The 57,377-nt window shown below is 69.1% G+C and carries 56 protein-coding genes, 2 tRNA genes and 1 other RNA gene (1 of these 59 running past the window's edge); 26 read left to right on the forward strand and 33 right to left on the reverse strand.

Going from position 1 to position 57,377, the window contains the following annotated elements:
- Positions 1-105: 105 nt before the first annotated feature.
- Positions 106-573 (reverse strand): hypothetical protein, encoded by a 468-nt coding sequence (locus N802_RS17295; protein WP_035918826.1) that lies wholly within the window; start codon positions 571-573, stop codon positions 106-108.
- A gap of 172 nt (positions 574-745) precedes the next feature.
- Between N802_RS17295 and N802_RS17300 the strand changes: the two genes are divergently transcribed.
- Positions 746-1,201 (forward strand): hypothetical protein, encoded by a 456-nt coding sequence (locus N802_RS17300; protein WP_035918829.1) that lies wholly within the window; start codon positions 746-748, stop codon positions 1,199-1,201.
- Between the two features lie 16 nt (positions 1,202-1,217).
- On the opposite strand, the gene N802_RS17305 is transcribed toward N802_RS17300, so the two are convergent.
- The 6 genes from N802_RS17305 to N802_RS17330 form a co-directional block, all read right to left on the reverse strand.
- On the reverse strand, positions 1,218-2,228 hold the full coding sequence (locus N802_RS17305) for a hypothetical protein (protein ID WP_035918833.1): 1,011 nt from the start codon (positions 2,226-2,228) through the stop codon (positions 1,218-1,220).
- 138 nt (positions 2,229-2,366) lie between these two features.
- Positions 2,367-3,575, reverse strand: coding sequence for a pyrophosphate--fructose-6-phosphate 1-phosphotransferase (locus N802_RS17310; RefSeq protein WP_035918835.1), 1,209 nt, complete (start codon positions 3,573-3,575; stop codon positions 2,367-2,369).
- 79 nt (positions 3,576-3,654) lie between these two features.
- Complete coding sequence (locus tag N802_RS19740; protein WP_052110113.1) at positions 3,655-4,647, reverse strand: LytR C-terminal domain-containing protein; 993 nt, start codon at positions 4,645-4,647, stop codon at positions 3,655-3,657.
- A gap of 320 nt (positions 4,648-4,967) precedes the next feature.
- A complete protein-coding gene (locus N802_RS17320; RefSeq protein ID WP_211254455.1) occupies positions 4,968-6,038 on the reverse strand; it encodes an aspartate-semialdehyde dehydrogenase in 1,071 nt (356 codons plus the stop codon).
- Between the two features lie 28 nt (positions 6,039-6,066).
- Positions 6,067-7,350 carry an aspartate kinase gene (locus tag N802_RS17325; protein ID WP_035918837.1) on the reverse strand — a complete coding sequence of 428 codons (1,284 nt, stop codon included), beginning with the start codon at positions 7,348-7,350 and terminating at the stop codon, positions 6,067-6,069.
- Between the two features lie 151 nt (positions 7,351-7,501).
- Positions 7,502-8,314, reverse strand: coding sequence for an arylamine N-acetyltransferase family protein (locus N802_RS17330; RefSeq protein WP_035918839.1), 813 nt, complete (start codon positions 8,312-8,314; stop codon positions 7,502-7,504).
- Positions 8,315-8,404: 90 nt separating this feature from the next.
- Between N802_RS17330 and N802_RS17335 the strand changes: the two genes are divergently transcribed.
- Both N802_RS17335 and N802_RS17340 read left to right on the forward strand, forming a co-directional pair.
- Positions 8,405-9,340, forward strand: coding sequence for an ABC transporter ATP-binding protein (locus tag N802_RS17335; RefSeq protein ID WP_035918842.1), 936 nt, complete (start codon positions 8,405-8,407; stop codon positions 9,338-9,340).
- Complete coding sequence (locus N802_RS17340) at positions 9,337-10,497, forward strand: ABC transporter permease (RefSeq protein WP_052110114.1); 1,161 nt, start codon at positions 9,337-9,339, stop codon at positions 10,495-10,497. Before N802_RS17335 ends, N802_RS17340 begins: the two co-directional genes overlap by 4 nt.
- A gap of 85 nt (positions 10,498-10,582) precedes the next feature.
- Here N802_RS17340 and N802_RS17345 read toward each other — a convergent pair whose 3' ends face one another.
- From N802_RS17345 to N802_RS17365, 5 genes are all read right to left on the reverse strand, one after another.
- Positions 10,583-11,188: a DUF5063 domain-containing protein gene (locus N802_RS17345; RefSeq protein ID WP_035918844.1), complete on the reverse strand. Its 606-nt coding sequence runs from the start codon at positions 11,186-11,188 to the stop codon at positions 10,583-10,585.
- Positions 11,181-11,780 carry a recombination mediator RecR gene (gene recR, locus N802_RS17350; protein WP_035918846.1) on the reverse strand — a complete coding sequence of 200 codons (600 nt, stop codon included), beginning with the start codon at positions 11,778-11,780 and terminating at the stop codon, positions 11,181-11,183. Before recR ends, N802_RS17345 begins: the two co-directional genes overlap by 8 nt.
- A gap of 158 nt (positions 11,781-11,938) precedes the next feature.
- A complete protein-coding gene (locus tag N802_RS17355) occupies positions 11,939-12,463 on the reverse strand; it encodes a hypothetical protein (RefSeq protein ID WP_052110115.1) in 525 nt (174 codons plus the stop codon).
- 153 nt (positions 12,464-12,616) lie between these two features.
- The gene (locus N802_RS17360; protein ID WP_084072321.1) at positions 12,617-13,300 is read right to left on the reverse strand and encodes a lysophospholipid acyltransferase family protein; all 684 of its coding nucleotides are present in this window, start codon (positions 13,298-13,300) and stop codon (positions 12,617-12,619) included.
- Positions 13,297-15,522: a DNA polymerase III subunit gamma and tau gene (locus N802_RS17365; RefSeq protein WP_035918924.1), complete on the reverse strand. Its 2,226-nt coding sequence runs from the start codon at positions 15,520-15,522 to the stop codon at positions 13,297-13,299. Before N802_RS17365 ends, N802_RS17360 begins: the two co-directional genes overlap by 4 nt.
- Before the next feature lie 139 nt (positions 15,523-15,661).
- Here N802_RS17365 and N802_RS17370 point away from each other — a divergent pair, with 139 nt between their 5' ends.
- Genes N802_RS17370 through N802_RS17380 form a run of 3 tightly spaced genes read left to right on the forward strand, consistent with a single transcriptional unit; the run spans position 15,662 to position 18,694 of the window.
- Positions 15,662-16,336 carry an ABC transporter ATP-binding protein gene (locus tag N802_RS17370; protein ID WP_035918848.1) on the forward strand — a complete coding sequence of 225 codons (675 nt, stop codon included), beginning with the start codon at positions 15,662-15,664 and terminating at the stop codon, positions 16,334-16,336.
- A gap of 4 nt (positions 16,337-16,340) precedes the next feature.
- Positions 16,341-17,297, forward strand: a complete 957-nt coding sequence (locus tag N802_RS17375; protein ID WP_211254456.1) for a serine hydrolase domain-containing protein — start codon at positions 16,341-16,343, stop codon at positions 17,295-17,297.
- Positions 17,294-18,694, forward strand: coding sequence for a hypothetical protein (locus N802_RS17380; RefSeq protein WP_052110116.1), 1,401 nt, complete (start codon positions 17,294-17,296; stop codon positions 18,692-18,694). The genes N802_RS17375 and N802_RS17380 overlap by 4 nt, the downstream gene beginning before the upstream one ends.
- A gap of 112 nt (positions 18,695-18,806) precedes the next feature.
- On the opposite strand, the gene N802_RS17385 is transcribed toward N802_RS17380, so the two are convergent.
- The 4 genes from N802_RS17385 to N802_RS17400 form a co-directional block, all read right to left on the reverse strand.
- The gene (locus N802_RS17385; RefSeq protein WP_156971487.1) at positions 18,807-19,352 is read right to left on the reverse strand and encodes a cupredoxin domain-containing protein; all 546 of its coding nucleotides are present in this window, start codon (positions 19,350-19,352) and stop codon (positions 18,807-18,809) included.
- A 245-nt stretch (positions 19,353-19,597) separates the two neighbouring features.
- Positions 19,598-20,263, reverse strand: a complete 666-nt coding sequence (locus N802_RS17390; protein WP_052110117.1) for a class I SAM-dependent methyltransferase — start codon at positions 20,261-20,263, stop codon at positions 19,598-19,600.
- Positions 20,264-20,296: 33 nt separating this feature from the next.
- Positions 20,297-20,956, reverse strand: a complete 660-nt coding sequence (locus N802_RS17395) for a response regulator (RefSeq protein ID WP_035918854.1) — start codon at positions 20,954-20,956, stop codon at positions 20,297-20,299.
- A gap of 5 nt (positions 20,957-20,961) precedes the next feature.
- Positions 20,962-22,266, reverse strand: a complete 1,305-nt coding sequence (locus tag N802_RS17400) for a sensor histidine kinase (protein WP_052110118.1) — start codon at positions 22,264-22,266, stop codon at positions 20,962-20,964.
- A 162-nt stretch (positions 22,267-22,428) separates the two neighbouring features.
- On the opposite strand from N802_RS17400, the gene N802_RS20535 reads away from it, so the two are divergent.
- From N802_RS20535 to N802_RS17415, 3 genes are all read left to right on the forward strand, one after another.
- Entirely contained in the window at positions 22,429-23,118 is a 690-nt protein-coding gene (locus N802_RS20535; protein WP_052110119.1) for a phospholipase A2 family protein, read from the forward strand.
- Positions 23,115-24,344 (forward strand): alpha/beta-hydrolase family protein, encoded by a 1,230-nt coding sequence (locus N802_RS17410; RefSeq protein WP_169743457.1) that lies wholly within the window; start codon positions 23,115-23,117, stop codon positions 24,342-24,344. Before N802_RS20535 ends, N802_RS17410 begins: the two co-directional genes overlap by 4 nt.
- A gap of 69 nt (positions 24,345-24,413) precedes the next feature.
- On the forward strand, positions 24,414-25,136 hold the full coding sequence (locus N802_RS17415) for a DsbA family oxidoreductase (RefSeq protein WP_035918856.1): 723 nt from the start codon (positions 24,414-24,416) through the stop codon (positions 25,134-25,136).
- A 14-nt stretch (positions 25,137-25,150) separates the two neighbouring features.
- Here the strand turns inward: N802_RS17415 and ffs are convergent.
- From ffs to N802_RS17455, 9 genes are all read right to left on the reverse strand, one after another.
- Positions 25,151-25,247: signal recognition particle sRNA small type (gene ffs / locus N802_RS20050), an RNA gene on the reverse strand.
- Positions 25,248-25,420: 173 nt separating this feature from the next.
- Positions 25,421-26,365, reverse strand: a complete 945-nt coding sequence (locus N802_RS17420) for an N-acetylglucosamine kinase (RefSeq protein WP_035918859.1) — start codon at positions 26,363-26,365, stop codon at positions 25,421-25,423.
- A 13-nt stretch (positions 26,366-26,378) separates the two neighbouring features.
- Complete coding sequence (locus N802_RS17425; protein ID WP_035918863.1) at positions 26,379-27,296, reverse strand: N-acetylmuramic acid 6-phosphate etherase; 918 nt, start codon at positions 27,294-27,296, stop codon at positions 26,379-26,381.
- Between the two features lie 149 nt (positions 27,297-27,445).
- Positions 27,446-28,330, reverse strand: coding sequence for a MurR/RpiR family transcriptional regulator (locus N802_RS17430; protein ID WP_035918865.1), 885 nt, complete (start codon positions 28,328-28,330; stop codon positions 27,446-27,448).
- Positions 28,331-28,436: 106 nt separating this feature from the next.
- Positions 28,437-28,955, reverse strand: coding sequence for a response regulator (locus N802_RS17435; protein ID WP_052110120.1), 519 nt, complete (start codon positions 28,953-28,955; stop codon positions 28,437-28,439).
- A 129-nt stretch (positions 28,956-29,084) separates the two neighbouring features.
- Positions 29,085-30,377, reverse strand: a complete 1,293-nt coding sequence (locus N802_RS17440; RefSeq protein ID WP_169743458.1) for a sensor histidine kinase — start codon at positions 30,375-30,377, stop codon at positions 29,085-29,087.
- A 46-nt stretch (positions 30,378-30,423) separates the two neighbouring features.
- Positions 30,424-31,056 (reverse strand): response regulator transcription factor, encoded by a 633-nt coding sequence (locus tag N802_RS17445; protein WP_052110121.1) that lies wholly within the window; start codon positions 31,054-31,056, stop codon positions 30,424-30,426.
- A 130-nt stretch (positions 31,057-31,186) separates the two neighbouring features.
- A complete protein-coding gene (locus tag N802_RS17450; RefSeq protein WP_052110122.1) occupies positions 31,187-32,131 on the reverse strand; it encodes an AfsR/SARP family transcriptional regulator in 945 nt (314 codons plus the stop codon).
- Between the two features lie 131 nt (positions 32,132-32,262).
- On the reverse strand, positions 32,263-34,488 hold the full coding sequence (locus N802_RS17455) for a PKD domain-containing protein (protein WP_156971489.1): 2,226 nt from the start codon (positions 34,486-34,488) through the stop codon (positions 32,263-32,265).
- A 224-nt stretch (positions 34,489-34,712) separates the two neighbouring features.
- On the opposite strand from N802_RS17455, the gene N802_RS17460 reads away from it, so the two are divergent.
- Together N802_RS17460 and lepB are read left to right on the forward strand one after the other, a co-directional pair.
- Complete coding sequence (locus N802_RS17460; RefSeq protein WP_035918876.1) at positions 34,713-36,419, forward strand: multicopper oxidase family protein; 1,707 nt, start codon at positions 34,713-34,715, stop codon at positions 36,417-36,419.
- Positions 36,420-36,450: 31 nt separating this feature from the next.
- On the forward strand, positions 36,451-36,939 hold the full coding sequence (gene lepB / locus N802_RS17465; RefSeq protein ID WP_035918937.1) for a signal peptidase I: 489 nt from the start codon (positions 36,451-36,453) through the stop codon (positions 36,937-36,939).
- A gap of 37 nt (positions 36,940-36,976) precedes the next feature.
- Here the strand turns inward: lepB and N802_RS17470 are convergent, their stop codons facing one another.
- The 5 genes from N802_RS17470 to N802_RS17490 all read right to left on the reverse strand — a co-directional run bounded on the left by N802_RS17470 (position 36,977) and on the right by N802_RS17490 (position 42,959).
- Positions 36,977-38,704: a serine hydrolase domain-containing protein gene (locus tag N802_RS17470; RefSeq protein WP_035918878.1), complete on the reverse strand. Its 1,728-nt coding sequence runs from the start codon at positions 38,702-38,704 to the stop codon at positions 36,977-36,979.
- Positions 38,701-40,074 (reverse strand): exo-beta-N-acetylmuramidase NamZ family protein, encoded by a 1,374-nt coding sequence (locus N802_RS17475; RefSeq protein WP_035918880.1) that lies wholly within the window; start codon positions 40,072-40,074, stop codon positions 38,701-38,703. The genes N802_RS17470 and N802_RS17475 overlap by 4 nt, the downstream gene beginning before the upstream one ends.
- Before the next feature lie 24 nt (positions 40,075-40,098).
- Positions 40,099-41,886, reverse strand: a complete 1,788-nt coding sequence (locus N802_RS17480; protein ID WP_035918883.1) for a glycoside hydrolase family 3 protein — start codon at positions 41,884-41,886, stop codon at positions 40,099-40,101.
- Between the two features lie 155 nt (positions 41,887-42,041).
- Positions 42,042-42,779 (reverse strand): hypothetical protein, encoded by a 738-nt coding sequence (locus N802_RS17485; protein WP_035918885.1) that lies wholly within the window; start codon positions 42,777-42,779, stop codon positions 42,042-42,044.
- Positions 42,780-42,871: 92 nt separating this feature from the next.
- A tRNA-Ser gene (locus N802_RS17490) sits at positions 42,872-42,959 on the reverse strand.
- A gap of 125 nt (positions 42,960-43,084) precedes the next feature.
- Between N802_RS17490 and N802_RS17495 the strand changes: the two genes are divergently transcribed.
- The 6 genes from N802_RS17495 to N802_RS17515 are packed head-to-tail and all read left to right on the forward strand — an operon-like array spanning position 43,085 to position 47,797.
- Positions 43,085-44,995, forward strand: coding sequence for a propionyl-CoA synthetase (locus N802_RS17495; RefSeq protein ID WP_035918888.1), 1,911 nt, complete (start codon positions 43,085-43,087; stop codon positions 44,993-44,995).
- Positions 44,996-45,016: 21 nt separating this feature from the next.
- Complete coding sequence (locus N802_RS17500) at positions 45,017-45,940, forward strand: AEC family transporter (protein ID WP_035918889.1); 924 nt, start codon at positions 45,017-45,019, stop codon at positions 45,938-45,940.
- Positions 45,941-45,999: 59 nt separating this feature from the next.
- Positions 46,000-46,506 (forward strand): M15 family metallopeptidase, encoded by a 507-nt coding sequence (locus N802_RS20665; RefSeq protein WP_211254457.1) that lies wholly within the window; start codon positions 46,000-46,002, stop codon positions 46,504-46,506.
- The gene (locus tag N802_RS20670; RefSeq protein WP_211254458.1) at positions 46,497-46,835 is read left to right on the forward strand and encodes a M15 family metallopeptidase; all 339 of its coding nucleotides are present in this window, start codon (positions 46,497-46,499) and stop codon (positions 46,833-46,835) included. The genes N802_RS20665 and N802_RS20670 overlap by 10 nt, the downstream gene beginning before the upstream one ends.
- 37 nt (positions 46,836-46,872) lie before the next feature.
- The gene (locus N802_RS17510; RefSeq protein WP_035918891.1) at positions 46,873-47,268 is read left to right on the forward strand and encodes a hypothetical protein; all 396 of its coding nucleotides are present in this window, start codon (positions 46,873-46,875) and stop codon (positions 47,266-47,268) included.
- Positions 47,269-47,299: 31 nt separating this feature from the next.
- On the forward strand, positions 47,300-47,797 hold the full coding sequence (locus N802_RS17515; RefSeq protein ID WP_035918893.1) for a hypothetical protein: 498 nt from the start codon (positions 47,300-47,302) through the stop codon (positions 47,795-47,797).
- A 170-nt stretch (positions 47,798-47,967) separates the two neighbouring features.
- On the opposite strand, the gene N802_RS17520 is transcribed toward N802_RS17515, so the two are convergent.
- Complete coding sequence (locus N802_RS17520) at positions 47,968-49,659, reverse strand: helicase HerA-like domain-containing protein (protein ID WP_084072323.1); 1,692 nt, start codon at positions 49,657-49,659, stop codon at positions 47,968-47,970.
- A 56-nt stretch (positions 49,660-49,715) separates the two neighbouring features.
- On the opposite strand from N802_RS17520, the gene N802_RS19745 reads away from it, so the two are divergent.
- From N802_RS19745 to N802_RS17555, 7 genes are all read left to right on the forward strand, one after another.
- Positions 49,716-50,084 carry a DUF1801 domain-containing protein gene (locus N802_RS19745; RefSeq protein ID WP_052110124.1) on the forward strand — a complete coding sequence of 123 codons (369 nt, stop codon included), beginning with the start codon at positions 49,716-49,718 and terminating at the stop codon, positions 50,082-50,084.
- Positions 50,085-50,239: 155 nt separating this feature from the next.
- Positions 50,240-50,533: a type II toxin-antitoxin system VapB family antitoxin gene (locus N802_RS17530; RefSeq protein ID WP_009776380.1), complete on the forward strand. Its 294-nt coding sequence runs from the start codon at positions 50,240-50,242 to the stop codon at positions 50,531-50,533.
- 13 nt (positions 50,534-50,546) lie between these two features.
- The gene (locus N802_RS19750) at positions 50,547-51,095 is read left to right on the forward strand and encodes a LytR C-terminal domain-containing protein (RefSeq protein WP_052110125.1); all 549 of its coding nucleotides are present in this window, start codon (positions 50,547-50,549) and stop codon (positions 51,093-51,095) included.
- Between the two features lie 2 nt (positions 51,096-51,097).
- Positions 51,098-52,249, forward strand: coding sequence for a mannosyltransferase family protein (locus N802_RS17540; protein ID WP_169743459.1), 1,152 nt, complete (start codon positions 51,098-51,100; stop codon positions 52,247-52,249).
- A 76-nt stretch (positions 52,250-52,325) separates the two neighbouring features.
- Entirely contained in the window at positions 52,326-53,060 is a 735-nt protein-coding gene (locus tag N802_RS17545) for a thioredoxin-like domain-containing protein (RefSeq protein WP_035918898.1), read from the forward strand.
- On the forward strand, positions 53,057-53,710 hold the full coding sequence (locus N802_RS17550; RefSeq protein ID WP_035918901.1) for a DUF305 domain-containing protein: 654 nt from the start codon (positions 53,057-53,059) through the stop codon (positions 53,708-53,710). Before N802_RS17545 ends, N802_RS17550 begins: the two co-directional genes overlap by 4 nt.
- A gap of 198 nt (positions 53,711-53,908) precedes the next feature.
- Positions 53,909-53,998, forward strand: a tRNA-Ser gene (locus tag N802_RS17555).
- Positions 53,999-54,071: 73 nt separating this feature from the next.
- Here N802_RS17555 and N802_RS17560 read toward each other — a convergent pair.
- Together N802_RS17560 and N802_RS17565 are read right to left on the reverse strand one after the other, a co-directional pair.
- Complete coding sequence (locus tag N802_RS17560) at positions 54,072-55,343, reverse strand: tyrosine-type recombinase/integrase (protein WP_084072324.1); 1,272 nt, start codon at positions 55,341-55,343, stop codon at positions 54,072-54,074.
- Entirely contained in the window at positions 55,343-55,567 is a 225-nt protein-coding gene (locus N802_RS17565) for a helix-turn-helix domain-containing protein (protein WP_035918903.1), read from the reverse strand. Before N802_RS17565 ends, N802_RS17560 begins: the two co-directional genes overlap by 1 nt.
- A gap of 206 nt (positions 55,568-55,773) precedes the next feature.
- Here N802_RS17565 and N802_RS17570 point away from each other — a divergent pair, with 206 nt between their 5' ends.
- Together N802_RS17570 and N802_RS17575 are read left to right on the forward strand one after the other, a co-directional pair.
- Positions 55,774-56,706 carry a restriction endonuclease gene (locus tag N802_RS17570; RefSeq protein WP_035918905.1) on the forward strand — a complete coding sequence of 311 codons (933 nt, stop codon included), beginning with the start codon at positions 55,774-55,776 and terminating at the stop codon, positions 56,704-56,706.
- A gap of 106 nt (positions 56,707-56,812) precedes the next feature.
- A protein-coding gene (locus tag N802_RS17575; RefSeq protein ID WP_035918908.1) for an N-6 DNA methylase crosses the window boundary here: on the forward strand, positions 56,813-57,377 show its 5' portion. 74 nt of this gene lie beyond the right edge of the window; 565 of the gene's 639 nt are visible here — the first part of the coding sequence; it begins with the start codon at positions 56,813-56,815; its stop codon lies beyond the right edge, outside the window.

Below are 57,377 nucleotides of genomic sequence, written 5' to 3' on the forward strand. Positions count from 1 at the left end.
CATCTGTTGCGTATGTCCTGAGACTCGACACTGTCACCCCGACCATGTGACCGAGGGCCTGTTGGATCGACGGAGTCGACCACAGGCCCTCAGTCATGTGTGGGTTCAGTACGTCACGTCGCAGACGACGCGCGTGCCCGCACCTCCCTGGGCACTGGACTGCCCGACCACCCGGTCCTTCACCTCGACCTCGCACTTGATCCAGGCACCGTCGCGGCTGGTCGTCGCGGAGACGACCACCCTGCCACCCTTCGACGGACCGTCCCCGCTCCACGAGCGACCCACGCTGGTGTCCGTGTGGGACGTGCCATCGTCACCGGTGTAGGTCACGGACTCGATCGTGGCATTCGAGGTCACGGAGTAGGTGACGCCACTGGAGGATTTCGTCGGGGCCTTCTCCTTCGAGGACCCCCCGCCCTCGGCCTTGGCGCGGGCCTCCACTCGGGCCTTCGCGCTGCTGCGCTCAGCGCTGTTCTCACAGCTGGACTCGGCACCCGTCGTCACGAGGATGACGGCCACGGACGCCGCGACGGAGAGAGCCCTCCGCCTCGGCGTGACTTCTGGTCGACCCATCGTCCTTCACCCCTCCGGGTGCGATTGCGCCTGGCACTCCCCAGCCCGGCGTCGAACCATCCACACCAGAGTGGTCCCGCGCGTTCACGGGTGTCAAGGTCCGGCCCCTGCGGCGCATCGCTGCAGCGAAGCCCCGCGACCGCCCGGGTTTACTGCGGATAGCATTCACGGCGTGAACGGAGGGGCGGGGGTCGCGCTGGTCGCGGTGTCCGTCTTCGCCTGGGCAATGTACGCGGACTGGAAGTACGCCACCAACGACCGCCTCGCGCGGTGGCTCCTGCCCATCGTGCGCCGATGGGGGCGCCGCTACGGCTTGGCAGCGTTCCTGCTGTCCCTCGCCGGTCTGGCGTTGTTTGGCGTGGCCGAGGTTGCGGGCTACTTCATCGCTCGTGCCATGGGTGACCCGCGATGGTCCCTCCTCGCCGTCCTGCCAGCGATGTTGGCCTACGCACCGGTCACCTTCGCGATGGCACCGATTGACACACTCGGCTTCCAGCAGTGGCGGGAGTCCCTGCGCAAAGCGGGCGCCGGGGACTCGGAGCAGCGCTGGATCGCGCGACTGGGCGGCCTCCCCGCACTCTTGGGGCTGTCCGTGATGATCAGCGCACTGTTCCCCATCTTCCTCTGAGGGAGAGGGGCTGCACTCAGATCCGTGGGGTCAGTTCCCCGTCCGTCTGTTCAGGAACCGCCTGGGCCGTGACCGTTGCCGGAGCGATGGCGGCATCCTCGGGCAGCCCGTCGTGCCAGTAGTCGAACGTCTGGGTCACCCAGAAGACCGCGAAGGCCAGGAGCAGCACGACCTCGACCCACAGGACCCACTCGTCCGGGGTTCCGCCCCCGAGGAACTGATCGACGACCACGAGGACAGCCGCGACGGCGAAGGTCACGGCCATGACGCCGGCAACGGCCCCATAGACGGCTCGGTAGGACTTCGCCTCGCGGCTCGGCTCGTGACCGGGCACGCCGTCGCGACGTTGGGTTGCCCGGCGGGCGTTGTCATAGGCGACAGCGGTGATGAGCGCGAAGAGCACCACCGCGGCCACGAAGTGAGCCAGGTCGAGGAAGGACTCGCGGCCCAAGGTGAACCATCCGAGGAAGGCCGCCCACGTGACGACGGCCGAGAGGAACCCGAGCTTGGTGCTGCGTGAACTCTGGCGCCTCCTCCAGATGATGGACCCGCCGAGGCCGAGTCCGAGCAGACCCAGCCCGAGCAGCCCCCAGACGTTGTTGACGACCGCCGGCACAAATTCCGGTGGCACGGAGCACCGTCCGTCCGGGTCACAGGGCGCTCCCCCGGCGCCGCGCGGTGTCGGCACGAACGCGACCACCGGCGCGAGCATCCCCGCGATGTTGAGTGCGGGGTCCTCGAAGGGTTTCCGCCCGACGATCGCCGCGAGACTGATCCCGATCGCCACGAGGGCACCGACGAAGACGCTGCGCGCCGGCGTGTAGAAGTAGGCGCTGATCGATCCGAGGCGCTGGTTGGCCGGAACGCCAGTGAGCCGCTCGATCCAGACGCACGCGAGCAGGAGCAGCACGAGCCCGACGAGGCTCAGGCGCAGGTAGCGGTAGGTCCGCACGGCCGCGCTGGCGCGCACACCCTGCGGCGTGATCGCGGACGGCTGGGCCGGGGCGGGACTGGCGATGGTGGACATGGCGGGCTCCCTTCGGACGTGGTCACCCAAGAGGAGCCCTCACGCCTCGCTCAGATACCGCACACCGCGCGCGTATGCCGTCCGCCCACCTCCCGCTTCCCCCGCAACGTCAGCGTCAACGGCTCCTAGAGCAACCGTTCACGCTGACGTTGCGTGCCCGATGGACGTTCGGAGTTCGGTGAACCAGTCGACGGTGGTGTCGAACGCCTTGCCTCCGGCGATGCGCGGGAACTCGACGGGGCGCATCTCGCCGTCATGCTCCTCGTCCTCGCCGATGACGCCGGACTCCCCCCGGAGCGCGGCGTCCACGGCGAGCTCGGTGCAGCGTCGGATGAGGGCGAGGTCCTCCTCGTTGGCAGCGGCCGACCGCGAGAAGTAGCCGGACTTCTGGACCATGACCTTCTCCGCACCGAGGCGTTCGGCGAACTGCTTGCCGAACCACGCGCCCGGATTGACCTTGTCGAGCTGGACGTGGCCGAACGGATCGACCGGCACCTCCTGACCGGCGGCCTCCATCTCGGCCACGACCTCGCTCACGCCCGCGCCCTCGGAGAGGAAGATGTTGACGCACCCGAGCTCGTCCATGACTGCCTTGAGCCGTGCCGACTCGGCCGCGAGGTCGATCGGTGACTCGGGCACGAAGACGGCGTGCACGTCCCAGCGGCGCGAGTCGAGACCGAGGTCGGGAAGCCACTGCTGCTGCGCCACCCACGCGTGGTGACGACGCGCGGTCTCAGCGGTGAGCCAACCACAATGCCGCCCCATGACCTCGTGAATGATGAGCATCCGCGGGTTGGAGGAGTGCTCGGCAAGGACGTTGCGCGCGAAGATCGCCCCCTGCTCCGCCGCCGTCCAGGCACCGAGTGACTGGCGGATCGGCACGACGTCGTTGTCGATCGTCTTGGGCAGACCGACAACGGTGAGCGGATAGTCGTGGTCCGCAAGGTAGGCCGCGAGGTCGGCCGCCGTCGTGTTCGTGTCGTCGCCACCGATCGTGTGCAGGACGTCGACGCCATCGGCCGTGAGCTGCTCGGCGGCGACGTGCAGAGGGTTCTGGCCCTCCCTGACGAGGCCCCGCCTGACGCAGTCCTCGACATTGGTCAGCTTGACCCGGCTGTTGCCGATCGGGGAGCCACCGAACCCATGGAGCAGGCCCGCGCCCTCACGCACTGCGGGTGTCACCTCCACCGAGCGGCCGGTGAGCAGGCCGGCATACCCGTTCAGGTAGGCGATGATGCGCACGTCGGGTGCCACTGCGGTGTAGCGCTCGATGAGTCCGCCGACGGCGGACGACAGGCAGGGCGCGAGGCCACCTGCGGTGAGCAGGGCGACGGTCTGGACTGGCATGACGTCAGTCAACCAGTGTGACGACCGCCACAGCAGCCCCAGCCCGAGGTACGGACGCCTCAGGCGGAGACAGTCGGCGTCACTCGCAGGGACGGAAGACGACTGCCGGTGGGTCCTTGCGCACGGCCTGCGGCTTGGGGAGCTCGGCGACTGGAGTCACGGTCTCGAACTTGTTGCCGATGATGACGTCGATCGTCATGTTGTCGCGCGACACCTCCTTGAGCACCGAACCCTTGATGTGCCGGGCGACGAGTGCCGCTGCGAGGTCGGCATCAGGTCCGTGGCGGATGACCGCGACGTCATCGGGGAGGAACGAACGGTCCGGGTCGTTGCCCTGCTTGCCCGGCTTGAAGCCACGCGCCGCGAGTTCGTTGAGAGCCGTCTTGGCCAAGCCGGAGCGCCACGTCGTGTTGTAGACGTTGACGGTGAAGGACTTCTGGCTCGGCGGCTTCGGCGGCGGTGCCGGGAGCATTCCGGTGAACTCGCCGCCGATCACGAACGAGACCGAGGTGCCGGCGCGTCCGTCGTACTCGAGCTCGGCGCCCGCGATCGTCTGGGCGAGGAGCAGGGCCTGATCGAGCCCCTCCTTGCCGTGGAAGATCTTGGCCGGCGCCTTGACATAGAGGGTCCGGGGGGCGCCGGACATGTCGACGACGTTGAAACCCCGACGCGTGAGGTTGCGACCCACGCTGTGAGCAGCCCCGTCGAGGCCGGCCGCATTGAGGACGGTCACCTTGAACGACCCGGCGGCCGGTGCGAGGACCTTGACGGGCTGGCAGGCCGGCGGGGGGGGCTCGTTCTTCATGAGACCGGTGCCGTATGCCGTGGCGATGCTGGCCGTGCCCAGGATGACGGCCGGGATGGTGATGAACGCGGCGAAGCGGCGGAACTGGTAGCGGCGCCAGATCTGGTCGTCGGAGAGGTGCTCCTGCGCGCGTGCCCGCTCCAGGAGCTCCTTGTGCACGGTCTCCCGGGTCTTGCCGACCCCGCGACTGGCGAGGTGATGGGCGGCCTTGGCCGTGCGGGCAGGGAGAGGCGCCTTCTCGGACTCGGACTTCCGATCCCTGAACACGACCACTCCTCACACACGTCGACCCAGCACAGCCCCAGAGCCGCTGGACAAATTTCACCACGAGTCACATCAGTCACACGAGTAACACGCCGGAATCGTCACCGGACCGAGACTCGCCGTCGAGATCGTCACCCCACAACCGACTGACGGACTCGCCAGCGAGGGCAGGGTCACATCAGAATATGGACGAGACCTAACCAAAAGGTCACGATCGGGTCACTCCGGCGTATCGCGCGTGCCCTCGGCTCGGGAACGTCACACATCGCAGGGAAGTTTTGCCGCGCGGGTGAAGATCGCCACAGCCCCCCAGCCCCGTGAGGTCAGAGTGCCGCGGCGACGAGCTCGGCAGTCTGGAGCATGTTGAGCGCAGCGCCCTTGCGCAGGTTGTCACCGCACACGAAGAGGTCGAGCGTTCGAGGAAAGTCGATGGCCTGACGCATCCGACCGACGAAGCGCGGGTCCGCCCCGACGATGTCGACCGGCGTGGGGAACTCGCCCTGCTCCGGGTCGTCCATGACCACCACCGCTGGCGCCTCGACGAGCGCCTGACGTGCCTTGTCGACGGTGATCGACTTCGCGAACGTCGCGTGCACCGACACCGAGTGGGTCGACACCACGGGCACCCGGACGCAGGTCGCCGACACCCGCAGGTCCGGCATGCCCAGGATCTTGCGAGTCTCCTGGCGGATCTTCGACTCCTCCGAGCTCCACCCGTCACCGACGTGCGACCCGGCGAACGGCAGGACGTTCAACGCGAGTGGGCCACCGAACATGCTCGGTCCCAGCTCGTGCTCGATGGCTCGGCGGACATCGCCGGGTCGCATGCCCAGCTCGCGGTTGCCCCCAACGAGGGCGATCTCGTCGTGCAGCCGAGACATGCCCGCGCGGCCGAGACCCGAGGCGGCCTGGAAGCTCGTGACGACGAGTTCGGTCAGCTGCCACTGCGCGTGCAGGACGGCAAGCACGTCGATCATCGTCATGACTGTGGCGCCGGGGTTGGCGATGATGCCCTTGGGCCGGTCGTGGACGGCCTCCGGGTTGATCTCGGGGACCACCAGAGGGACGTTCGGGTCGCGACGGAACGTCGGGCTGTTGTCGATGACCACGGCACCGCGCTCGACGGCGACCCCGGCCCAGTTGGCCGAGATCTCCGGGGGGATGTCGACCACGGCGACGTCGATGCCGTCGAAGAACTCGGGGGTCAGGGCCTCGACGGTGAGATCCTCGCCGGCCACACGGCATACGGAACCAACGTCCTCGGCGCCCGCGGCGAGGCGCACATCGCCCCAGAGGTGACGACGGACGGGAAGCACGTCGCGCACGACAGTGCCGACCGCTCCAGTCGCGCCGACGATGGCAAGTGTGGGAGCGGCAGTGGTCACGAGGGTCATCAGATCAGCGCCACCTGAATGTCACCTGTCAGCGGCCTGTACCCGCGTAGACGACCGCCTCGCCTTCCTCGGAGTCGAGCCCGAAGGCCGTGTGGACCGCGCGCACCGCCTCGTCGAGGAGCTCGGTGCGGGTGACGACGGAGATCCGGATCTCCGAGGTCGAGATCATCTCGATGTTGACTCCGGCGTCGGCGAGCGCTTGGAAGAACGTGGCCGAGACCCCCGGGTTGGAGCGCATCCCGGCGCCGACGAGCGACAGCTTGCCGATCTGGTCGTCGTACTGAAGCCCGGCGAACCCGACCTCGTCCTGCACCGCCTGGAGCGCCTCCATCGCGCCCTGGCCGTCCGTCTTGGGCAGCGTGAAGGAGATATCCGTCAGGCCCGTCTCGGTGGCGGAGACGTTCTGGACGATCATGTCGATGTTGCTCTCGGCGTCGGCGACGGCGTGGAAGATGCGGGCGGCCTTGCCCTTCTGGTCGGGCACACCGACGACCGTGATCTTGGCTTCGCTGCGGTCGTGTGCGACTCCGGCGATGATCGGGGCTTCCACGGCTTCTCCTTCAGGACCTGCGGGGCCGGACTGGTCGGTGACGATCGTGCCCTCTTTTGGCGTGAAAGAGGAGCGAACGTGGATGGGAATGTCATAGCGACGCGCATATTCGACGCTGCGCAGGTGCAGGACCTTGGAGCCGCTGGCGGCGAGCTCGAGCATCTCCTCGGCGGAGATCCGGTCGAGTTTGCGGGCCTTGGGCACGACGCGGGGGTCGGCCGTGAAGACCCCATCGACGTCGGTGTAGATCTCGCACACGCTCGCCTTGAGCGCGGCCGCGAGCGCCACGGCGGTCGTGTCCGTGCCACCGCGACCGAGGGTGGTGATCTCCTTGGTCGTCTGACTCACGCCCTGGAACCCGGCGACGATGACGACGTGCCCGTTGTCGAGGGCCTCGGTGATGCGGCCCGGCGTGACGTCGATGATCTTGGCCTTGCCGTGCGCCTCGTCGGTGATGACGCCGGCCTGGCTGCCGGTGAACGAGCGGGCGCTGATGCCGAGGTCGTGCATGGCCATCGCGACGAGTGCCATGCTGATCCGCTCACCCGCGGTCATGAGCATGTCCAGTTCACGCGGCGGCGGGACCGGGCTGACGTCCTGTGCGAGGTCGAGCAGCTCGTCGGTGGAGTCACCCATGGCCGACACGGCCACGACGACGTCGTTGCCGGCCTTGCGCGTCTCGGCGATGCGGCGCGCGACGCGCTTGATGCTCTCGGCGTCGGCGAGCGAGGAGCCGCCGTACTTCTGGACGACGATGGGCACGTGGCACTCCCATGCGGGTGGTCGCGGGCGAACGCGGGCGGGTGATGGTCGCCAGCGAGTCTAACGACGCGCGGTGGTCACCGATCCTGCGCCCGTATGCCGGTCTGCTGCCTCCGATGGTCAGCTCGCCTCTGCGCCCTGAGCCTCTCGATCACGTCGCCGAGCCGGCCACCTCGGGTTCGGTGAGGTTGGCCCCCAACCCCTCCAGAACGTTGGACAGCTCGGCGCGCGAGTAGTCGCGGTGCTCAGTCGTGCGATCCGGCCGACGCACGGACACCCCATCGAGGCTGAGCGTGGTGACGTTCGACCCGCCGTCAGCGTCCCGCCCGAACCGCGTGCACATGAGCGTCGACCGGAAGTGCGTGCGCGGGTGGGTACTCGTCCAGAGATGGCCCATCTCGACGTCGACGGGCTGCACTGGGAGGTCGTCCATCGTGTGCATGTATTCCCAGTCGTCGTGGACCCAGCGGTCCAGCGCCCACGACCGGCCCTCGCTGACCCGGCGCACCCGATGCCGCCATCCCGAGTGCGTGGCTTCGGCGCCGTCGACCAACGGGATCGGGCCGAGCGGCGGGCGACCGATGCCGGGGTCGACCATCAGCGGGCTGCCGTCGAGGTCCACGACCAGGACGAAATGAGTCCGTGGACTCGTCGCGACCGCGCCGACGCGCGCGAGGTGACGGGTCACGGCATACCCAAGTCGTTCGAGAACGGCACCGAAGAGGGTGGCGTGCTCGAAGCAGTAGCCGCCCCGCCCGCGACCGACGAATTTCTGCTGCACCGCCTCGAGCGCGACTCCGGGGTGGGTCTCGAGCAGCACGTCGAGGTTGTCGAACGGGAAGGTCTCGGCGTGAGCAGTCTGGAGCCGCTCGAGGGCCGCGAGGCTGGGCGGCTCTGCGGTGACGCCGGTGCGCACGAGGTAGGCATCGAGGTCGAGCCGGTCGACGGTCCACGGATCGCTCATGGACCGATCACACCACCTCAGGTGCACCTGAGATCCAATCGTGAGTCGAATGCGAATCCCGTATGCCGTCCGCCGCCTACCGTGGGCGCCATGAGTTCTGCGGAGGGTCCGGTCTCGGGCGGTGGGATCGTCGTCGACAGAGTGCATCGGGCCTTCGGCGACGTCGTAGCCGTCGACGACATCTCGTTGGTGGCGAGGCCCGGTGAGGTGACCGCCCTCATCGGCCCCAACGGCGCCGGCAAGACCACGCTCATGCTCATGCTCGCGACGTTGCTCGTGCCGGACGACGGGTCGATCACCGTCGACGGCTTCTCACCGGTCGACGACCCACGAGAGGTGCGGAAGCGGATCGGCTGGATGCCGGACGGCTTCGGAACGTGGGACGCGCTCACGGTGAGGGAGGTGCTGCACACGATCGGGGCGGCATACGACATGCCTGTGGGTGAGACGCGGGCGCGGACCGAGGAAGTCCTCGCGCAGGTGCACCTCGCCGACCTGGCGGACCGTCGGGCGCGAGTGCTGTCGCGGGGGCAGAAGCAACGGCTGGGGATGGCCCGGGCACTGCTGCACCGACCGACGACGCTCATCCTCGACGAGCCCGCCTCGGGTCTGGACCCGCGCAGCCGGATCGAGCTGCGTGACCTGCTGCGTGGGCTCGCGGCAGCGGGAACGACGGTGCTGGTGTCGAGCCATATCCTCACCGAGCTGCAGGAGATGGCCGACCGTGCGGTCATCGTGTCGCGCGGCCGGACCATCGAGACCCAGACCGTCGACGGAGCCGCACCGGTGGCCCGGACGTGGCGGGTCACTGCCCTCGATCGCGCCCGCCTCGTGACTGCCCTCGGTGAGGCCGGCGCCGACTGGCACGACGCGGGGACTGCAGTGGACGTGACGCTGGCAGGCGACCGGGAGGCAGCCGAGCTCCTCGCACGGCTCGCTGGGAGCGGAGCCGGTGTCACGGCATACGCACCGCTTCATGGGGAGATGGAAGCCGCCTACCTGGCCGCGACGGAGGACCGACAGTGAGCGCCACAAGGCTGTGGACCGTCGCCCGCCTCGAACTGGTCCAACGGCAGCGCACGTCACGCTGGCCGATCGTGTTCGGGGCGTGGTTCGTCATCATCGGGCTCGTGACACTGGCGTCGTGGCGGGCCGTGCGCGAGGCGGACTTCTCCTCCGGGCCCTCGCTCTATGACGTGACGACGTTCTTCGTGCTCATGCTCGGGATGCTGGTCGTGCCATCGCTGACGGCGACCACCGTCAACGGGGACCGCGAGCACGGCGTCCTGGCGACCCTCCAGACGACGCTGGTGACCTCGTGGGAACTCGTGCTCGGCAAGCTGCTCGCGTCGTGGATCGTGTCGCTGTGCTTCCTCGCGACGGCGCTGCCATTCCTTGCATGGGCGTGGATCGAGGGCGGGCTGTCCGTCGGGCGAATCCTGTTGTCGCTGTTGGTGTTGGTCGTGGTGATGGCCGTGGTCGCCGCCGTCGGGCTGATGTTCTCGACGCTGACTGCGCGACCCGTGTCCTCGGCGGTGCTGACGTATCTCAGCTTGGCCTCGCTGGTGTTCGGGACCCTCATCGCGTTCCTGCTCTCGGCGGTGCTGTTGACCGACCAGGTGACGGTGCGGGTCAACGGGATCCCGGAGAGCTACTGGGCGGCTCAGGTCGAACCTCCCACCGGTGCGGAACCTCCCGTCGAGGGCCGGATGATGCAGCCGACCCAGGCCGACTGCGAGGTGTTCACGCGGACGTCGGAGGTCTCACGCACCGACCGCCTGTGGCCGTTGCTGGCCATGAACCCGTTCGTCGTCGTGGCCGATGCGGCGCCGTCACGCCACGCTGACACCGGGACGTTCACGGGCGGATTCACGCCGATGCGCTGGATCAGTGACGGTGCGCGCGACGCCAAGGCTGGGCCGGCGGTTGGCGAGGTGCAGGACGAGTGCTCGTACCTCCCCGCGTCCGGCTCGGCGCCCCTGGACGGGGAGTCGGCCGACGACCTGTCCCTCGCCGCAGAGGAAGCACGCAACGCGGCGGCATTGGAACGCCGCGACGCGAACCCGGTGTGGCCGTGGGGGCTGGCGTTCCTCGTCGGGTTGGGGCTGGTCTCGGTCGTCGTCGCCGAGCAGCGGGTCCGGACGCCGGTGCGACGCCTGCCGAGCGGCACCCGCATCGCCTGACCCGACTTTGTGCCCCATTGGGACATGTTCGACCGGCCGAAGGCCGTCCGACACGTGTCCCAATGGGGCACAAAGTCGGAAGGCGTCAGGGGTGGAGGGCGTCGAACTCTGCCTCGGACACCGCGTCCGGGTCGGCATCGAGGCGGACGTGGGCCAGAAGCGCCTGGAGGACGCGGAGTGCGCTCGCGGCGCGCTCACCCCAGTCGGACAGGTAGCTGAACTGCCACCACCAGAGGGCCTCGAGGATCCGGCCCTCCTCGTGGTGGCGCAGGCCGTGGGCCAGGGCGGACGCGACGACGGTGAGGTCGTTGGCGAGAGAGCCCGTGGTCAGTTGGGGCTCCGTCACGGGGTCGACGACATCCGCGTACTCATCCAGACCCTCGAGGAGGTTGGTGAGATTCTCGCGCAACGGATCCATCTCGACGTCCGGGCCCGGATCCACCTCGAACCGGTCCTCGGGGACGATGTCCTCGATCGCACCGAGTCGGGCACCCATGACGAGCACCTGGGAGAGTGCGAGGAGGCCGAGCGGGAGGGCCGCTGCCGGGTTGGCGCCAGAAGCGATGTCGGCCACGGTCGAGAGGTAGGTGCGCGCCTCGTCGGCGGAGTCGGCGGCCAGGGCGCGCAGATCCGAGAGCTGGTCGGTCGGGGCTGCCGCGGTGTCGGTGGAGGCGGGCTTCTCGTCAGGCATCGAGCAATCTCCGTCCTTCGAAGGCGCGACCGAGGGTGACCTCGTCGGCGTACTCGAGGTCGCCGCCGACGGGCAGGCCGGAGGCGAGGCGGGTGACCTTGATGTCCATGCCCTTGAGGAAGCGGGCGAGATAGCTCGCAGTCGCCTCCCCCTCGAGGTTGGGGTCGGTCGCGATGATGACCTCGGTGACCTCACTGCTCGCGAGCCGCGTCATGAGCTCACGGAAGGTCAGGTCGTCGGGGCCGATGCCGTCGATGGGGCTGATCGCGCCGCCGAGCACGTGGTAGCGACCCCGGAACTCACGGGTCCGCTCGATGGCGACGACGTCCTTGGGCTCCTCGACGACACAGATGCTGCTCGCGTCACGTCGGGGGTCGGCGCAGATGCGGCACTGTTCGGCCTCGGCGATGTTGTGGCAGGTGACGCAGAAGCGCACCTTGGCCTTGACCTGGGTCAGTGCGTCGGTGAGTCGCTGCACGTCGACGGCGTCGGACTGGAGCAGGTGGAAGGCGATGCGCTGCGCGCTCTTGGGCCCGACGCCCGGGAGTCGTCCGAGTTCGTCGATGAGGTCCTGCACTGCGCCTTCGTACACACCTTGAGCCTAGGCCACAGGGCCGTCAGGGTCTCCCCACCGCGCCCCGCGCCGGGATCCAATGCCCAAGCAGTCGAGGTAGTACGAAACACCGAGGGCGGTCCACGTGCACCGGAGTTTCGTACTACCTCGACCACCACTGGGCCTCCTGCATGGGTTCAGTGGTGCCGACCCACCTCGGCGTGCCAGTAGGCGGCGTTCTCGCTGCCGATCTTGAGGATCGAGTCGGGCCGGTGGCGTGCAGGCCACAACTCGAGCAAATAGAAGTCGACTACGCCCTCCGCAAACTCTCCGACGCCTCCGGCATCCCGCCCACGCGCAGACACCCGTAGCCGGTAGGTGCCGGGCGGAATAGTCAGGGTCCCGCTGCTCTCGCCTGCCCACGACGACCACTTCGCGCTGGCGTTGTCCGGAATGGTCACGGAGACCTCGACAACGTCCTCCCACGTCGGGTCAGCACCGTCCGGCGAGTCATCGTGGAGGGTGATGGTCACTGCCGATCCCCCTGATCGACGCGCGAGGTTCAGGTAGGCACCTTCAGGGTCAGCCACTCCCACCAGGCCATTGACCTGACCTTCGAAGAATCGGTCGACGTCTCCGTCGAATCCGAGACCTTCAGCCCAGATCAGGTCGAACTGGCCATAGTCGGTCTGGATGATGTCGTCGAGCAGTGTCCTGTGCACCGGCGTAGTCTGCCCGACGCATCCAGCGCCGGGGATCTACAGGGCACCACGCCCACGGGAGGGTTGGTGTGGGATCCGGAGGGAAAAGAAGCCTCCGGATGGAACAGGTTCCCTCATGGGGAGCAAAAGTTGGGGCGGGCGGGTGGGTGCGGGTCAGTCGTCGGGGTCGTCGGAGGCCGGGCGCTCGTTGTAGGCGTCGACCCGTTCCTGCCCGGTCAGCGTCGCGATCGAGTCCATGACGTCGTCGGTGAGCTGGCGGCGGGCACGGCCGGCGGGCAGACCGGCATACGTCGAGGGCTGGATCGGTGACCCGAACGCGATGGTGACGTCAGCCATCCGCAGCCCACGCGCCCCCACGGGCTGGACCTTGTCGGTGCCGATGAGCCCGACCGGGACGACCGGCACGCCCGCCGTGAGTGACAGGAACGCGACGCCGGTCCGACCGCGATAGAGCCGACCGTCGCGCGAGCGCGTGCCCTCGGGATAGATGCCGAACGCCTTCCCCGCGCGCAGCACCTCGAGTGCGAGGTCGAGGGAGTCCTTGGCCGCACCTGAACTGTCGCGGTCCACGGGGATCGCGTCTCCCGACTCCATGAAGCCGCGGACAAACCGACCTCGGATGCCCGTGCCCGTGAAGTACTCCTTCTTGGCGAGGAAGGACACCTTGCGGGGAGCGGCGACCGGGATCGCGAACGAGTCGATGAAGGACAGGTGGTTGCTCGCGAGCAGGACGCCTCCGGTCTTCGGAACGTGCTCCTTGCCGACGATCGTGGGCCGCCAGATGGCGTGCGCGAGCGACATCATCGCGGTGCGACCGACCCAGTAGTAGGTGCTCACACGCCCTCTTCGTGGATGACCGTGCCGCCCAGGACTCGCTCCACGACGGGCACGCCGACCTCACCGAGGCCTTCGATGTCCTCGTCGTCGTCGCTGATCGCCGAGTCGTCGGCGACCGGGGGTTCGTCGGGGTCGGGCTCGGCCGCGACCGTCTCCTTGGCGCGAGCGAACGGGCTGACCGGCGCGGCATCCGATGGCGCGCCCGCGGTCGCCCAGGCGGGGGCAGCCGCAGAGTCGTTGCCACCACTCCCCCAGTCCGGTTGCGTCGTGGGCGGCTGACTCGGCACGTATGCCGCTTGCTCGCCTCCGCGGTCCGCCTCGGCTGCCGCTGCGGCGCCGTTGGCCTCAGCCCGTGCCTGCGGTGACTGCTGCGCCTGCGCGGGAGGCCCGGCTTCGGGTGCACGCGCCGGCTCCGGCGGACGGTTCGGATCGATGGTCGGCACGCCGCTCGTGTCGCCGATCGACGATCCGTCGGCCGGCACGCCCTCGACCTGGGCGTCGATCCCGAGGACGTCGATCAACGCCTGCTGGACATAGGTCGCGTGCGGTCCGCGGCGGAACGTGTTGGTCAGACCGGTCGTCGAGATGCCGAGGAGCAACCGCTCCCCGTTGTAGTCGAGGACCTGCGCGTGCTCCGACACGAACGTCCAGGTCGTCCGGCGCAGCTCGAAGACCTTGGCGAGGATGTCGGGCCAGGAGCGTCGGATGGCCGCGGTGTCGAGCCCGCCGGTGCTGCGCGGGGCCGGTGCCTCCGGTGGCGGGGATGCCTGCTGCTGCGTCGGCGACACCTCGGAGACGCGTCGGGCCACCTGCGACTGCGGAGCCTGCTCTTGCACCGCCGGGCCGGGCTGCTGGGGCGACGCGTCCGCCTCGGTTGGCGGCGCAGGTGACTGCGGCTCGATGAACTCGGGCTCGTCGGGCCCCTGCGGCTCCTGGGGCTCCTGCGGCTCCTCGTCCCGGGGCGCCGGGGCAGGAGTGGGCGCAGGAGCTGACACCGCAGCAGGAGGCGCCGCAGGGGCGGCCGGCCGCACGGGAGCGGGACCCGCACCGCTCGGGACTCCGCCGACGTCGAGGCGACGTTCGAGACGATCGAGGCGGGCGGCATACCCCGTCTCTCCGGCGGCAGCCGGCAGGAGAAGCCGCGCGGCAATGAGTTCGAGCTGAAGCCGTGGCGCAGTGGCACCGGTCATCTCGGAGAGTCCGGCGTTGACGACGTCGGCAGCACGCGACAAGGCACCACCACCGAATGCCGCGGCCTGCTGGCGCATCCGCTCGAGCTGGTCCGGCGGCAGTGCCCGCAGGACGGCCGAGGCGCCGTCGGGCACGGCCGCCACGACGATGAGGTCACGCAGCCGCTCGAGGAGGTCCTCGATGAAGCGCCGCGGATCCAGACCCGTCTCGATGACGCGCTCGATCGCCGAGAACGCCCCCGCACCATCGCCCGCCGCGAAGGCGTCGATCGCCGCGTCGAGCAGCTCGCCGTCGGTGAAGCCGAGCAGCGCGGCCGCCGACTCATAGGTCAGTCCCTCGTCACCCGACCCGGCGATGAGCTGGTCGAGCACGGACAGCGAGTCACGCACCGACCCACCACCGGCACGCACGACGAACGACAGCACGCCCGGCGCGACCGCAACGCCCTCGGCGGCACAGAGCCGCTCCATGTATTCGGTGAGTTGCCCCGGCGGCACCAGCCGGAAGGGGTAGTGATGCGTGCGCGAGCGGATCGTCCCGATGACCTTCTCGGGCTCGGTCGTCGCGAAGACGAACTTCACGTGCTCCGGCGGCTCCTCGACGATCTTGAGCAGCGCATTGAAGCCCTGCGGCGTCACCATGTGCGCCTCGTCGATGATGTAGATCTTGTAGCGGCTCTGCGCCGGCCCATAACTCGCACGTTCGCGCAGGTCACGGGCGTCGTCGACACCTCCGTGGCTGGCGGCGTCGATCTCGATGACGTCGACCGTGCCGGGACCACCACGCGCCAGGGCCACGCACGAGTCGCAGGTGCCGCACGGGGTCGCCGTCGGGCCCTGCTCACAGTTGAGGCAGCGGGCGAGGATGCGGGCGCTCGTCGTCTTGCCACAGCCGCGCGGCCCGCTGAAGAGGTAGGCGTGGTTGACGCGGCCGGTGCGCAGCGCCTGCATGAGCGGCTCGGTCACGTGCTCCTGCCCGATGACGTCGGCGAACGTCTCGGGGCGGTAGCGGCGATAGAGGGCGGTGCTCACGGGGTCCAACGTAGTCGGCGGGAAGGACAGCCGGTATGCCGCGTGGTCACCACCCGGCATACTCTCGCTTGCGTCAGCGTGGACGGTCGTCAGAGCGACCGTTGCCACGGACGCAGGGCACTGAAGGGGTGTGACTCGCGTGGAGGTCAGGGCCGACGACGTCTCCAAGGTGATCGGTCCGGCGACCCTGCTCGCGCCGGTCTCCGTGTCCGCGCCGAGCGGATCCTGCCTCGTGCTCCGGGGCCCCAACGGCTCGGGGAAGACGACCCTGCTCCGCATCCTCATCGGCACCCTCCCCGCGACCACCGGCACCGCCCAGGTGGGTGATCGCCCCGCCGACGAACGCGACCCCGTCGTTCGCGCGGCCGTGGCGGCCCTCGTCGGTGCGCCTGCCACCTATCGCGACCTCACCCTGCGCGACCACCTGGTCCTCCTCGACGCGACGTGGGGCGGCGACTCGGACACGTGCGACGAGCGGGTTGCCGCGGCACTGGAGGAGCTCGGCATCGGGCACTTGGGCGAGCGCTTCCCCCATGAGCTGTCGTCCGGCCAGACCCAGCTGTTCCGCCTGTGCCTGACCCTCTTCCGCCCCAGTGAGGTCCTCGTGCTCGACGAACCCGAGCAGCGCCTCGACACCACGAAGCGCGCACTGGTGGCCGACCTGGTCGCCGCGCGACGGGATGCCGGCACGACGATCGTCCTCGCCTGCCACGACCCGGTCATCACCGAACGCCTCACCGGTCGGCCCGCGGACCGGGTCGTCGATCTCGTCGCCGCCGACAGTGCCACGGAGCGGGCAAGCGGCGATGACTGACGCGATGACCGCTCGCTTCGCAGAACGGCTCGGGTCGGCGCGCCCGGTCGCCGCCGCGGCCGTCGTCACCTCTCGCCCCGAGGGTGGATTCGACACCGAACTCGCCCATGTCGGCCCCGGCGCCGACGGTGATTACGAGATCGGCTCCATCAGCAAGGGGATCACGGGGCTGCTCTATGCCGACGCCATGGACCGCGGCGAAGTGGCGCCCGACGCGACCCTCGCCGATCACCTGCCCCTCGCCGGGACCGCGGTCGGTGGCGTGACGCTCGCGTCGATCGCCACCCACGAGTCCGGACTTCCCCGTGTGGCCTCCGGCCTCGAGACCTGGCGCCGAACCTGGGAGTTCATGCGGCACGGCACGAACCCCTATCGCGAGGACCTCGACCAACTCGTCGAGCAGGCCCGATCGGTGAGGCTCCGCGCGCCCAGGCACCGCTACTCGAACCTCGGATTCGAACTCCTCGGTCACGCCGTGGCCGAGGCGGTGGGAGTTCCGTATGCCGTCCTTGTCCGTTCCCGGATCGCCGAACCTCTCGGGCTGGATCCCTTCTACGTCCCGATGTCCGAGGCAGACCTGCTGCGCACCGCCGTCCGCGGGCGTAGCCGTCGTGGTGGCAACCGACCACCGTGGGTGAGCGAGGCGATCGGCCCAGCGGGCGGCATACGGGCATCCGTCGAAGCAATGGCGGGTCTGACGCGGGCGCTGCTCGACGGTTCGGCGCCGGGCGTGCGCGCGCTCGATCCGGCTGTGCGAGTAGGGCGTTCGTCTCACATCGGCATCGCCTGGCACACGATGAAGGTGCGCGACCGCGACGTCACGTGGCACAACGGAGGCACCGGCGGCTTCCGCTCATGGATAGGCGTGGACCGGGCTGCGGGCCGGGGCGTGGTCGTCCTCTGCGCCTCGGCCGCACTGGTGGACGGCATCGGACTCGCACTGCTCGTCCCTCGCCGATGAGCCTCGAGGCGGCGCTCGACGACGGACGCGACCGACTCGAGGACGCCACCCACGTCCTCCACGGGCCGCAGGGCAACCAGGCCCGCAAGGAGGTCGCGTATGCCGCGTACGTCACCCTGATCGTCGTGGGGCTCTATGGCTTCCCGGTACTTCGCGCCCTCGTCATCGCGGGCGACCGGGCGGGCATGGCTGCCGCCCTCAAGTCACCCTGGGCAGTCGCCCTCGCCATCGGGCTGATCGCCGCGGTTCTGGCGATGGCCCGCGAGGCCGGACGAGTGCGCGGTCCGGTCGTCGCCCCCGTTCCCTGGGTGGACCATGTGGTCACGTCTTCGATCGACCGCTGGGACGCTCTCCGACCGTGGTTCGGATACGCCCTGTTCACAACGCTTTTCGCCGGAGGACTGTCAGGACTGCTCGTCGGCGCCTCCCTGTGGGGCGCGGGTGTCGCCGCCTCGTGGGTCCTGCCGGTCGCCGTTTTGGTCGCCTTGGTGATCGGCCTCGGCGCTGGCACCGCGTGGCTCCTCGGCCAGTCCCGCCTCTCCCCACCCCTTCCACGGCGCTCGGCCGGTGCGTGGTGGCGGCAGGAGGTCAGGCGTCTGGGACTCCAGGACCTGCGAACGCAGGCGGCACGCTCCGGGCGGATCGTCGGCGGGGTGCAGGCCGGCGACCTTCGCGCGGTGCGGCTCGAAGCTGCCCGACCCGTCACCCGCGGCCGGACCCTGCGGCTGCGTCACCGCGGTCCGGTGGGCACTCTCGTCGCGAGAGACGTTCTGGGACTACGTCGTTCGTCCGGTGCGGCCGTCGTCGGCATCGTCGCGAGCGCCGCTGCAGCGGTGGCCCTCGGTGGTGCTCTGGGAAGCCCTTCCGTGCCACCACTCGTCGCGTTCGTCGGAGGGCTGGTGAGCTACCTCGGGATGGGCGCCCTGTCCGAAGGACTGCGCCTCGAGGCCGACACCATGGGGACGCCTGCCCTCTTCGGGGCACCCCCGGTGCGTGCCGCGGCAGCGCACCTCGTGGTTCCCGGAACCCTCCACCTCTTGGTCACGACCACCGCAGGGGCGGTCACGGGTCTCGCGGCCGGCGCCACTCTCGCGGCCGTTCTGCCGTGGTGCGTCATATCGACGCTGTTCGCGCTGGGCGGGAGTCTTCTCGCGGCATACCGCGGACGACCCCCGACGTCGCCGTTCAATCCCGTGCCGAACGCCCAGACCATCGTGCTCTGGTATTCCGCACCCCTGGTCCTGTGCACCCTGCTCATCGGCGGAACGGTCTGGGGCGCAACGCAATGGCCCGCCTCTGGCCCGTTCGTCATCGTCACCTGGGTTGCCGCAGTGTGGATCGTGTATGCCGGTCTGAACCGCGCCCAGCGGGAGTCACTTGCTCACCGCGACGTCTAGTGCCCCTGGCCCCTCGTTCGACCGGGCCGAGCAGCCGACCTCTGCTCGGCAACGTCGAACGTCTTGCGAATGGCGCCCGGATCGGAATGACCGAGCAGGACACCGGTGTGACTCAGTGGTGGTGACCCTTCACCGTGATCGTCGTCTGCATCCACGGGTGGATCGCACACTCGAAGAGATGCGTCCCCACCGGGAGTGGCGCGAGGACCTGAGACGTCTTCGCGTCGATGCCGGTGTTGATGAACATCTCCTCGGTGCAGGGCATGACTGGGTCACCCACGAAGCCTGCCAACTCGTTCACGTCCAGTGCGCACCCCGGCCCGAACCTGTCGACCGGGGTGAAGGTGTGGAACTCACCGCCACGGTTGACGAGCCTGAGCTTCGTGCCCGTATCGACGTCCGTGTCGTCCGGGTTGAACCTCCACGCACCGTGGAAGCCACGGTCCTGGAGGCGCTCGACCAAGTCCTCGAACGTGGTGTCACCGTCGCCGATGCACGCGCCCGGGAAGAGCGCCGCGTTGAACGTGACCGGGTCACAGTCATCCCGGATGTCGATGCGTTCGGTGTCACCGCCACCGCGAGCATCGGCACTGCCGATACCCACAGCGACTCCGAACATGGTCAACGCCGCCACTGCGGCGCTTCTGGCCACTTTCATGGTCAACCTCCTCAGGACGGGTGGTTGGATTCCCGCCCCTATCGAGGTTAGGGCTGGACGAAGTCGGGCCTCTGTAGCGAAAACGGGCTGTCCTGCGACCCGTCAGAGTGCCATTCGGACCCGCCCCTCGACGCACCGGTCACTGAACCTCGCGGACCTCGATCCGGGTGGACAGCGCCTTCGAGATCGTCAGGAAGTGCTGCGGCACCGTCGTCGCTCCCCCGGGTTCGATCGGTCCATTCAGCCTATGTGGGACCCATGGCTGCCGCAGGACGCTCGAAGCCGACGATGCTCCAGATCAGCCCGCGGTGCTGCATCACCTGACGCAGCCCCGTCGACTCCACGGCCGCCACCATGGTCACGGGGTCGTGGAGATAGCCGCGGAACTCCTGACGCCGCACCCTGCGCCCCACGTTCTCGAGAACCTGCAGGGCGCGGTTGAGCGCGGTATAGGTCGGGTGGCTGAACACGAGGAGTGACTCGGCCCGCTCCCCCGCAGCCGTGAGGAGCGCCGAGACGTCCCGGTAGCAGCACACGACCCGATTGAGGACGACCACGTCCGCGGCCTCGACGGTGTCGGGAGTCCGGGCGATGTCGACCGCCAGCGTCTGCACCCGATCCGCCAGGCCGAACCGTTCCACCAGGGCACGTGACTCCGCCTCGTAGTTGGCCGACAGCTCGAGGTTCGTCGCTGACGCCGCACCGCGACGCAGCAACTCCACGTGCAGGTCGCCGATGCCGCCGCCGATCTCAAGGACCGTCGCGTCACGGATGCCGCGCGACTCCAGGAACGCCACCATCCGAGCCGCCAGCTTCGACAGGCCGCGCCGCTCATAGCGCCGCGACATCGACCTCGAGAATCCCGTCGAGAACACCTCGTCGTAGCCGCGCGGCTCAGGGCAGCAGTCCATCACTCACCTCCGATGTTCCACTGTCCCGCGTCGTCACCCGGCTGTCACGACCCCGTGCTCATAGGCGAACACGACCGCCTGCGCCCGATCCCGCAGCCCCAACTTGGTCAGCACCCGCGACACGTGCGTCTTGACCGTCTGCTCGGCCACGAAGAGACGCGTCGCGATCTCGGTGTTGGAGAGCCCGCGCGCGATGAGTTCGAGCACCTCGAGCTCGCGCGGGGTGAGCTCCTGCAAGCGAGGCGACTCACGCGGCACTCCCGACCGTGACTTGGTCACCTCGGCGATGAGCCGCTTGGTCACCGACGGCGCCAACAGCGAATCCCCCTGTGCCACAACGCGAACAGCCCGAGCCAGCTCGTCCGCTGGTGCGTCCTTGAGCATGAATCCGCTCGCCCCGATGCGCAGAGCCTCATAGACGTAGTCGTCCACGTCGAAGGTCGTCAGCATCAGCACGTGCGGCCGGTCCGGGCTCGGCGACCCAAGAATGGTGGCGGCCGCGTCGAGTCCGTTGACCTCCGGCATACGGACGTCCATCAGGACCACGTCGGGACGCAAGCGGGCCACCTCACGGACCGCCTCCGCACCATCGGCCGCCTCCCCGACGACCTGGAGGTCGGGCTGCGCGTTGAGCAGCGCCCCGAGCCCCTGCCGCACCATCGCCTGGTCGTCGACGATGACCACCGTGATCATGTCGATCAACCTAGCCCGGCGACCTGCGGCCGATCCGTGAGGGGGACGGTCGCGACCACGACGAACCCGTCGCCGACCGGCTGTGCCTCGAACGTTCCACCGACCGCTTGCACGCGTTCCGACATGCCTCGTATGCCGGTGCCGCCGTTCCCGTCCCGGCCGCCGGTCACGCCGTCCTCCCCGTCGCGTCCGGGGATGTGGTCGCCATCGCGACCCATGTTGCGGACGCCAGCGAGAGCCGACGGTGCGGGAGCGGAGTTCCGGATCATGAGGCGGGCCCACCCCGAGTCCTCCTCCAGGGTCAACTCGACGGCCGCGCCGGGGGCGTGCCGGGCGGCGTTGGCGAGTGACTCCTGCGCCACGCGATAGAGCACCAGCGCCGTCCCGGGCGGGACGTGGCCGGCGGCAAGACGCACACGGGACGTGAGCGGCATACCGGCTGCCTTGGAGGACTTGACCAACGACGGAAGCTGCGCGAGATCGGGTTGGGGCGCGGTCTCGACGGGGCCGTTCTCGTCGCGCAGCACGCCCAGCACGGAGCGCACCTCAGTGAGCGCCTGGCGCGCCGCGCCCTCGATCGCCGCGAACTCCCCGGCGACCTCCGGATCCGACAAGCCATGCCGCACGGGTGCACTCTGCGCCTGCACCACGATCATCGACATGTGGTGGGCCACGACGTCGTGGAGCTCGCGTGCGATGCGACTCCGCTCCTCGACGACGGCGCGCCGGGCGCGCTCGGTCTCGACCTCGTCCTGCTGGACGGCAATCTGACGACGGGAGATGACGAGCCACCGGACCAGCACGGCCACCGCCATGATGAGCGCCTGGCCGACCGCCCACCCCTCGAGGTCGCCGGGGAGGAGCAGATAGAGCAGCGTCCCGGTCACGGCGATGACGATCGGGATCTCCACCCATCGACCCCACAGCCCCACGGCGACGATCGTGGCGAGCAGCACGAGGAACTGCACGACGGGCCACGGCATCGGGGAGTCGAAGAAGGCTGGCACCGCAGCCCACCAGAGGACTGAGACCGCAGCCGCGATCGCCCACGCAACGAGGGGCTTCCGGCGGAGGAGCACGATCGGTATCGCCTCACACACGGCCAGCACCGGCATGAGCGAGGACGGCACGTCATGCGTCAGCTGCATCGTCGACCAGCCGATGACGAACATGAGCAACGCGAGCAGGCCGAGCATCGCATCGGCGTGCCCGCCGATCCACTGGAGCCCTCGCCAGAGGGGTTGCCCCAGCGGACGCACCACGCGGAGCAGTCCGCGTCCGATGGGTCCCGTGACTCTGCCTCCGACCATGCCTCCACAGTAGGCAGCGAGCGCGACCCGGTCGTCATACGACGGGGTGAACCCGCTGTCACTCCCTCGTATCACTCGCTCTCGGCGTAGCCCCCGCGTCGTGCCCGACAACCGCTCGGGAGGGCGACGACCGCGAGTGCTCGCGGATCCGAGTCTGGCCGCATGTTCACCAGCCAGCACGCCCTCCGCACTGTCGTCGTCGTCGGCCTCACCGGCGCGGCCGGCCTCTCCCTCGCTCCCGCCGCATCGTCCCGGCCCGTCCCCAGTGGTGCCGCCGAGCGGGCGATCGCTGCGCTCGTCTCCGACGAGCCGGCCATCGCGGCGGCCTCGATGCCGCCGGACTTCGGGGCGCGGTTCGGCTACCGCCCGGCCGTGTCCGGCGAGCTCCTCGGGGACCCTTCCGGCGGCTGCTCCTCACCGGTCCCATTGCCGGACGAGTTCGAGAACGCGTGCCGGCAGCACGACCTGGGCTACGACCTGCTCCGGTATGCCGGCCGGTCCGGTCACGCCCTCGCTCCCGACGCGCGTCGCTCCGTCGACACCCGCCTCGGGGTCGAACTGGAGGACTCATGCGGCGGGCGGGACTCCTCATGGCGTCGCGCCGAATGCCTCGCCTGGGCCGAGGTTGCCACCGGGTTCGTGCGGATCAACAGTGCCCGCCAGGGCTTCTCACCTCCCGAGTCGGAGACACCGCTCAGCATCGCTCCGGGCGTCGCGCTCGGGGTCGCCGCTCTCGGGGCCGTCGGCCTGGCGCTACCTCGACTTCGTGCCCGAATGGGACGAGCGAGCGCAGCGAGTTGGTCCCATTCGGGCACGAAGTCGAGCAGCACGTTCACCGGCGGTGCGCGATGAGGGGGCTTCTCTCGCGGCTCAGCGTGCCGCGGGCGTCGGCGGCGTTGGCCACCCCCATTGCGTTGGGCGCGGCGATGTTCCCGTCCTTCCTGCCGCACCTGCCCGTCGCTCTGGGCGTAATGACCGGGATGGCCTGGCTCATCACCCACGCCGTCGTCCGCCGCCTCGTCCGCCGCCTCGCCGGCCGGGACCGCCACCTCACCGGACCGACCCACGTCCTGGCGGTGGTGCTGGGAGGTGCGCTCACGGCATACGTGCTCGGTTGGACTCTCGTTGCGCAGAACGGAATGCGGGCGCGCATCGGGATGGATCCGGTGTCGCTCGCCGACGTGGGCATCGCAGCGGGGACCGCAGTGGCCCTCGTCGGCGTCGTCCGTGGCCTCGGCTGGCTGTGGCGTCACCGGTCGCGTGTGTCGCGGCGCGGAGTGGCGCTCATCGCCGGTCTGACCCTGGTGACGTTCGCACCCGCGAGCGCGCAGGCCGCCTCGGACAGCGATCAGGTGCTGTTGACGCCCTCCCCCGTCGGTGCCGTACGCGCGTATGCCGGCCTGTCCGATTCCGAGGACGACGCGACTCGCGCTCGCATCGCCGTCGACCGGCTCGCGGCTGCGGGTGGCCTGACGCGGGAGCACCTGCTCGTGGCGATCCCGACCGGCTCTGGCTGGGTCAACCCGGAGTTCGTGCGGGGCGTGGAGGAGCGGTTCGGGGCGGAGGTGGCGACGGTGTCGATGCAGTACGACGACCGGCCGAGCTGGATGGCCTACCTCTTCGACCGGGACGGTGCGGTGAGTGGTGCGCGGGCGCTGCTCGCCGAGGTGACAGCCTCGGTGTCAGCGATGCCAGCGGCGCAGCGACCGCAGGTCCACGTCGTGGGCGAGAGTCTGGGCGCTACCGCGGGGCAGTCGGCCATGCTCGCGCCCGGGGCGGGCGGTGACGCCGCGCGAGCCACGGTGTGCTCGACGTTCTGGTTGGGGACGCCAGGAGGCGGCCGGACCGGGCTGCCTCAGGAGACGGTCGCCGCGAACCCGGACGACCCGATCGTGCATGCCTCTCCGGCGATGGCCTGGCGACCGGCGACCGAGTCCCGGGCGTGGCTGCCGGTGGTTTCGGCGGTGCATGCCGGGGCTGATGTGCTGGGTTCACTGGCGGTGCCGTTCGGGTCGGGACACCGCTACGGCGCCGATCAGGCCCTCCGCCTGCAGACCTGCGACGGAAGTGGCGGCTGAGGTGCGGTTGAGCGTGCGATTCAGCCGGCGATTGAAGGCTGCAGGCTGGGTCGACGTACCCTCGGATCCATGCGTATCGATGTCTGGATCGACTTGGTCTGCCCCTTCTGCCACATCGGCAGGCGACGCCTCGAGCTCGCCCTGGAGCAGTTCGCGGCCGTCACCCCCGACGGCGAGGAGCCGCGTGAGGTCGACGTGATCTGGCACAGCTATCAGCTCGACCGCTCGGCGCCTGCGGTCGAGGACGGCGTCGTGATCGACAAGATCGCAGCCAAGTACGGGAAGACCCGTGAGGAGATGGTGGCCCAGCACGAGGCCATGGCGGCCGAGGCCGCAGAGGTCGGGCTCGACTTCCAGTGGGAGCAACTCAGGGGCGGCAACAGCTTCGACGCCCACCGGGTCATCCACCTCGCCCGGGCCCGCGAGCTCGAGACGCCGGTGACCGAGCGACTCATGCGGGGGTGGTACTCCGAGGGTGCGGCGCTCGGCGACCGCGACACCCTTGTCGGGCTCGCCGTCGAGGGCGGCCTCGACAAGGACGACGTGCGCGGGATGCTCGACTCCGACGACTTCGGCTACGACGTGCGCGCCGACGAAGCGACCGCCAACCAGATCGGGATCACGGCAGTGCCGACGTTCGTGCTCGACCAGAAGTTCGCCGTGACCGGCGCCCAGCCCGTCGACGGTCTCGTGCGGGCGCTCGAACTGACGTGGGCCGACCGGGGCAATGCACCCGAGGCTCGCGGCGGCGGCTGCGGTGGGTGCGAGGGCGGCTGCGCCTGCGGCGCCTGAGAACCCCCCACCAAGACGAAGACACCCCGCGTACCTGGAAGAGCTCACCTGCCCTTGCTGCATTCCTGCCCTGGGGGAGTTCAGTGAGGTACCACCACGCGGGGTGCCGGGTTCAAGTCTAACCCGGGGCACTGCGGCACCTCCAACTCGGTGACGCTGGGAGGTCCGGTCGCACTGGTGCCTGCTCGGCGCTGTGCACTGCTGCACTCCAGCGCAGCAGAGCACAGCCTGAACTGGGAGGACCTGAGGGGCTGCCCCAGGACGGATCAGAGCCGAGGGCCGTCTCAGGCCAGATGCACGTATGCCGGGTGGCGCGGCACCGTTCCCGTCTCGCCGAGGAGCGTGGCCAGGTGCAGGGCGCCGTCGAGAGCTCCCCCCACCGCTGGGGAGAGCTCGAACCCGGCCGCCTTGATGGCTGCCTCGAGCGCGTCCCGCACAGGCGCTGCTGCCAGCAACCCGCCCGTCGCCACCAGCGACGGCGCGTCGATGCCGCGCGCGGCCGACAGCAACGACTCGGCGAGCGACTCCCCCGCTGCCGCGCAGATCCGTTGCGCCACAGGGTCTCCGGCCGCCGCAGCTTCCGTGACGCGGGGAGCGAAGGAGCCGAGGAGTGCTGGTGCGTCCTTGCCCGTCATGACCCGACGCGGCCAGTGCGAGGTCGACCGGAAGGCGTATTCCCCCTCGACGAGCAACCGCTCGGACCCGCCCGGCAGACCGTCGTGGAAGCGCAACCCGGCGCGCAACCCCTCAAGGCCCACCCAGGCACCCGAGCCACGATCTCCCAGCACGTGGCCCCATCCGTCCACGAGCCGCCAGACGGACCCGTCGCCGGACCCGAAGTCCGACCCGAACGCCACCGCGCCCGTCCCTGCCGACACCACCGCGCCGGGACGCACGCTCCCCAACGCGCCCACGAGGGAGGCCACCGCGTCGCTCACGACGACGGTTCGCCGAGCCCCCAGCGCCGACGCGACGAGCTCGAGGACCTCGACCGGGTCCGACAGGAACACCAGCCCCCGCTGGGACCAGCACGCCGCCTCGACGTCGCCGAGACCGACGCCGCCGCGCGCCAGCAGTTTCGCGGCGTCGGTCGCGAGCGCTGCCACGTCGACGCCTCCCGAGCCGATGCGCGCGCCAGGTGCGGTGACCACGGAACTGGTCTGGCCGGCATACGACCACTGCAGGCGTAGTCCGGAACCGCCCACGTCCACGCCGACAATCGCGCTCACAGGCGCGAGCCGATCACTTCGTGGTGCCTGCGGTCAACCCCGCCAGAGCCGTGGCGACCGAATTGCCGTGCGCGTCGAGCGCCGCGACGGCCTTCTCGACCGGCACCGCCGCGAGCAGTGCGACCAGCGCGGGCTTGAGTTCGCCGCCGGTCCGGTCGAGGACCGCGCGGGCGTCCACCTCGCTCACTCCGGTGGCCTCCTGCAGGATGCGGACCACCCGGCCGCGAAGCTTGGCGTTGGTCGCGACGACGTCGACCATGAGGTTGGAATAGGTGTGCCCGAGGCGGATCATCACCGCCGTCGAGAAGCCGTTGAGGATCATCTTCTGGGCGGTGCCGGCCTTGAGACGGGTCGACCCGGTGAGCACCTCCGGTCCGGTGTCGGCTGCGAGCAGATGATCCGCGTATGCCGTGAGCTCGGCTCCCGGGTTCGCCGTCACGAGCGCTGTCCGCGCTCCGCGAGCCCGGGCTTCGGCGAGGGCTCCCGCGATGTAGGGCGTGCGGCCGGAGGCGGTGAGCCCGATGGCCACGTCGAGCGCGGTGAGGTCGCTCGCGTCGCCGCGACCGAGGTCCACGTCGTCCTCGACGTTCTCCACGGCGCCCACCAGGGCAGCGGCCCCACCGGCGTGATGGGCGACGAAGAGTCCGTCGGGGGCGTTGAACGTGGGCAACAGCTCGGCGGCGTCGAGGACGGAGAGCCGGCCCGACGTCCCTGCGCCGAAGTAGTGCACATGGCCCCCGGCTCGGATCGACTCGACGGCGTGATCGACGAGGGAGGCGAGTTCGGGCAGGACCTGCGCGACGGCGCCGGCCACCGTGCGATCAGCGTCGTTCAGGAGGGTGAGGACCTCGAGGGTCGACGCGGTGTCGATGCCGGTCGTCGCGGGGTTGCGTTCCTCGGTGGGTGCAGTCACACGAACGTCGCTGGCCATGTGGTGAGTTTCCCACACTCCACCCGCCAAGGCGGTGAATCACTGACACGCAGCGCCCCACAACCTCCCGTCTTTGTGCCCCATTGGGACACATTCGTCCGGCCGAAGGCCGACCTCTTGTGTCCCAATGGGGCACAAAGACGAACTCGTCAGCTGACGTGGTGGCCCTCGACGGCCTTGCGGCTGTCGGCCACGGCCCGACGGGCCCGGGCGAGGTCGCGCTGGGCGACGGCGATGTAGAGGCAGTCGACCACCGTGAGTGCAGCGATTCGACTGGCCGTGGCCCCCGAACGCAGGGAGGTCTCCCGGGCGGCCGTGGTGAGCACGATGTCGGCTCCCTTCGCGAGCGCCGAGAGCGGGAAGTTCGTCACCGCGATCGTCGTGGCGCCCCGTCGACGTGCCACTGCGAGCGCCTCGATCGTCTCGCTCGTCGCACCCGAGTGGGATATGCCGATCGCGACGTCCTTCTTGGACAGGAGCGTGGCGCTCGTGAGCGCGATGTGCGGATCGTTCCAGGCGAAGGACACGATGCCGATGCGGTGCAGTTTCTGCTGCAGGTCGGCACCCACGATGGCACTGGCGACGACGCCATAGATGTCGACCCGACTCGCGCCTGCCACCGCGTCGGCAGCCGCCTTGAGGGCATCACGGTCGAGCTGTTGCAATGTCTCCTCAACCGCACTGGAGTCGACCGCCGCCACCTTGGCAACGATGTCGTCGATGGTGTCCGTCGCGCTGATGTCACTGATCGCCATGCGCTGTTCACGGGGCATCGCCGACTCCGCCGCCAGGGCGAGGCGCAACTGCGGGTAGCCCTTGAGCCCGAGCCGCTTGCAGAAGCGCAGGACCGTCGTCTCGGAGGTCTTCGCCGCCTGGGCGAGTTCGGTGATCGTCATGTCGGACGCGTGCCGGGCGTCGGCGAGCACCTCGGTGGCGACGCGCTCCTCTGCCGGCGTCAGCGTCGGTCGGATCCCGCGCAGGCGGACGAGGAGCGGGGCGTCGGCCACACCGGGCGCGAGATCGGAGGAGGACATGGGCCAAAACTACGGCCTCTGGGTCATCGACCAGACGGAAGCGGCGAATGTGTCTGGCCCCGACGCCCCGCAGCGACGTGCTGCGCTTGGGTCCCGGGCCATGCGGTCACGAGGTCTGCCGCTGGAACGGTGTGGCCCGAGGCCAGAGGGATGGAGCCTCGACCCCGAGCGCGTCCGGCCCCGTTCCGCCTGCCTCGCCCATGGTCCGGCACAGCCGCGCCACCTCGACCCCCATCGGGTGCTCCCCGCGGGCGGCCGCGCGGATACCTTCGGGGATCTGGTCAGCCGGGTCGCCCTTGAGAAGGTAGCCCCAGGCCCCCGCCTCCGCGGAGTCGCGGATCAACGAGGGTGAGCACGACGCGCTCAGCATCACGACTTTGACGGCGGGATGCTCCGCCAGGAGCGCACGAGTCGCGGAGATGCCGTCGACCCCCTTCAGGTCGGCTCCGTGCAGGTCGACATCCATCACCACGACATCCGGGCGCAACTCTCCGGCCATCCTCACGGCCTCTTCTGCGTCACCCGTGGCACCGACGACGTCCAGGTCCCGCTCGATGGAGAGCAGTCGGGCCAAGGCCTCGCGGATCAAGGGGTGGTCGTCGACGAGCATGATCCTGATGACCACGGGGGCCTCCCGGGACTGGTGGGGTGGTGCGTCCTGTCGAGTCTCGCGCAGAAACCTTGGCCTGAGGTCTGGGAAGGCTGGGTGGTTGTCCGGTGGTCATCTGGGGCATCGAGCATGGGTTCGGCGTGGTCAGGTCCCCGCTGCCGCCACCGGGAAGCGGACGACCAACACGGTGCCACCCTCGTCGCGGGGACGAATGTCGAGTCGACCGCCGACGTCCTGGACGGTGTCATTGAGCAGTCGCAGGCCCAGGTGCCCTTCGGGGCTGTGTCCCGGCAGCTCGCCCGGGCCGCGCCCGTCATCCGCGACGCTCACGACGACCTCGGCACCCTCGGCCGCGAGGTCGACCAGCACCACCTTTGCCTCTGCGTGCTTGACGACGTTGCGAACTCCCTCGCGGATGATGCGGTAGGCCAGTCGGGCACTGGGGAGGGGCAGGTCGAGGTCTTCCTGGACGCGGACCTCGGCCCGCAGTCCAGCATCGTGGGCAGCGGTGCGCACCACCTGCTGCACCGCTTCGCCCAGCCGCTCGCCGTGGAGGTCCGGAGGGTAGATGTCGGTCATCAGCGACCGCAGGGCCTGCACGTTTCGCTGCACCAGATCAGTGGCCACCTGCAGCAGGGAGCGGGCCGTGTCGACGTCGCCGCCGGGCTCGAGATGGCGGGCTGCGACCGGAAGGGTGTAGCCCAGCCCGGAAAGTTCCTGCACCACCCCGTGGTGCAGGTCCTCGGCGACTCGACGTCGCTCCAGCTCCGAGGCCTGCAGGGCGTGCCGCATCATGACCCCCCGCTCGGACAGCGCCCACTCCACGCGCCTGCCCAGGGAGAGCGCCAAGGGCAGGACGGCGAGCAGCACGAGGGCCACCGAGCCCAGGATCAGCGGCAGGACACCCCGCAGGATGGCGTTGGCGTCATCTTCCATGGGCTCCGTCGGCAGATAGATCTCCACGACGATCGGTTGACCGTCAGAGCCGAAGGCGCCGACATAGACCTCCAGCGCCCTCCCCTGCTCGTCCGAGTTCTGCACGCCGGTCAGGTCCGTGAGTTCCGCGCGTGCCTCGCGGGTCCCGAAGAGGGCGACGACCTCCTCGGAGAGGTCGACGGTGCGACCGATGAGCTCGGGGTGCTCGGACCAGAGGATGCGACCGCTCTCGTCCCAGATCCTGAGGTGCTGGACGGAGCCGTCACGCATCCGGCTGGTCATCACCTCGGTCAGTTGTGCGACGCCAGCGGGAGTGCCCGTGCGGACCTCGGCATCGATCAGAGGCGCCGCCAGCCTGTTCGTGAACTGGACAGCCTGGGTCCGGGCGTTGTCCAGCGACCTGGCGCGGGCGAGCTGGTCCGCGGCAACGAAGGCGAGTGCGGTGACGACGAGCCCCGAGAGCAGGCTGAGGAGAGCGAACCGCACCAGGGCGGGGCGCACGACCGACCCTGCGACTCGAGGGCCGTCTCGCGGGAACCTGGCGCGGTCAATGACGCGGCGGAGCATCAAGGAGTCCAAACGCGCCTGCGGCCACGACCGCCTCGAGTTGGGAGTGGGCCCCCAGCTTCGCCAGCAGCGCCTTCACGTAGCCGCGGCACGTGTGCACCGAGATCCCCAGCTCCCGGGCGATGTCGGAGACATGCCGACCCTCGGCCAAGAGTCGAAGGACGTGGGTCTCACGCGCGGTCAGGCTGGGGACGGGAGACGTGCGTCGAGCAGGATCCTGCTCGGCCATCAAGGTCCGGAGCAACCGGGGGTGCACATAGAACGAGCCCCGGGTGGCGTGTCGGAGCCCACCGAGGAGATCTGGCAGAGAACCGTCCTTGGGCAGAAGCGCGCAGGCACCCACGACGGCAGCGCGACGCATGACGGACGCATCCGCGTTTGCTGTCAGGACGACGACCAGCAGCCCGGGGTGCGAGGCCGTCAGTTCTTCGGTCAGGTCCAGACCGTTCTCACCACCGAGATCGACGTCCATCAGGACGACATCGGGAGCCTCGAGCGCAACCAGTCTCCGGGCCTCGGCCGACGTGTGTGCACTGCCGGCACAGACGAGGTCGTGCTCTCCGCCCAGTGCGAGGCACACGAGATCGGTGAACGTGCGATGGTCGTCAACCACCAGAACTCGAACTGGCGACGCCGACCTGCTCTCCATTCGTGCCCCTGCGTGCTCTGCCCCGTGGAAGCGGCGCCAACCGACGAGTGGGTGCGCCGAGAGTGTGTCGTGGAGAGTCCCTCGCCAACTGCGCTCAGGCTACCAGCGCCCGTTGTCCCGGGTCGATGACTTGGGTCCATTCGGAGGCTGCCGCGGTGAGCTGTTCGGACAGCCGCCCCCAGCCGGGATCGCCACGTGGAGCGTCCACGTGCGGGAGCGACGCGACCGCCTGCTGCAGCAGGCGCAGCAGCATTCCCACCTCTTCCCGGGCGGTGAGGCCCGAGTTGGCCTGCGACTGGTCGTGGAGCACGTCGAGATAGAGGTCGGTTGTTTCCTGGGACGGGTCGACTCCCAGCTGGTCCGCCAGCAGGTCGCGCAGTTCGAAGTAGTCGCGCAGCGCCTCGGCACCACGGCCGGTGGAACGCAGCGCCTGCATGTGAGTCCGCCAGCCCTCTTCGGTGAGGCGGTCGTGGGCGATGGCCGACTGGGCGTGTCTGGCGGCAGCGTCCACCCTGCCGAGGGCCAGGGCATGGGACGCGGCGAGGTTGGCGGCGCCCACCAGTTCGGGCAGGAAGCGTTCACGCTCCGCGATCGCCCAGCTGGCGTAGTTCTCGTCCGCCAGCAGGTCGCCAGTCACCAGGTCGAGCGCCCCCTCGAGCCAGCTGAGAGCCTCCGCCTTGTCGGCGTCCTGCGCACCGGCCGCCCGGACCAACGCCCGGAAGGACGTCAGGTCGACGCCACAGGTGTCCGGGTCGAGGCGATAGCCCTGTCGCACCGTGACCACGCCGCCGCCCCGGCTGCCGGCCTCACGGAGGCTGCGACGCAGCACGCACACGTAGCTCTCCAGGGTTCCGAGATAGCTCCTTGGCGGCTGACCGTCCCAGAGCAGCTCGGCCAATCGCTCCTTGGACACCGCGGCTCCGTCGGCGATCGCCAGGATCTGGAGGATCTGACGTGGCTTGACGCCGCCCAGCCGATCGGCCCCCAGGTCGCCCTCTTGGGTGGCGACTCTCATCTGTCCGAAAATGGTGATCTGCATGTCCCCTGCACCTCACTGGTCCTGCTCCCTCTCCGGAGCAGGACCAGTGTGTGTGTCACTGGCAGGGCCTCGGCAGCCCTGCCTCGGGGGGTCTGGACCCCCAAGATTGGGGGTCCAGACCTCGGATCGGACTACCGCCGTCGGAACGTGGCTCCGGTGATGCTGCCTCCGACGGCACTGACGACGCTGGTGGTCGTCGTACCCGCGGTGGGCACCACGGAACCGGCGCCTCGGAAGCTCCACGCGCCCGTCGCATCGACCGTCGCGAAGCCCAACACCTGCCCCGTCAGGTCGCGGCCGAGGACGACTGCCACCCTCTGGCCGGCGACGATGTTGGACGTTCCCGCCACGCGCCACTCACGGCCCGCGCGGAACTCGTTGGTCGTGATCGTCAGGGTTTCCTGGGCCGGCGACACCGTGATCTCGTCGGTCGACTGCTGGCCGCCCTGGCCCGTGATCGTCAGCCGCACCACGACGGGTTCGTTCGTGGTCGCGTATGACGGGTTCGGCCCGGTCGTGCTGGTGGGCAGGGCCATCCGTGGGAACACGAACGACGGGGTCGCCGTGGTGGCGCCAGCCAGCGTCACCGAGGGGCCGCTGACCTGGGACCACGCGTAGTCGTCGACGAGGGTGCTTCCGGCTCCGTCGAGCCGGACCGTCGCGCCGCGCGGGACCGTCTGGTCCTCACCCGCATCGGCCGTCGGCGCCGGCGGCGGCTCCGAGGGATCGGGCACCACCACGTTGGCGGTCACGACCACCGGCGCGCTGGTCCCGGCCGGCCCGGTCACCACGAGCTCGAAGGCGAGAGGCCCTGCGACGGGCGGCGCGTTGAACGTCGCCACCGCCTCGGCTGAGCCGGTCAGCGTCACGCGGTTCTCGTCGGTCACGGGCACCTCGGTGCCTCCGGCCGAGGCCGGAACCTGCCGCCAGGCGTAGGAGGTGATGGTGCCGGTGGAACCGGTCCCCGTCAGCGTCACCCGTTGTGCGGGAGCCGCATCGACCGGGCTCGCGAAGCCGGCCGCGATGGGTGCGTCGGCCTGCATGCCCGCACCGGTGGCGGTGACCGGAGCCGTCGCAGAGCCGCCCTTGTCGGAGGTCACCTTCACCGTCGCGGTCGGCGCCACGGTGGTGATGGTCGCCGTCCCGTCGACCAGGGATGTCCCCATGACTGTGAGCCGACCCGGGGTGGTGTCCTGGTCACTCGAGGACGCCGAGACGGTGAGGGCGTCGGTGTCGGCGTCATAGGTCGCCCGGGTGATGGTCACGACGTCCGTGAGGGCGGCCTGCTTCACCGCCACCGGCTTGTCGCCGAGGTTCGCGACGGTGACTGACTTGCCGTCGGCCGCTTGGTCGATGGCGACGCGTCCGTAGTAGACGCCACGGTCACCCTCCAGGCCCGTGGCGATGAAGCCCAGCCCATTGTCACGCACCTCGATCGACTGACCAGCGTCGGACGTCGCATAGATGTCGACGAAGCCCTTGCCGTCCGCGCCCACGGCGTACGTGGCTGCCTGGACGTCGACACCCGCGTTGGTCGCGTGTCGACCCTGGACGCTGAACAGGTCCGTGCGTGCCAGCTCGGCCCAGGTGCCATCGTCGTTGCGCCGCTCCACGGACACGTAGTTCGTGCCGTACGGACTGCCAACCACCCGGTGCTCAACGCTGGGGTCACCCACATATCCGGCGGGCGCAGCGGGCGCCACCTCGGGGTCCCACTTGAGGAAGGGTCCGATGCGGCTGGTCAACGCCTGACCGAAGAGTCCAGGAGTGGTCCCGATGTCCTCGGTGAAGTTGATGCCTTCGCCCGCGGCGTCGAACTGGTCCACGCCGTAGGGGTGGGTCACGCGGTATGTCCCGTCAGCGATGACCCTGTCCCTGATGCGGACCCGGCCGAAGACCATCTGGTCGCCGTCGACGACCACTTCGTTCGCCCACGCGCCCTCGAGGTCCATGCTGACCGTCATGTTGACGCCGGTGCCCGTGACCGTCGAGCTGGCGAGCTGGTAGAAGATCTCGCCGGGGAAGTTGTCGGGGAAGGACACCGGCGCGTCGGGGTTGGGGACCTCGTCGGGCAGTGCCGAGCACAGCGGGTCGTCCAGGGTGGTGCAGGGTTCCAGTCGGATGCCGTTGCTGTCGCGATACCAGGTGGGGAAGCCGTGTTCGGAGGAGGTCGGACCGACCTCGACCAGACGACCAGTTCGGACCTTGAGGGTTCCGTCCGGCTCGGTCGGCGCGATGGGCACACCCTGGGCGCTCGTGGCCAGGGACACGACGAACAGGGCCGCGATCACTGCGGCGAAGGTGCGGTTGCGAGGGCGCCGGTGAACACCGGCCCCTCGCACTGTGGGTAGTGCCATGGTTCCCAACTCCTCATTGGCGGCCGAAGCCTCGGTGTGCGGTCGTTGTGCAGCATCCGAGGAGCGCCTTGGGCTTTCCTTGTCGACCTCGAGGATGTCCCGGCCCAAGGAGAGCCCAAGGCCTGTCGCGCAGCCTGTGCTCGTCGGGCAGTGGAATCGGCCGCACGACAGCCGATCCCGATGTGCAAGGGCGCAGGACTGCCCAAGCGAGGAAGGGAAGAGCAATGACGGAACTGACGCGTCGCGAGATGTTGAAGCTCGGTGGGTTCGGCGCCGGCGTGACTGCACTCGGACTGACGGTGCCCCTGGGCGAGACGGCCAGCACCTCGGACTGGATCAGCACCTCGGCGAAGCCGGCGCGATTCGCGCGGCGGCTCCCGATCCCGGTGCCGGTCACTCCGACCCCCATGACCGACGAGCACGGCGACTACCTGCTCTACGAGATCACGGAGCAGTCGACGTCAACGCAGCTGTTGGACCCGGGAGCGCCCCTCACCCAGGTGTTCGGATACGCCGCCGCCGGAGCAGCGCCGACGGTGCCCGGCCCGCTCATCAAGGTCGACCAGAACACGCGCGTGCGGCTGCGGGTGTCCAACGACCTGCCCCCGATCCACCCGACCTTCGGCTACGAAGTGGCCACCTCGGTCCACCTGCACGGGTCGGCGTCGCTCCCGCAGTACGACGGGTACGCGGACGACCTCACCGGCCCCGGTCAGGCCAAGGACTACTGGTATCCGAACCATCAGGGCCCACGGACGATGTGGTACCACGACCACGGTGCACACCAGACCGCGACCAACGTCTACAGCGGTCTCGTCGCGCAGTACCACGTGCAGAACCCGTGGGAGAAGGAGAACCTCCCGCAGGGCAAGTACGACGTCCCGCTCACGATCGGCGACGCGATGTTCGCCAAGAACGGGTCGCTGGCCTACATGGACCGCGATCACAACGGGCTCTACGGCGACGTGATCACCGTGAACGGTGTGCCCTGGCCCTTCTTCGAGGTGGAGCGTCGCTTCTACCGGTTCCGGATCCTGATGGCCACGCTGTCGCGCTCCATGAACCTGCGCTTCGTCAACACCCGCACCGGCGCCACCCTGCCCGCCTTTGTCGTGGCCACGGACGGTGGACTGACGACGCCACAACCCATCACGAGCTGGCGGCACGGCGGCGCCGAGCGCTACGAGATCATGGTCGACTTCGCGGGCTGTCGGATCGGCGACCGGGTCGAGCTGCGCAACTCGAGCAACAAGAACAACCGCGACTTCATCCACACCGGCAAGGTGCTGCAGCTACGGGTGACCTCCGAGCCGACCGACACCCGATGGAACTCCGTGCCGACGCCGCCGAGCAGCGAGTTGCACGAGGTGATGTCGGCACCACGATCGGCCGCCCTCCGGACCCGCGACATCGACCTCGAGCACGACGACGAGACCAACGTGTTCATGATCAACGGCATGACGTGGGAGGAGGTGCGTGATGCCGGCTGGAACGTGTTCACCGACGAGAGTGGCTCCCCACCTCGCCCCGGCGACTACGAGATCTGGCGGATTGAGAACAACTCCGGCGGCTGGTTCCACCCGATGCACATCCACCTGGTGGATTTCCGGATCCTCAGTCGTCGAGGAGGCTCCGGCCGGGTCCAGCCATGGGAGAAAGGCCCCAAGGATGTCGTCTACGTCGGTGAGGGTGAGGAGATCGAGGTGCTCGTGCACTACGCCATGCCCCCCGCCCAGTACCCGGACGGTCGCTCGACCGGACAGGCCGGCGCGAACGGCCACCTGGGTGGCCGCTACATGATCCACTGCCACAATCTCGCGCACGAGGACCACGACATGATGGGCCAGTTCGTCGTGGCCGCAGCCGACGGCACGGTCGACCTGTCCTCCGGTGCCCCCAACCACCCGGTCTACGCAGCGCCACCACAGTGACCTCGCGATGAAGGTGCACAAGCCCCTTCGGATGTCCCCGCGTGTGGGCACGGCCCTGGCGATCCTCATGCTGGTCGTCGGCGTCTCCCTGGTCCGGGCCTTCGTGGCCGTGCCCGTGCGGGTCGCGTCGGCCAGCATGGAGCCCACCCTCGGCACGGGCGACGTCGTCCTGGTGTCGCGGACGACGCCGCGGATCGACGACGTGCAGCGATGGGACCTCGTCGTCTTCGACGACCCCTCGAAGCATCGCCGGACCATCAAGCGGGTGATCGGGCTCCCGGGCGAGGCGATCGTGGTGCTCGACGGCGTGCTCCACATCGATGGCGAACCGGTCAAGGAGTCATGGGTCGACCCGGCAACGGTGGACGGCTCCTTCACTCGAACCTTCCACGTCCCCGACGACGAGGTCTTCCTGCTGGGGGACAACCGGGGCAACTCCGTCGACTCCCGCGACTTCGGTTCTCTCCCCGCAGCCGCCCTCGAGGGCCGGGTGGTGGTGAAACTCCTGCCCCTCTGGTGACCAGCCGCCGCGCGGAGGCGGCGCGGACGAGCCGCCCCTACTGTCTCCGGCTCATCGACCAGCCCGAGGCCGCGAACGCGTCCGTCGTGGAGTCGCTGTCGACAATGACGCCGCCGCGACCGACGACGCGGATTCGGCTCGCGCCAACGCCGCGACCGAGCGTGTTCGCGTCCGTCGTGTAGCGCCACCGCAGGTGACGGGTGGCCGCCGGCAGTTCCGCCCGGACCAACGCCCACCGACGCTCGCCCGGAGTCCCACTCACCGACCCGTCGTCAGCGCCTTCGCGGGTGTCTCCGGGATGCCGGATGTCGAGTGGCACCAGCGTCCACACGACCCCGTCGGGCGATGTCTCGACGCGCAGGACATCGGTCGCCTCCGTCTCGGCCACGAGGTCGAACCCCAGGCGAGCACCCGCACCGGGAACGGCCAAGGGCACCGCCAGGATCGCGTTGCTCGCGTGCCGCGCCTCGGTCTCCCATGCGACGTGGCTTCCTCGCGGCGTGATCGGCAGCGCACGCCCCAAGCCGCCTGCCCAATCGCGCCTCGCGGGATTGTTGCTCCCCCACGATCGCGACGGGTGCACCCGGTTGGTGAGCAGGGTGGCGAACGAGCGGGACTGGAAGTCGATGACCAGCGAGGTCCCCGTGTAGCCCGTGTGACCCGCCGTCCGGGGGCCGCTCAGCGCGTCCATGTACCAGGTCTGGTTGAGCTCGAAGCCGAGTCCGTGGTCGTCGCCGGGGAAGTCCTCGGTGAAGTTCGTGATGAGCAGGGCGACGCTCTTGCGGTCGAGAACCCGTGCTCCGCGATAGGTCCCGCCATTGAGGAGCGCCTGCGCCAATACGGCCAGGTCGTCGGCCGTCGAGAACACTCCGGCATGGCCCGCAACACCGTCGAGCGACCACGCGTTCTCGTCGTGGACCTCTCCCCGCACCATGCCACGGGCCGGCACCGCCTGGTACTCCGTCGCAGCGGTCCGCTCCCGCGCCGCCGGGTTGTAGCCGGTATCGATCATCCCCAACGGCTCGGTGAGCCGGGAGCTGACGACCTCGTCGAGCGACTGGCCCCGCAGCCGCTCGACGAGGACGCCAAGTGCGATGAGGTTGAGGTCGCTGTAGCGATAGACCGTCCCCTCCTGGTTGGTGAGCGGCTGGTTCATGACCGCCGCGATCCGGGACTCCTTGTCGGGGTAGCGACTGTAGAGCGGCAGCCAGGCCGTGAACCCACTCGTGTGCGTGAGCAGGTGCCGGATCGTCACCCCCGACTTGCCCGCCGACGCGAACTCCGGGAGGTAGTCCGCGACCGCCGCCTCCAGCTGAACTCGCCCCTCCTCGATCAGCTGGACGACGGCGATCGACGTGAAGAGCTTCGACACCGAAGCGAGGTCGAAGATCGTGTCGCGACGCATGGGAACCCGATCGGCCTCGGGAAGCTCCTCGGTCGCGGTCCGGTAGCGGACGGCATACCCGCCCGTCTGGGTGGCGACCACGACGCCGTCGTGAGCCATGAGACCGACGTGACCGGCATACATGGGGCGGCCTCCCGCCGGCCCGTCCTGGTGCGCGAGCAGCTGCCCCTTGGCAGCCTCGATGGGTGCGGGGTCGAGCCCCACCGACGCGGGCGTGCCCTCGCGCAGGACCGTCGACGGCGGCGCGAACCCGGTGAACGGCTTGTCGAAGTCATCCGCCCGAGCAGCGAGCGCAGGCACGAACAGCGTTGTCCCAGCTGCGATTCCGCCACCCAGGACCACACGACGCGACAGCGTCATCGCGCCGGCCCGCCATAGATGAGGTAGGGCCGACGCGCCGCATCGAACGCCGCCAGTTCATCGCGCCACGCACCCACGACGGTGTCGGCGTCGGCGCCGTCGGTGATCTGCTCACGCAGTCGGGTCGAGCCGGTGAGCTTGTCGATCCAGTAGGGACGCTGCGTGTCCCACGAGTCCCGTCGCCACGCGAAGTCGCTGAAGAGCCCCTTGACCGCGACGAGCATCTCGACACCCACCCGGATCGGGTCGATCGCCGACCGGTCCTCGATGTGCACCTGCACGCCGCCGCAGACCTTGCCGACGTGCTTGGAGAACGTCGGCGTGAAGTAGGCCTCGCGGATCCCCACGCCGGGGAGGTCACGCCCGCGCAGGCGGTCGGCCCACTTGTGGTCGATGTAGGGCGCACCGACCAGCTCGAAGGGCCGCGTCGTCCCGCGCCCCTCGGAGAGGTTCGTCCCCTCGAACATGCCCGTCCCGGCGTAGACGAGCGCGGTGTCGGGAGTCGGCATGTTGGGACTGGGCATGACCCACGGAAGTCCGGTGCCGGCATACGTGACATCGCGGCGCCAGCCCTTGACCTCGACGACGGTGATCTCGGAAAGGCGACCGCCGCCGGTGTCGCTCGGCAGGATCTCGGCGTCGAGGAAGCGCGCGAGTTCGCCGACCGTCATGCCGTGCGCCTGGACGATGGCTTCGGCGCCGACGCCGGACGTGTAGGCCTCGGTCATCATCGGACCCCACGCCCGCCCGCCGATGGGGTTCGGGCGGTCGAGGACGACGAGTGACGCGCCGGTCTCGACACACGCCTTCATCGCCGTGTACATCGTCCAGATGTAGGTGTAGAACCGCGCCCCGACGTCCTGGATGTCGAAGACGACGGTGTCGGTGCCGGACTCGCGGATCATCGAGGCGAACTTCGCGGTGTTGGCGCCGTAGGCGTCATAGACGGTGATGCCGGTGCGCGGATCGATGCTCGTGGGCTCGGCCTCGCCCGCCTGGGCGGTTCCGCGGAAGCCGTGCTCGGGCCCGAAGACGCCCTTGATGTCGACCGTGCCCGCGTCGTGCATCTCGTCGACGATGGAGCGGAGGTTGGTGAGGATTCCGGTCGGGTTGGTGATGATGCCGACCTTGCGTCCGGCGAGGACGGACCACTTCGCGGCCGCGGCCACGTCCGCACCCGGCGTCACCGGACGTGCCGGGTCGTTCGCATTCATCCCGTATGCCGTCGCGCTGGCTCCCGCTGCGGCGTGCGCGGGTGCCGCGCCGGCTGTCAGGCCGAGCGCCGCGGCGCCGGCGAGACCGGCTCCTCCGGTGAGCAACTGTCGACGGTTGGGACTGGCGGGTGAGGTCGGTGAACTGGGTGTGCTCATGGGCTGCTTCTCCTTCAGTTCGAGTCAGTAGGTGAGGCCGTGGCCGAGCGGGTACAGCGCGACGTCCGGGTCGGCAGCCGTGGGGATCGTGACGGGGAGCTTGCCGGTGGGCGCGACCTCGCCGGTGAGGACTCGGGCCAGCGACGGCGGCGAGACCGGGGCGTAGGAATACGTCGCCAGGTAGGTCGGCGCCTCCGTGAAGTGCGCGATGTCGTACGGATCGCGGACGGCCACGACGACGACTGGTTTGCCCGTTGCGAGGAGCTGCTTGACCAGGCGCTGTTGCGCCGTGCTCGTCCATGCCCGGTTGGTGAGCACGACCACGGCGTCCTGACCCTCGGTGGCGGCGACAGTGGCGGCGATGGTGGCTGCGCTCGGCGACGTGCCGGTTTGGCGCACGGTCGTCGCAGCACCACGCTCAGCGAGTTCGCTGGCGAGGTCTGCCGTCGTCGAGACCCCGAACCCGGTGACGAGGACCTTCTTGCCGCCCACGGCCATCGGCAGGACGCCGTCATCGTTCTTGATCAGCGTGTTCGTGGCGTCGGTGATCGTGGCCGCGGCCGCGAGGTTCTCGGGCGTGCCGACCTTCGAGGAGACGGCCGCGACATCGACGTAGGGGTCGGTCACGAGCCCGCGCTTGTGCTTGAGGCTGAGGATGCGGCGGAGCTTGTCGTCGAGTTCCTGCTTGCTGATTCGGCCGCTCTGGACGGCGTCGACGATCGAATTGAAGGACACGTCCATCGACTCGGTCATGAGCAGGAGGTCGACGCCGGCCTCGAGTGCGCGCACGGCCAGTTCCTCGTCGCCGTACTTCTGACGGGCTCCCTCCATCCGCAGCGCGTCGGACACGACGACGCCCTTGTAGCCGAGTTCCTCGCGCAACAGACCGGTGATGACCGGCTTGCTCACCGTGGCCGGGTCTCCGGAGTCGTCCAGCGCCGGGAAGTTCACGTGCGCCGTCATGATGATGTCGGTGCCGCGAGCGACGGCCTCGCGGAATGGTGGCGCGTCGAGCTCCTCCCACTCCTCCTTGGTGTGGTTGATGATCGGGAACGCGACGTGGCTGTCGGTGTCGGTGTCGCCGTGTCCGGGGAAGTGCTTGGCGGCGGCGGAGATGCCGGCGTCGTCCTGGTAGCCCATGACCTGGGCGCCGACCATGTCGGACACTTGGCCGGGGTCGGAGCCGAAGGCGCGCACCCCGATGACCGGGTTGAGCGGGTTGACGTTGACGTCGGCGACGGGGGCGTAGTTGAAGTTCACGCCCATCGCCTTGAGCTCCTCGCCCGTGATTCGGGCGGCGGCGCGAGCGTTGTCGGTGCTCCCCCCGGCGCCGAGGGCCATGCTGCCGGGGAACTGCGTCGCCGGCGGCCCGATGCGGGTGACGAGGCCGCCCTCCTGGTCGATGGCGACGACGAGCGGGATGTCCACCTTGGCGTCGCTGGTGAGCGCCGCATTCTGGAGACCGTTGCTCAGCCCGGCGATCTGCTGCGGGTTGTTCACACTGTCGGTCCACGCGAAATAGATGGCACCGCCGAGGTGATACTTCTGGATCACCTCGCGGGGAGTCGCGACGCCGTAGAGATCGACGTTCTCCTGACGTGGAGTGTCGGCCGTGGCGCCGTAGAGATGCTGGACGAAGAGCTGACCGACCTTCTCCTCCAACGTCATCCGGGCGATGGTCGACTCGACCCACCCCCGTGGCGCAGGCGGAACGGCGGCGTCGGCTGCGGTGACCGGGACGATCCCAGCGGCCAGCGTTGCTGCGACAGCCGAGGCGATCGCGGTGCGGCGGGTGACGGACGGACGGGACATGACATCTCCGATTCATCGGGGAGGCTCACGACTCTGTGAACCATTCACGCACTAGGTCTCTTGAATGGAACTTAGCCACACCCCATGGGCCATCGCAACCGGTAGAGATGAGCCATCTGTGAACGGCAGGTCATGGCCCAGCCGCACGTGGCCCGTCAGATCAGGGCGACCACCAGAGGGGGCACGAACAGCGCTCCGAGGACCGCGATCCCCAGACCGTGCCACCAGCGCAGTCCGGGGGCCCGTTCGACCGCGGGCGGCCCAGCGAGGAGCTCACGCGCCGCGTAGGCCAGCAGGCCCAGACCTGCTGGCACGAAAGCAACGAGCACCCAGAAGGGACGGGTCCCCCACCGGGGCGGGGTCGCAATCAGGCTCGCGATCCAGAAGAGGAAGGCCGCCAACGCCGGAAAGGCCATCCAGTCGCGGCTCGGCGGGAACGTCTCGGCCGTGAAGGGCTTCGCGCCAGCTTCGGCGAGTGCGGCAAACGCGTCCATGTCACGGACGAGGCCGGGAGGCTCCGACAGCCATCGTGTCCGGACTCCGTCAACCGTATAGATGAGCCCGTCGGCAACTGCTCCTTCCTCGGGCCTGCCCTCGAGGTCAGCACCCGGGTAGTCGACCATCCAGGCACCCACACCCGACCCGAACCGCCAGGGCTCGTCGCGCACGTTGGTCACTGCCTTGAAAGCGACCACGCGCCCGGCCCGGACATCCTCGACGAAGTGCTGTTCCCCCACCTCGTGCAGGCTCGACCACCAAGCCACCACGGCCCACGCCATCCACATGGCGACGATGAGGACACCCAAGGTGCGGCGAAGCAGCGTTCGTTCCCGCACCGGACCGACCACGGCCGGCTCACCTGCAGACGTCGCGACCCCCACACCCTCAGTCATGGCGCGATGCTCCCACGCCGCTCGACCTCCCAGTGCCCAAACGTTGGTGCACATGTGAAAGGGCCCCGGCACGAAGCCGGGGCCCTCTCTTTTGGCGGAGGATAGGGGATTCGAACCCCTGAGGGCGTTAACCCAACACGCTTTCCAAGCGTGCGCACTAGGCCACTATGCGAATCCTCCAACGGAGGAGGTTACCCGAGCGGATCGGTGGCACGAAATCCGCTCGGGGAAGCACCCGCGCCGCTCGTCTCGCGACTCGCCGAACCCTCTGGTCGGGCACCCGCTCAACCGCGACGATGGGTGACATGACCACCGACGCCTACGCGGCGGCATACGCCCAATCTCTTGAGGACCCGGACGCCTTCTGGGGCGAGGCTGCGCACGCCATCGAGTGGATCACTCCCCCGACGACGGTCCTCGACAGCACCAACACGCCCCTCCACCGCTGGTTCACCGGCGCCACCCTCAACACGTGCTTCAACGCCCTTGACCGACACGTGCGCGACGGCCGCGGCGACCAGCCCGCGCTCATCCACGACAGCCCGGTCACCGGCACGCAACAGACCATCACGTATGCCGGCCTGCTCAGTCGCGTGGCGACCTTCGCCGGGGCGTTGGCGAGCCTGGGCGTCGAGAAGGGCGACCGCGTCGTCATCTACATGCCCATGGTCCCCGAGGCCGTCGTCGCGATGCTCGCCTGCGCGCGGCTGGGCGCCATCCACTCGGTGGTGTTCGGCGGCTTCGCACCGGCCGAGCTCGCCGCACGCATCGAGGACGCGCAGCCCAAGGTCGTCGTCGCGGCGAGCTGTGGGATCGAGCCGACCCGTGTCGTCGAATACAAGCCAATGCTCGACGCGGCCCTCGATCGCAGCACACACAAGCCCGAGTCGGTCGTTGTCTTCCAGCGAGAGCAGGCCCTTGCGGCAGTCGGTGAGCGCGACACGGAGTGGGAGGAGATGACCTGGGACGACCTCGTCGCCGGTGCCGCACCGGCCGACTGCGTCGAGGTCGCGGCGACTGACCCGCTCTATGTCCTCTACACGTCCGGCACGACCGGCCGCCCCAAGGGAATCGTCCGCGACAACGGTGGTCACGCCGTCGCACTGCGCTGGTCGATGGGCAACATCTATGGCATCAACCCGGGCGACGTGTGGTTCACGGCGAGCGACGTCGGGTGGGTCGTCGGCCACTCCTACATCGTCTATGCGCCACTGCTCACCGGTGCGACCACCGTTCTCTACGAAGGCAAACCGGTCGGCACCCCTGACGCCGGCGCCTTCTGGAGACTCATCGCGGAGCACAAGGTGCGGGCCATGTTCACGGCGCCGACGGCATACAGAGCAATCAAGCGCGAGGACCCGAGCGGCGCGCTGATCGCCCAGCACGACATCTCCTCACTGGAGACGGTCTTCCTCGCAGGCGAGCGGCTCGACCCGGACACCTACGAATGGGCCACCAAGGTCCTCGGGGTTCCCGTCGTCGACAACTGGTGGCAGACCGAGACCGGGTGGCCGATCGCGGCGAATCCCCGTGGGCTGCAACCGATGCCGATCAAGCCCGGTTCCCCGACGGTTCCCATGCCCGGGTATGCCGTCGCGACCCTCGACGAGACCGGCTCACCTCTCCCGGCCGGCGAGGAGGGCGCCATCGCGATCCGCTTGCCGTTGCCTCCGGGCACGTTGCCGACGTTGTGGGGTGATGACCAGCGGTTCGTCGACGGCTACCTGTCCACACCGCCCGGCTACTACGCCACGGGTGACGGCGGGCTCGTCGACGAGGACGGCTATCTCTATGTCATGGGCCGTACCGACGACGTGCTCAATGTCGCCGGCCACCGGCTTTCGACCGGGTCGATCGAGGCAGCACTCGCGGGCCATGCCGACGTCGCCGAGTGCGCCGTCATCGGCGTCGCCGACGAGCTGAAGGGGCAGTTGCCACGTGGTCTGGTCGTCCTCAAGGGCGGCGTCGACGGCTCGGGCGCCGAGGGTGGGCGGATCTGCGCTGAGTTGGTCCAGCGGGTGCGCGACGAGGTCGGCGCCGTCGCCGCCCTGCGCCAGGTCGACATCGTCAGCGCCCTGCCCAAGACGCGCTCCGGCAAGATCCTGCGCAAGACGATGCGCGAGATCGCCGACGGGCGCACGCCCAACGTGCCCGGCACCATCGAGGACGCGTCAGTGCTCGAGACCCTGACGCCGGTCCTGCGCCCGCCCGCCTAGGGCGGGCTCTAGCCTGTCGAGGTGCAGGGAGTCTTCACCGGGTTCGCGACGATCGGCGTCGTCATCGCCGTCGGCGCCCTGCTCGCCCACCTGAAGATCGTCGACCTCACCGCCCAACGGGTGCTGTCGCAGGTGGCGTTCTTCGTCGGTTCGCCGGCGCTCATGATTGTGACCCTGAGTCGTGCTGACGTGCGCAACGTGCTGTCGGCGAACCTCGTCGCGACGACGATCGGGGTCATCGTCCCCGTCGTGATCTATGTCCTGTGCGCCCGCTTTCTCTGGCGCCGAAGCCTCGGTGACGGGACCATCGGAGCCCTCTCCGCGGCATACGTCAACGCCGGAAACCTGGGTATCCCGGTGGCGAGCTACGTCCTCGGCGACGCAGCCCTCGTGGCACCGACACTGCTGCTCCAGCTCATCGTGCTGCAGCCGATTGCGCTGGCGCTGCTGGACACTGACGCCTTGGGTCGCTCCCCGTCGTTCGTGCAATTGGTCAGCCGGCCGTTCCAGAACCCCCTCACCGTCGCGTCGCTCATCGGCGTGGTGCTGTCGCTCACAGGGTGGACGCTGCCCGACTTCGTGGGGAACCCGCTCGAGTTGCTCGGTGGGGTCGCGGTGCCAGCCATGCTCATCGCCTACGGCATTGCCCTGCGCCTCGGTCCCGGGCTGGGCGCGGCCGGCTCTGTGGCCGAGTTGGCGACGACATCGCTCCTCAAGCTGATCGTCCAACCCCTTGTCGCGTATGCCGTGGCGCGCTTTGCGCTCGGAGTCGAGGGTCATGCTCTGCTCGCCATCGTCGTGACGGCGGCACTCCCCACGGCGCAGAACATCTTCGTCCACGCGACTCGCTACGACCGGGCGACCGTGCTCGCACGCGACACGATCCTCATCACGACGATGGGGTCCGTCCCGGTCATCCTGCTCATCGCTGCCCTCCTCGGCTGAGGACCCGATCTACGCTCCTCGGGTGGCGGAGCGGAACTGCCACTGCTAGGAACGAGAGCATGACTCGCCGTGCACTTCCCGCCCTCGTCGCCGGACTGTCTCTCGCCATCCTGCCCGCCACGAATGCCTTCGCCACGGCATCTGTCCTGTCTGACGCGGGTCTCGAACGCCCTGCGGCACAGGGTCATCCGAAGGCGCCACCCGAGATCGTCGCCCTCCGTGACGTCGACCCGACGATCGTCCACGAGATCCGCTACACGACGAATCACAACTTCGTCGGCGAGCGCATCGACGGCTACCGCGCGCCCCTGTGCCTTCTGACCCGCCCGGCCGCCGAGGCACTGTCTCGCGCCCAGGACGTCCTGCGACCCCGCGCCCTGACCCTCAAGGTCTACGACTGCTACCGCCCGCAGACCGCGGTTGACCACTTCGTCCGGTGGGCCGAGGACCTCGAGGACGAGCGGATGAAGTCGGAGTTCTACCCGAGGGTCGAGAAGTCACGCTGTTCGCCGATGGCTACATCGCCGCGCGATCCGGCCACAGCCGAGCGAGCACAGTGGACCTGACGATTCAGCCGATCGACGCGCGTCCCGGCCCGACCCCGCACTCCCCGCACCCGGCGGGCTCGTGCTTCGGGCCGATCAACGACCGCGCACCGGATGCCTCGCTCGACATGGGGACGGCCTACGACTGCTTTGACGTGCTGTCGCACACGGCCAGTCCTGCGGTCACCGAGGAGGCCCGCGAGAACCGCGACCTGCTCGTGGACGTGCTCGCAGCCGAGGGGTTCGCCAACTACGAAGCCGAATGGTGGCACTTCACCCACCGGCCCGAAGTCTTCCCGACGACGTTCTTCGACTTCCCCGTGTCGCGTGCCTCGCTGACCTCAGGCTGACCCGGCTCGTCCCCGGGTCCGGCGGCATGATGGGTGGATGATCAGCCTCGATCTGGCACGGCGGCTCGCCCACGAGGCGGGCGTGCTGTGGCAGCCGGCACCCGGCGATCGGTTCGTCGTCGACGCCGAACTGCTCACCAGCGAGGTCTTCTGGGTCAGCCAGCTCACCGTCGAACCGCAGCACTTCGCCGACCAGACGGTGCTCGGCTTCAACGGGACGACCGAGTGGGCACTCGACTCGGTGAGCCTCGACCAGGCGGTCTGGTTGCCGCGCGAGGACCAGCTCCGTGAGTTGCTCGGTGACCGGCTCGAGTCGCTGCACCGCTCGGGCGACGGCTGGGAGGTGACGTTTGCCCGGGACGAGAGCACCCGGCATACCGTGAAGGATCCTGACGTCGAGTGCGCCTACGCGAAGGCGCTCCTGACGCTGTGACCTGTGCGGCTCCTTGCGGGAGGCGCACACCGTGACCGCCGCGCGGCCCCGCGCCGCCTACCCTGTCCCGGTGCGCCACGAGCCGTTCTACCAGGAGACCCTCACGCACCGTGGGCTCCACGGTGCCGGGGTCGTGCCCCCACGCCCGCGGGCGAGCTGGCGCGTCGACGGACGAATCGTTGCCGGTCTGGTGCACATCGGTCCGAACTTCTTGGGGCCGCTGTTCGTCGTCTCCCTCCTGATCTCGCTCATCGCGCACGGCGACCACCGGACCCTCGTGGTCAACTCCAAGGACGGGACGTGGCGGTTCACCCTCAAGGCGGCCATGGTCCTGGCCGTGGCCGTGTTCGGGCCGCTCCTCGCCGGGCGAACGGACCTCATCGAGAACGCGGCCCTGTCGGTCGTGGGCGTCTGGGCTGCGACCAACCTGCTCGCGGCGCTCTGGACGTGGGCAACGGGTCGCACCTTCCGCTACCCGCTGCACGGACTCCGACTGTGGCCCCGAGGGTGGAGGCGGAGCAGTCGCTGAGCCGACGCCAGCCGATGAGCGATGCACCAATGGGTGAGCGCACCACCCGTGGGTGGTGCGCTCAGCAACCGTTGGCTCGCTCGGCCCGCTGGTCGGCTCGCTCGGCCCGCTGGTCGGCTCGCTCGGCCCGCTGGTCGGCTCGCTCGGCCCGCTGGTCGGCTGGCTCGGGGTCAGCGCTTGCGGGTGCCGAAGATCGAGCGGGTGATCTCGCGGCCGATGACCGTGCCCGCTGAGCGGAGAGCCGACCGGAAGGCGCTCGACTTCACGACCTGCTCGACCAGGCCGGGGTCCTCCTTCGGTGCCGCTGTCTTCTTGGCGGGCGTCGGGTCGGGCGTCTCCTGCGGCGCACCCCCGGCGGGCGGAGTCGTCGCCGCGACGCGTGCCGCGAGCTTCTCGTAGGCCGACTCGCGATCGGCGACCGCGGCGTACTTCGACGCGATCGCCGACCCGGCGATCGTCTGGTCGATGACCGCATCGGCCGACGGAGCCATGAGTGACTGCGGCGCGCGCATGCGGGTCCAGGCCACGGGTGTCGGAGCACCCTTCTCGGAAAGAACCGTCACGACGGCTTCACCGGTGCCGAGCGACGTGAGGAGCTTCTCGAGGTCGTACTGCGTGTGCGGGTAGGTCTTGACCGCCGACTTCATGGCCTTGGCGTCATCCGGGGTGAACGCTCGCAGGGCGTGCTGCACGCGGTTGCCGAGCTGGCCCAGCACCCCGGCCGGGACGTCGCGCGGGGACTGTGTCACGAAGAAGACGCCGACGCCCTTGGAGCGGATGAGGCGGACCGTCTGCTCGATGGAATCCTGGAACGCCTTGCTCGCGTCGGCGAAGAGCAGGTGCGCCTCGTCGAAGAAGAACACGAGCTTGGGCTTGTCGACGTCGCCGACCTCGGGCAGGTCCTGGAACAGGTCGGCCAGCATCCACATGAGGAACGTCGAGAACAGCGCCGGCCGGTCCTGCACGCCGGGCAGCTCGAGGCACGTGATGAGGCCCTTGCCGTCGGCAGCGGTGCGGATGAGGTCGCTCGTCTCGAAGGCCGGCTCACCGAAGAACACGTCAGCGCCCTGATCCTCGAACGCGATCAGCTCACGCAGGATGACACCGGCGGTCGCGGACGACAGGCCACCGAGGGCCTTGAGCTCGGGCTTGCCCTCGTCGCTCACGAGGTGCTGGATCACCGCCCGGAGGTCCTTGAGATCGAGGAGCGCGAGGCCGTTCTTGTCGGCGTAGTGGAAGACCAGCCCGAGGCTGGACTCCTGGGTGTCGTTGAGCCCCAGCACCTTGGCGAGCAGCGTCGGCCCGAAGTCGGTCATCGTCGCGCGGATCGGGACACCCTTGCCCTGACCGCCGAGCGAGAGGAACTCGGTCGGGTATGCCGTGGGCTGCCAGTCCTGCCCGATCGACGTTGCGCGACTGGCCAACTTCTCATTCGACTCACCCGGGCTGGCGAGGCCGGAGAGGTCGCCCTTGATGTCGGCGAGGAAGACGGGAACGCCCTGGCCGCTGAGCTGCTCGGCCATGAACTGCAGGGTCTTCGTCTTGCCCGTGCCGGTGGCGCCGGCGACGAGGCCGTGCCGGTTGAGGACGGCCAGCGGGATCTGCACCTGGGTGTCGGGGTGCGCCGTGTCGTCGATGACTGCCGCACCGAAGTTGAGCGCGGGACCTTCGAAGGTGTAACCCGCGCGAATCTCGTCGAGGTGGGCGTTCCCCTCGGCGGGCGTCTCGGCCGGCGTGGGCTCGGCTACGGGCGCCTCGGCCGCCGGCGTCTCGGCCGGCGCCGCCTCTGGCGCCGCAGGCGTCTCGGCCGGGGCTGCGGTGGCGTCGGTGGCGGGCTGCTCGGGCGTCACGTTCTCGGTCACCCTCGGCACTCTAGTGCGGCTGGGCAGCGAAGGCGCGCGCCCCTAGGATCACGATCGTGACCAACCGGAATCCGGACGTCGATGCGTGGTTTGCGACCTACGAGAACCCGCAGAAGGACCTCGTGCAGGCCGTGCGCAACGTGATGCTCGCTGCCGACTCCAGGCTCGGCGAGGTCATCAAGTGGAAGGCTCCGACGTTCGTCTACAAGGGCAATGTCGCCTCGTTCTTCCCCAGGGCCACCCGGCACGTGACGCTGATGTTCCACACGGGCGCGTCGCTCCCCGACCCGCAGGGCATCTTCTCGGGCGAGGGCGAGACCGGGCGGTCCGTCCAGATCGCCGACCGCGCTGACCTCGACGCCAAGTCGGAGGCGTTGCAGGGACTGGTGCGCGCCTGGATCGCGGCTCGCGACGGCAGCAACTGACCGGTCCGTCCGGTCCCGCGATTCAGTGCGCCGGGCGCGGGAGGTGGGCGGACGGCATACGGAATCCGTGCTCGGGACCACACCCGCAGGTCACAGTGCGCTCACGACACGAGAGCCACCGCGCATCCCGCGACCAGTCGCCTTACAGTGGCCGCGTGATCTTCAAGGCAGTCGGCGACACGCGTCCGTATCCCGAGCACGGATACAGCACGCGTCAGTGGTCGAACGTGCCTCCGCGGCTCGTGCGGCTCGACGACCTCGTGACGACGAAGCGCACCCTCGACCTCGGGATGCTCCTGTCGGAGGACTCGACGTTCTATGGCGACCTCTTCGCCCACGTCGTCGAGTTCGAAGGGACGCTCTACCTCGAGGACGGCCTGCACCGCGCCCTGCGGGCAGCCCTGCACCAGCGACCGACGCTGCACGCCCGCGTCCTCGTCATCGAGTAGTCCAGGGGGACCCGTGTCCGAGCGCGAACTGACCTATGAGGTGCGACACCGCCAGCAGCAGAAGCGCGCTACGGCGACCATCCTCGTGGCGCTCCTCATGCTCTTCTTCGCCTTCTGGTACGCCTTCTCCTACTACCGGGCGTCCGGCGGCGACGAGACCAACGTCGGTGCGTCGGCCTGCCGTCCCTTCGACCCCAAGGTCGCGGTGCCGGCGAACACGACCGTCAACGTCTACAACGCCTCGAACAAGAACGGCCTGGCGGCACGCACGGCCACCCAGCTGAAGCAGCGGGGCTTCGCCATCGGCAAGATCGCCAACGACCCGCTCAAGCGCAGCGTCAAGGTCGTCGAGGTGCGCCACGGCCCGGCCGGGAAGGACCGCGCGGCTCTGCTCACGCCTCTCGGTGGCAAGGGCACGGCGCAGGTCGCCGACAAGCGCAAGGACGCCACGGTCGACCTCGTCCTCGGGGTCGGCTTCACGGACCTGGGGAAGACACCGACCCCGACGGGCAAGCCGATGTGCGCCTCCCCCACGACCTCACCGACGTCGAACGCGGGCTGAGAGTGTCCGAAGCGCCTCTTGGCGCCCGCCCGGCGATTCGAGCCGGCGTGGCCTTCCTTGCCTCCCGTGTCCTCCTCGGACTCACCGTCCTGCTCATGGCGGCCATCGCCGGACAGGGCGCCGTGGCTCACGAATGGGCCACCGGCGTGTGGTGGCTCGACCGGTTCTCGGCGTGGGACAGCTATCACTTCGTCCGCATCGCCACGCTCGGCTACCTCCCACCGGGCCTGGACTGCTGCGACCAGGCGTTCTTCCCGGGTTATCCGCTCGCCATGGCTGCGCTCGCACCCATCCTTGGCGGGAGCGTGACGGGCGCCGGCCTGCTCGTCACCGTCCTCGCAAGTGGTGTGGCCGCTGCCCTGCTGTGGACCCTTGTGGCCGAGGACGCACGTGGCGGTGACGGCGCGGCTCGCCGGGCCGTCACCCTGCTCGCCGTCGCACCCGCCGGCTTCTTCCTCGTTGCCGTCTACACCGAGGCCCTCTTCCTCGCGCTCGCGCTCGGCGCCTGGCTGCTCGCGACGCGGCGCCACTGGTGGTGGGCGGGCGTGATGGCGGCGCTCGCCACCGGTGTCCGCGTCAACGGGCTGTTCCTCGCCGCCGGCCTCGTCGTCATGTATGCCGTGCAGTGGCACAAGGACGGCCGACCCCGTCCGCGCCTCGACGTTCTCGCCCTCGGCTTTCCGGCGATCAGCGTCGGCGCCTACATGGCGCACCTCGAGTCCCTCACCGGCTCGTGGGACGCGTGGCGCGAGGCCGAGGAGCGTGGGTGGGACCGGTCGACGGCGTGGCCGTGGGAAGGCTTGGTGTCGGCCTGGCAGTCCCTGCTCGACAGCCCCAATGTGTGGCTGGCGGCGAGCCGTGCCGGCGACATCGTGGCGGTGCTGCTCGGTGTCGCGGCCTGCATTCTCCTTCTGCGACAACGGCGCTGGCCCGAACTGACCTATCTCTCCCTCACCGTGGGGGTGGTCCTCTGTTCGACCCTGTGGGTGTCAGCCCCCCGCTACGCCCTGACCTGGTTCCCCGCGTATCTCGCGGTCGCAACGATGCGCGAGTCCACGGCATACAAGCGCGTGTATGCCGTGGCGCTCGGTCTGTCTGCCGCGCTCCTGATCGCGGCCACGTGGGCGGCCGCGACGAGGCATTGGGTGGCTTGACCCGGACTGCCTCAGCAAACACACAGAGATATGGGTGACAATCTCTCGACATCGATCGAACTTTCAGGAGTGTGTCGTGGCCCCGTCCGGGAGTGGCAGCAAGAAGGCGCGCGCGAGCCAGCGCAACGCGTCCGACCGTGTGGCGCAGATGCGCAAGGAACAGCAGAAGAAGGACCGAGCACGCCTCTTGGCGATCTGGGGAGCGGCTGCCGTCGCGATCGCCCTCATCGTCGGCTCTGTGGCGTTTGCGGTCATTCGTGACCGGGCGAACACGCCGAGCCTCGACGCGGTCAAGTCGACCCCATACGAGGGCGGAACCCACACGCAGGAGCCGGTGACCTACAAGGAGAACCCGCCCGTCGGCGGCGAGCACAACCCCGTCTGGCTCAACTGTGGCGTCTATGACTCGCCGGTCCCGAAGGAGAACGCCGTCCACTCGTTGGAGCACGGCGCGGTGTGGGTGACCTACCAGCCCGACCTCCCCGAGGCCGACGTCGAGAAGCTCAAGGACGTCCTCCCGGACACCTACGTCGTGCTGTCCCCCTACGAGGGCCTGCCGACTCCTGTCGTCGCCTCCACCTGGGGCCACCAGATCCAGCTCACCGGGGCCGACGACCCGCGCCTCGAGGAGTTCGTGGACGAGTACATCCAGGGTCCGGACACGCCCGAGCCCGGCGCTCTCTGCACCAACGGCACCGACGGGACCGACCAGAACGCGACGCCGCAGCTGCCTGCCAGCCCGGCTGCCACGCCGAGCGGCTCGGCCACGCCCGCGGCTCCCTCCGCGAGCCCCTCGCCGTCGGCCTCGTGACCGACACCCTCGTGAACGACCCGACGACCTCATCCCGCTCGCGGGGTGAGGTCGTCGGTCTCGCTGTGCTCCTCGGCGTGGTGTCGCTGCTCGCTGGGCTGGTGCTCGGGTGGGCCGTGTTCGGTCGATCCGGCTTCCCCCTCGACGGGTCTGCCGAGGCGGGTTTCGCACGGGACATGTCCACCCACCACGGGCAGGCGGTGCAGATGTCGCTGCTGGTGGCGGAGCGCACCGAGGACCCGGCGATCCGTACGTTCGCCAACGACATCGCGACGAGCCAGCAGCACCAGTCGGGCCAGATGTTCGCCTGGCTGAGGCTCTGGGGGCTGAAGCCGACGAGTTCGCAGCCACCGATGGCGTGGATGGGCTCGGACCACCATGGCTCCACGTCCGCGTCGGGTGACGCGGTGCCCATGCCCGGCATGGCCTCGCCCAAGGACCTGGAGCGGCTCACGGCGGCGCGCGGGGTCGATGCGGACAGGTACTTCTTGGCGCTCATGATCGACCACCACCGTGGCGGCGTCGAGATGGCCGATGCCGTTCTCGCGCGCTCGGATCAGCAGGAGGTCGTGACACTGGCGCGCGCGATGAAGGCCGCTCAGACCGGTGAGATCACGACGATGGAGCAGATGCTCACCACGAAATCCTGACCGCGGGCGCTGCCCCAACTTTTGCTCCCCATGAGGGCGCCTGGTGGGTCCGGAGGGTTCATTTCCCTCCGGACCCTTCATGTTCCCTCCGGTTGCCTTCCCGTATGCCGGGTGCTCGCCTTCGTCGCAGCCTCTCGGTCACGCGCGGGTTGGCTGCTCGATTTCGCTCCTGAGGTCTGGTTGCGTATTGTGCTTCGCGGTGGTGTGTCCGAGCGGCCTAAGGAGCACGCCTCGAAAGCGTGTGTGGGTGCAAGCCCACCGTGGGTTCAAATCCCACCGCCACCGCCAATCACCAGCGGAAACGCCGGTCCGGGCCTCACGGCCTGGACCGGCGTTTTCGTGCCTAGTCTCATTCCTAGTCTCATTCGAGTTCTGAGCCCTTCTCCATCGGGGGTTCGAGCTCGGGCCACAGCAGCCCGCCGACCTGCAGCGCGACGGCGTCGCGGATGGGCGCGACAACGTGGGCATAACGCTGTGCCATGGCAGGGTTCGACCAGCCCATGATGCTCATCATCGTGGGCTGGCTGACGCCCAGCATGAGAAGGACAGTGGCTGCCGTGTGGCGGGCGTCGTGGAGACGACCGTCACGGATCCCGGCCTGTTTGAGCAAGGCCTTCCAGTGCGACCAGTCCGTGCGAGGGCTGATCGGGTCGCCGGTCTCCGTCGTGAAGACCCAGCCGCCCTCGTGCCACAGGTTGCCGGCGTGCTCATGCTCCTGCTGCTGGACGCGCTTATGGTGCTGCAGGAGGGTGACGAGCTGGGGTGGAAGCCCGACCTGGCGGTTGCCGGCGCGGGACTTCGTCGTGTCGGTCTCGGGATTGGTCCGGATGCGCTGCGGGCAATAGCCGGGGTGCTTCTGTCCGCACGTGCCTCCGCAGCCGTGGGCGTACTTCGGGCGCAGCAGGGAGCGTCGGGCGATCAGAACGCCGTTCGTGAGGTCGATGTCGGTCCACTTCAGCCCGAGCGCCTCGCCCTGGCGCAGCCCGAGGGCGAGGGCGAAGACCCAGCGGACTCCGTTGCGTGACTGTGCTGCTGCCAGGAAGAGCCGACGGATCTCATCGACCGTGAAGGGCTCGATCTCCGGCGGGACGACACGCGGTGCGCGGGCGATGGAAGCCGGGTTGCGGGGGAGGTGGCCGCGGCGGACTGCCTCGTTGAGCGCGGTACGGATGGTGCGGTGGACCTGGTGGACCGTCGCTGGTTTCGTCTCGCTTCCGAATTTCGTGGGCTGAGTCAGCATGCGCCGGTAGAGGGACTCCAGGTGCTCAGGCTCGAGCCGATCGAGGCGGTGCGGGCCGATCCCCGGAATGAGGTGCTTGTGGACCGCGACGTTGTAGGCGGACAGAGTGGTTGCCTTGACGTGTCCGGTGACGATCTTGTCGAGCCAGTGCACGAGCCAGGTCTCTACGGTCCAGCGGGCGCCAGCCTCGGGCACCGTGCGCTCGTCTCGCAGCTTCTCCAGTTTGCGGACCTTGGTGGCGATGGTCGCCTTGGACTTGCCCATCACATGGCGCCGGTCCGGCTTCCCGTCGTCGCGGATGCCGACGGTGACGCGGCCATGCCAGTAGCCGTCCTTGCCCAGGTAGATCGACGACCTGCCGCTGGGCTGACGCGTGCGGCGCTCTCCCTCCATCAGACGCTCCGCGAATCGTCCTTGGCCTCTACCCCGTGGGCGAGCTGGCGCAGCCTCGTCACGAAGTCATCGAGCGCGTCGCAAGGGATGCGCCGCAGGCGCCCGATCGAGATCGACTCGATCTCGCCGCTCTTAACGAGGGCATAGACAAGTGTGCGTCCCACGCCCAATCGCTCAGCGGCCTCCTCAACGGTGAGCACAACCCGGTCCGTCTGAACTGTCATGGCTCCTCCTGAATCTTGACGATCACTCATGAGGATCACGACGAGGTTGGGGCACGAGCCGAGAGGGTGTTGGAACGAGCGCCTGAATATTGGAACCTCGAGACTTCGGGTCTGACGCAAGTTCGCTCGACCCTTGTGGCTGCCCCGGCTTGAGGCCGCTCCGGATACTCTCGGGACACCCGGCATCGCACCTTGGAGACAGTGGCATGGCAGTTCCGACGTATGAAGCGATGATGCGCCCCGCGCTGGAACTACTTGAGGGACGCGGCGCCCTTCCGTTCCGTGAGATCTCCGAGCTCGTCGCTGACTCCATGGACCTCTCTGACGCGGAGCGCAGCATCACGATCGACAGCGGACAAGCCGTCTACGTCAACCGCGTGGGTTGGGCCATCACCTACCTCGTGCAGGCCGGGGCAGTCACTAGGCCTCGGCGCGCGGTTGCCGAGATCACCGATCGCGGGCGAGAACTGCTGCGCTCCGTGATCGGGCCCATTTCGAGGAAGGATCTCGAGCAGTTCGAGGAGTTCCAAGCCTTCCGTCAGCGCAGCCGACGCACGACACGGGATGAACCGACAGGCCCCGACGATCAGGACTCCTCAGGACTCGGCCCGGATCGCGGCAGCACTCCGGAGGAGACCATCGCGAGGACCGTGGACACCGTCCACGCCGCCCTCACTGGGGACCTGCTCGACCGAATCATGGAACTGACACCCCTTGCGTTCGAAACGCTCGTGCTGCGTCTGCTTGGGGCCATGAAGTACGGGGCTTCCGGAAAGATTGAGTCGACGGCCGCGACTGGTGATGCCGGTATCGACGGAGTGATCAGTCAGGATCCGCTGGGACTCGACCGAATCTATGTCCAGGCCAAACGGTATGACCGAGACCGCACCGTCGGTCGCCCTGCTATGCAGGCGTTTGTTGGTGCGCTCCAAGGTCAACAGGCCGATCGTGGAGTCTTCATGACCACCTGCCGATTCACTGGAGAGGCGCTCGAATACGCAGACCGGGTCGGCGTACGAATCATCCCAATAGACGGGGATGAACTTGCGCGACTCATGATCAAGCACGCCGTTGGTGTCCAAGAGGGGTACGTCGCAACTCTGATGAAACTGGACGAGGACTTCTTCGAGGAGTTGTAGCACGCAACAGACCCAGACCGCGCCGCAGGACGAATCCGCGCGCACGACACTGGCGCGAATCACCGACGTGCTCGCTGTCGTCCGGACTCGAACATAGGCTGACGTTGTGAACTTGGTGAAGTCGAAACAGAGGGTGGCGGACCACGGCGAGGTGTTCACCCCACCCGAGCTGGTCGAGTCGATGATCAACCTGGTGGGCTCCGAGGCCGATCGGATCGACTCACGGTTCCTGGAGCCGGCGTGCGGCTCGGGCAACTTCTTGGTGCCAGTGTTGCGGCGCAAACTGGGCGCCGTGGACCGCCTCTACCGGGGCTCCGACTTCGAGCGCAGGCATCACGCTCTACTGGCGCTGATGTCGATCTACGGAATCGAGCTGCTGGACGACAACGTCGCCGAGTGCCGCGGAAACCTCCTGGAGCTCTTCGTCACGCACATGGGCCTGGACCTGAATGAGGGCCTCGCACGAGCTGCCGAAGCAGTGTTGGCAGTGAACATCGTCCACGGTGATGCGCTCTCCATGCAGACTAGGACATCGCCGCTGGGCCCGATCGCCTTCGCTGAGTGGGCCTATCTCGGCAATGGCCGCTTCCACCGCAGAGACTTCCGCTTCGACGCCATGACTCAGGCCTCGACCTTCGGCGAAGGAGACACCTTGTTTGCCGACCTGGGCA

This window comes from Knoellia sinensis KCTC 19936 (assembly GCF_000768705.1).
Lineage (GTDB): Bacteria > Actinomycetota > Actinomycetes > Actinomycetales > Dermatophilaceae > Knoellia > Knoellia sinensis.

Coding starts and splice junctions, on each gene's coding strand:
- N802_RS17295 (WP_035918826.1), bottom strand. CDS start 573: ATGGGTCGACCAGAAGTCACGCCGAGGCGGAGGGCTCTCTCCGTCGCG.
- N802_RS17305 (WP_035918833.1), bottom strand. CDS start 2,228: ATGTCCACCATCGCCAGTCCCGCCCCGGCCCAGCCGTCCGCGATCACG.
- N802_RS17310 (WP_035918835.1), bottom strand. CDS start 3,575: ATGCCAGTCCAGACCGTCGCCCTGCTCACCGCAGGTGGCCTCGCGCCC.
- N802_RS17320 (WP_211254455.1), bottom strand. CDS start 6,038: ATGACCCTCGTGACCACTGCCGCTCCCACACTTGCCATCGTCGGCGCG.
- N802_RS17330 (WP_035918839.1), bottom strand. CDS start 8,314: ATGAGCGATCCGTGGACCGTCGACCGGCTCGACCTCGATGCCTACCTC.
- N802_RS17335 (WP_035918842.1), top strand. CDS start 8,405: ATGAGTTCTGCGGAGGGTCCGGTCTCGGGCGGTGGGATCGTCGTCGAC.
- N802_RS17345 (WP_035918844.1), bottom strand. CDS start 11,188: ATGCCTGACGAGAAGCCCGCCTCCACCGACACCGCGGCAGCCCCGACC.
- N802_RS17375 (WP_211254456.1), top strand. CDS start 16,341: ATGACCGCTCGCTTCGCAGAACGGCTCGGGTCGGCGCGCCCGGTCGCC.
- N802_RS17380 (WP_052110116.1), top strand. CDS start 17,294: ATGAGCCTCGAGGCGGCGCTCGACGACGGACGCGACCGACTCGAGGAC.
- N802_RS17385 (WP_156971487.1), bottom strand. CDS start 19,352: ATGAAAGTGGCCAGAAGCGCCGCAGTGGCGGCGTTGACCATGTTCGGA.
- N802_RS17390 (WP_052110117.1), bottom strand. CDS start 20,263: ATGGACTGCTGCCCTGAGCCGCGCGGCTACGACGAGGTGTTCTCGACG.
- N802_RS17395 (WP_035918854.1), bottom strand. CDS start 20,956: ATGATCACGGTGGTCATCGTCGACGACCAGGCGATGGTGCGGCAGGGG.
- N802_RS17400 (WP_052110118.1), bottom strand. CDS start 22,266: ATGGTCGGAGGCAGAGTCACGGGACCCATCGGACGCGGACTGCTCCGC.
- N802_RS20535 (WP_052110119.1), top strand. CDS start 22,429: ATGTTCACCAGCCAGCACGCCCTCCGCACTGTCGTCGTCGTCGGCCTC.
- N802_RS17410 (WP_169743457.1), top strand. CDS start 23,115: ATGAGGGGGCTTCTCTCGCGGCTCAGCGTGCCGCGGGCGTCGGCGGCG.
- N802_RS17415 (WP_035918856.1), top strand. CDS start 24,414: ATGCGTATCGATGTCTGGATCGACTTGGTCTGCCCCTTCTGCCACATC.
- N802_RS17425 (WP_035918863.1), bottom strand. CDS start 27,296: ATGGCCAGCGACGTTCGTGTGACTGCACCCACCGAGGAACGCAACCCC.
- N802_RS17430 (WP_035918865.1), bottom strand. CDS start 28,330: ATGTCCTCCTCCGATCTCGCGCCCGGTGTGGCCGACGCCCCGCTCCTC.
- N802_RS17450 (WP_052110122.1), bottom strand. CDS start 32,131: ATGCAGATCACCATTTTCGGACAGATGAGAGTCGCCACCCAAGAGGGC.
- N802_RS17455 (WP_156971489.1), bottom strand. CDS start 34,488: ATGGCACTACCCACAGTGCGAGGGGCCGGTGTTCACCGGCGCCCTCGC.
- N802_RS17460 (WP_035918876.1), top strand. CDS start 34,713: ATGACGGAACTGACGCGTCGCGAGATGTTGAAGCTCGGTGGGTTCGGC.
- lepB (WP_035918937.1), top strand. CDS start 36,451: ATGTCCCCGCGTGTGGGCACGGCCCTGGCGATCCTCATGCTGGTCGTC.
- N802_RS17470 (WP_035918878.1), bottom strand. CDS start 38,704: ATGACGCTGTCGCGTCGTGTGGTCCTGGGTGGCGGAATCGCAGCTGGG.
- N802_RS17475 (WP_035918880.1), bottom strand. CDS start 40,074: ATGAGCACACCCAGTTCACCGACCTCACCCGCCAGTCCCAACCGTCGA.
- N802_RS17480 (WP_035918883.1), bottom strand. CDS start 41,886: ATGTCCCGTCCGTCCGTCACCCGCCGCACCGCGATCGCCTCGGCTGTC.
- N802_RS17485 (WP_035918885.1), bottom strand. CDS start 42,779: ATGACTGAGGGTGTGGGGGTCGCGACGTCTGCAGGTGAGCCGGCCGTG.
- N802_RS17495 (WP_035918888.1), top strand. CDS start 43,085: ATGACCACCGACGCCTACGCGGCGGCATACGCCCAATCTCTTGAGGAC.
- N802_RS20665 (WP_211254457.1), top strand. CDS start 46,000: ATGACTCGCCGTGCACTTCCCGCCCTCGTCGCCGGACTGTCTCTCGCC.
- N802_RS17510 (WP_035918891.1), top strand. CDS start 46,873: ATGATCAGCCTCGATCTGGCACGGCGGCTCGCCCACGAGGCGGGCGTG.
- N802_RS17560 (WP_084072324.1), bottom strand. CDS start 55,343: ATGGAGGGAGAGCGCCGCACGCGTCAGCCCAGCGGCAGGTCGTCGATC.
- N802_RS17565 (WP_035918903.1), bottom strand. CDS start 55,567: ATGACAGTTCAGACGGACCGGGTTGTGCTCACCGTTGAGGAGGCCGCT.
- N802_RS17570 (WP_035918905.1), top strand. CDS start 55,774: ATGGCAGTTCCGACGTATGAAGCGATGATGCGCCCCGCGCTGGAACTA.